Source organism: Gimesia sp. (assembly GCF_048262075.1).
In the GTDB taxonomy this organism is placed as follows: domain Bacteria; phylum Planctomycetota; class Planctomycetia; order Planctomycetales; family Planctomycetaceae; genus Gimesia.
The window spans coordinates 115343-173013 of the sequence record NZ_JBLXFK010000014.1 but is presented as its reverse complement, the minus strand read 5'-3'; the positions used below and the strand labels follow the sequence as shown (position 1 = coordinate 173013).

Here is a 57671-nt window from a genome sequence, read left to right as displayed (position 1 = left end):
AATTTTTCGTTATGGCGATCATTTCTATGGCTTTGAAGGTTTGAGAAGTTATAAAGAGAAATTTGATCCCGTCTGGACGCCCAAATATCTGGCGTCACCCGGCGGAATGGCATTACCTCAAATACTGTCTGATGTTGTCGCGATCATTGCAAAAAACCAGTCAAATTCAAACCGGACCTGATATCATGGACCACTGGGATAAAATCGAAGGTTCTCCTGTGCAATTAGGAGAGACCTGGGTTCCTTCCGAATATGCCTATAATTTTGCCATCTATTCCAAACATGCAGAGCGGGTCTCCCTGCTCTTTTTCACCGAAAACGATCTGTATCATCCGGTCTATGTTTATCATTTTGAACCTCACCGCAATAAAACAGCCGAAATCTGGCATTGTCGGATCCCGGCTGCAGAAATTCATCTTGCTATTTATTATGCCTATCAAATAGATGGCCCCTCCCCCGAAGCCCCCTATGACTGGCATGCCTTTGATTCGGAAAAACTGCTGTTTGATCCGTATTCACGAAATATCTTTTTCCCGCCCGACTTTGACAGAGAGGCTGCCTGCCATCCGGGAAGTAATACAGGTCGCGCCCCGCTCTCGGTCCTGCAGTCCATCGAATGCGCATTTAACTGGGACGATGATCAACCGGTTCACCATACCTCTGATTTAATTATCTATGAGATGCATGTGCGTGGTTTCACGAAACGGGATAACTCGGGCGTAACGGAAAATGCCCGGGGAACCTTTGCAGGAGTCATCGAAAAAATCCCCTACCTGCAGGAACTGGGAATCACGGCTGTTGAACTGCTGCCCGTTTATCAGTTCGATACCCAGGACGGCAACTACTGGGGCTACATGCCTCTTGGGTTCTTCGCGCCCCATGATGGATACTGCATGTCGGAAGAGACCTGTGAACGACACATTGAATTTTGCGAAATGGTAAAAGCCCTCCACCGCGCCGGAATCGAAGTCATTCTTGATGTCGTCTACAATCACACAGGCGAAGGAAATGAGAATGGCCCAACTTACAGCTTCAAAGGAATTGATAATACCACTTACTATTCTTTGACCGGCAACCCGGAATCACAGTTCGCTAATTATTCAGGAGCCGGGAATACGCTGCACACTGCCAATCGAGCCGTCCGCAAAATGATCGTTGACAGTTTGCATTACTGGGTGAAAGAAATGCATGTAGACGGATTTCGTTTTGATCTGGCCAGCGTTCTCACGAGAAAAACAGATGGCAGTGTTGAAGATTCTAACCCGACCACCCTGGGGCAGATCGGGTCTGACTCTTCACTGGCGGGCAAACGGTTCATCGCAGAGCCCTGGGACGCGGGTGGTGCCTTTCAACTGGGATCACGCTTTCCCGGTCATCGCTGGATGCAGTGGAATGCCGCCTACCGCGATACACTGCAGAAATTTGTGCGAGGCGATGCAGGACAGGTAGCAGATCTGATGACGCGTCTTTACGGCAGTTGTGATCTTTTCCCGGATGACTGCCTGCATGCCCTCAGACCATACCAGAGTATTAATTACATTACTTCACACGATGGCTTCTCCCTGTATGACATGGTGTCCTTCAACCAGAAGCGAAACTGGGAGAACGGACAGAATAATGAGGATGGCACTCACGATTACAGTTGGAATTGTGGCTGGGAAGGAACCGATGCGCCCGAGGAGGTAATCCGCTTGAGAAGGCAGCAGGTCAAAAACTTCTTCACTCTCCTGATGGTTTCCAATGGGTCTCCCATGTTTCGCATGGGAGATGAGTTTCTACAGACTCAGGAAGGAAACAACAATCCCTATAATCAAGACAATGAAACCAGTTGGCTGGACTGGAGTCGCCTGGAAGCGAACCAGGATATGTTTCGATTTGTGAAGCTGTTGATCGCGTTTCGCAAAGTCCATTCCTCTTTGTGCCGTTCCCATTTCTGGCGGGAAGAGATCAAGTGGTACGGCGTGACTCGTTATGTGGACCTCAATCCTTCTGCCAGAACACTCGCCTTCTGCCTGCACGGTAAAGAAGAACAGGACGTTGACATTTACGTGATGATCAATGCGGCACCTGATACCTGCTGTTTCGGAATTCATGAAGGGACCCCAGGAGAATGGAAACGCGTCGTTGATACCGCGCAAGACAGCCCGCAGGACATCCTGGAATCAGGTGATATGCCCTACATTAAGATAGATACTTATGATGTCCAGGCACGCTCTGTGGTAGTACTGATCAGAGATCCCGGATAAAATAGAACTCATGCTGAAATCTGTAACGAGGTGATCTGCAAACAGGACAAGGAAGCACAATGGATGGTATCGCTGAGGTCTTTGGGGGAGTGATGATCCTCTTTGTAATCGTGATTTTTTCGCATCGCCACCGGAAAAACAAATCAAAATCCAAAGAGAACGCTGAAACAGAATCATCTTGAAACCTCTTAGTAAAACCCCTATGCTGCGGAGTCGCGCTCGCAGAGATTTCGATTCTTCAAAGCCAGTTTTACAGGAGGTAACACGCAGTGAGTGAATCCCGCCCCCCGCTCTCCGGATCACAAATCAGAACACGCTGCTGTATCGTCGGCGGTGGTCCCGCCGGTCTCTTCCTGGGATACCTGCTGGCCCGCGCGGGCGTTGAAGTCATTGTACTGGAGAAACACAAAGACTTTTTACGTGATTTTCGTGGCGACACCATTCACCCGTCCACTCTGCAACTCTTGCATGAACTGGGCCTGTTAGATGAATTTCTCAATATCGCTGATAAGCATTTTGACTCGCTCGATCTGAACTTTGAGGGTCAGCAGATCTCGGGTCCTTATTTCACACACCTGCCAACTGAATGCAAATTCATCACATTCGCCCCTCAGTGGGATTTTCTGAATATGCTCGCCAAACATGCGAGTGAATATCCTAATTTCCAGCTGCATCTGCAGGCCGAAGCCAAACAACTGATCCATGATGGAACGCATGTCATCGGTGTAAAAGTGAATGGGCTGGATGGAGAATACGAGATTTTTTCTGACCTGGTTGTGGGCGCCGATGGTCGTGGCTCGCAGATGCGAATTGACGCTGGTGTCGAAGTGATCGAAAAGGGAATTCCCATCGATGTCCTCTGGTTTCGTGTAGGGAAACAGGGAGACATTGATGACAATACACTGGCCCGTATTAAAGAGGGTCGCATGCTGATCACTATCGATCGTGGAGACTACTTCCAGGCAGGCCTGATTATCCATAAAGGAATTTTTGACGAAATCAAACAGGAAGGCCTGGAAGTCTTTCGTAATAGAATACTTGATATTCTCCCCGATCTGGCAGCAGGGGTCGCCGAAATTGACAGCTGGGATAAAGTTCGACTCCTGACCGTACAACTCAATCACATTACCAACTGGGCACAGCCAGGCCTGCTACTGATTGGTGATGCCGCCCATGCCATGTCGCCTGTAGGCGGGGTCGGGGTCAACCTGGCCGTGCAGGACGCCGTTGCAACCGCTAATCTGCTGGCTGATAAACTGTACAACGGCGAGGTGACCCTGGCAGATCTGCAAGAAGTACAACATCGACGCGAACGCCCTGCTTTGAAAACACAACGCATGCAGGTCTTTGCCCACCAGCGGCTGTTTGGCGGACATACCGCTCCCGGGAAACCTGTCTCGATCTCCTGGGGATTAAGAAAATTTGCCGGTCTATTCGCCCCTGTTATCAAGCGGACCGCTGGCAAGCTGATTGGTCTGGGATTTCTCCCCGAGCATATTCAGACCCCGGAACGAGCGGCGAAAAACAGTACCCCCGTCGCACCATGAAAATTGAGAGACAGTTTCCTGTCAAGAAAAACAGGAATCTTCTGCCCTTTTATTTCCCGTATTGTTAGAATGATTTCTGGACTAGTGGAGTGTCATTTTTAAATTTTGGGTTGAGAGATATCAAGAGAGTGCGACAACGGAGCACGTAAACAACACCCCTAACCCTCAATTTCCAGCTTGACAAAGCACTAGACTGTGTCCGGTTTTACTGTAGCGTCTCCAGAGCTATTTGAACCGAGTATAATAGTTTGAGAGACGCTATGGTTAAATGTGATGCGTTCTAGATCATCTTGTTCCAGGTCAGGTTCATTGAAACGTGGTATCAGGAATCGCAGAATGGTCAGGATCTGTTTCCTCTCTTTGATTCTCACTCTGATTATGTGCATTCCCGTCACATCACAGGCGGGTGAAGAAGCTGATCGCACGACTCAGATCCGAAAAGCGATCCAGAAATCCATTCCCCTGATTGAAACGGCATCCGCAGGATCAGCGCGCGAACGAAAATGCTTCACCTGCCACAACCAGGCTTTGGCAGTTCTGGTTTTCAATGAAGCCCGCCAGCGGGGATTCAAAATAGATCAATCAATTTTTCAGCTGCAGGTAGATCATACAACCGAACATCTGAAACGAGGCCTGGAAAACTATCGCGCCGGCAAGGGACAAGGGGGCGGCCCCGATACTGCCAGTTATGCTTTGTGGACACTTGAATTGGCAGGACAAAAGTCTGATGAAGTGACGACTGCCGTCACTGGTTATCTGCTGGAACGTGACAAAGGGCGCGCTCACTGGACTCGTAATTCCACTAGACCCCCTTCCATGTCTTCAGACACCAATACAAATTATTTCGTCATCAGGGCACTGCAGACATTCGGCAGCGAATCTCAACATCCTGAAATCACAGCCCGGATCGCAAAGTCCCGGCAGTGGCTGCTCGACCTGAAACCCGCTTCGACAGAAGAACGTGTCTTTCAGTTACGCTGCTTGCAAACTCTGAGTGTGGACGACTCGATTCAACAAACTTCCATAAATGCATTATTGAAGCTGCAAAATGCCGATGGGGGCTGGTCTCAACTACCTGAGATGCAAAGTGATGCCTATGCGACGGGAACCGTGCTGGTAGCGTTATTACGTTCCCATCTGATTGATGCCGACGAACCTGCAATCAGAAAAGGCATTCAATATCTGGTCGACACCCAGCAGGCTGATGGTTCCTGGCATGTGATCAGCCATGCAAAACCATTCCAGACTTATTTTGAAACCGGATTTCCTTACGGAAAAGATCAGTTTATCTCGGTCACTGCCAGTAGCTGGGCCACGGTTGCTCTCCTATTGACTCAGCCGAAACGGGATTGACAGCAAGTTTTCCCGTTCCACTGATGCTGCTGTTTCTGATATAACCACAGCCAGAACGTTATCCCTTGAAAAGTATCGCGAAGTGAGCGGCGTCTCATCTCCGTTAAACCCCTATTATACCAGAAGGCTGACTGACTATGTTTGAACGTATTTCGAATGGCTGGGCATTGTCGAAACAGAGCTTTCGGGTCTTAATGCTGGATAAAGAACTGTTGCTGTTCCCGATTATGAGCGGTATTTCCTGCCTGCTGGTTTTAGCCAGTTTCGCCTTGCCGCTCTGGGACAGTAAATATATCAGTACGATTATGAATGATCAGCAGGCGCCCCAGGATCCTGTGGCGTACGTGATTTTATTCGCCTTCTATTTTGTCAATTATTTTGTGATGATCTTCTTCAACTCAGCCTTAATGGCCTGTGCGATTATTCGATTAAAAGGAGGCAATCCCACTGTAGGTGACGGCTTAAATGCCGCGTTAAATCGACTGCCTCAAATTGCAGGCTGGGCACTGGTCAGTGCCACGGTTGGATTTATCCTGAAAATGATCGAATCCCGCTCGGAACGAATCGGGCAGATCGTCGCCGGCCTGCTGGGCATGGCCTGGTCGATCACCACTTACTTTGTGATTCCCGTACTGGTTGTAGAAAAAAAGAATCCCTTTGAAGCCATGAAACGTTCTGTCAGCGTATTACGAGAAACATGGGGAGAATCTCTGGTTGCCAATTTTGGAATCGGAGCGATCATGTTCCTGATCATGATTCCCGTATTTCTCATTCTGATTGGAGGCGTCATGATGATCGCCGCGGGAAATGCCGTTGCGGGAGGGGTTCTCATAGGTTGTGCCATACTGAGTATTCTGTTGATCTCCCTGGTCTCCTCGGCAGTACATGCGATTCTGATCGCCGCGATTTATCTGTTCGCGGCCGAAGGGGAAGCTCCAGAACAGTTTGACCAGACTCTGATCGCGCACGCCTTCAATCAAAAATAAGCCTTGAATATCAGCTTCATACAGAAAACCCTTGAAGTTAGTGCATTCCCGCATCTATGATCAAGTGGATCTTTTGCTCCCCCTGATTATCTGCGAGGAATTCTCGATGGCTGTGCGTGTTCTTTTAATGATTTGCCTCTGTTATTTCTCTACTGTAGCCACTGCTGAAGAGCCTGAACTCCAGCTGCAGTTGAACCCCCTCATCTATCAGCGACAAATCACGCGTTTGGGGAAACAGGGATTCGCAGCGACTGACTTAAGTGTCTATGAAGGCCAGCGAGCTGAGCGATTTGCTCTTCTGGGAGTCAAACAAACAGATTCCAAAGACTGGAAAGCCTTTCATGGACTGGATGGAAACCAGCTGGACGACAGGCTGAAACAACAGGCCGCAGCAGGTTACCACCCGCTGGTCATTAGCGGCTACGAAAAAAGAGGCAAACCGCGGTTCGCTGTCATTCTGAAAAAGTCAGCTGAAGCCACACCGATTCTCAAACACTCCCTTTCAGGCGCTCAACTCCAATCCACCTTGAAGTCCTTACAGGAAGAGGGCTACGCTCCCCTTCAACTGGATGGCTACACAGTCAACAATCAGACGTTCCATTCAGGTATCTGGAAAAAACAAAAAGAAGCTGCCTGGGAAGCCACCTGCCAGATTCCCTTAACTCAGTTTCAGGAAACATTCGATGATTACACATCGAAAGGATTTCGACTCGTTGACCTGTGTGGCTTTGTTGAAAATGAGACAGCGGTTTACCATGCCATCTGGTCGAAAGCAGCTGGTCCCGAATGGAAGTGTCAGTTTCATCTCAATCCGGATGAGTTCCAGAAAACGAATCAGAAGAGTCTCACTGATGATTTTCAACTCACGAATTTCGACGCATATTCCATTAATAACCAGCCTTTTTTCACAGGGATCTGGGAGAAAGTCGTGCCAGAGAAGCGTGTCGAATTACCGCTCTGGAAATCTCCGGATACGATTCCGATGACGGGGCTGGATCAGAAAGAATTATCCTCACTGGATGAAGCAATCAAAGACTTCATGATGTTGCATAACCCTCCGGGAATGGCTGTCGCAGTCAGTTATCGCGGTCGGCTCGTTTATGCACGAGGCTTTGGATATGCAGACAAAGAAACGAAGCAACTAGTGCAATCAGACAGTCAATTTCGAATTGCCAGCATTTCCAAACCGATTACCGCCGTGGCCATCCTGAAGCTGGTCGAACAAGGCAAGTTGGACCTCGACAGTTGTGTCTTCGAAGTTTTAAAACAGTATCGGCGTCCTCTCTCGCAACAGAACATTGATTCGAGACTGAAAGACATCACCATTCAGCAGTTGCTGAATCATACCGCCGGCTGGGATCGGAAGGCTTCGTTTGATCCGATGTTTCGTTCGATCACTTTTGCAAAACAAGCAGGTAAACCCGCGCCCGCGGAAATCGATGATATTATTCGCATCATGCTGAAACAGCCTCTCGATTTTAAGCCCGGGGAACGCTATGCCTACTCCAATTTCGGGTACTGTTTACTGGGGCGGGTGATTGAAGAAGTCACCGGTCAAACCTACGAAGACTACATCCAGCAGGCGATCTGCAAACCATTGCATATGAATGAGACCCAGTTGGGGAAAACACTTCTTGAAGGACGCCGAGAGAAAGAAGTCAAGTACCACACTAATCAGGAGGGAAGTTCTGTCTTTGCTGCAAATCTACGCGAGCAGGTCCCCTCCCCCTACGGTGCCTGGTACCTGGAAGCAATGGACTCCCACGGCGGCTGGATTTCATCAGCACCGGACCTGCTGCGATTCGCAACCGCGTTTAATCTCCCGGAACAATGTCCTATATTGAATGCCCCGACGATCTCAAGAATGCTGGAACGTCCAGCGGGACTCGCCGGTTTTGATGAGCAGGGTAAACCGAAAACTGCCTACTATGCCTGCGGCTGGATGGTCCGACCGATCGATACCGCCGGGAATTCCAATCAGTGGCACACCGGTTCCCTGGATGGAACGTCGACGCTTCTGGTTCGCAGACTCGACCAGATCAACTGGGCGATCCTGTTCAATTCTCGTCAGGGTATTGATGAGAAACGGTTGTCCTCACTGATTGACGCTCCCATGCATACCTGGATCAACCGAATCGAACGCTGGCCTGCCAAAGATCAGTTCGAACAGGAATAATAAGCGGTTAGTTCTTCAAGTGACGGTCAAAAAACTGGTAAGCCGCTTCCCGAGTTGCCGATGGAAAATCATGCTTTGCCTCCGGGTACACAGCCTTTAGATTTTCCGGCTGCCCCGATAACTGATAAACAGGTTGCGCAATCCGCATTACATCTTTCACACCTGATACTTCAAAATTGCTGTCGCTGATCGGTGCACATGCCAGAAAAGCCCGGGGGGCAAAACTGGCGACGATTTCGGTAAAATCAAAGGGAACCAGATCCGGATTGTTCTGATACTCGCTGTTGATCACAGGCATATACCGGTCACTGGTCCAGCCTTTCAGTTTGCCTCCATAATATTTATGAAAGCGGGTAAATCCACAACTGGAAACCAGTGCCTTGATCCGGGAATCAAAGGCAGCCGTGAACATCGTGTTATGGCCTCCCAGTGAATGCCCGATGCAACCGATACGATCCCCTTGCACATAATCCAGAGACTGCAGTAAATCGAGAGACCTCATATTGTCATAGATGGCTTTCATCGTGCCACTGCGGTATTCCGGATGTGCTTTGAATTCGTAGGGATATTCACCAAATGAAGGGTAATCCGGCGCGAGTGTGACATAACCCCGCTCTGCCAGTTCCAGCGCATATTTCAGATTCGGCAAGCCTTTGATCCCCGCCGGTTCTTCTTTGCCTGTACTGGAATTGGTTTGATGCAGACAAAGTATCGCTGGCACTGGATGCGCGGCAGACGCTGCATCGGGAACTAATAAATACGCCTTCACTCGCTGCTTCAAATCATCTGTATGATAAGAAATCTTCAACCGCTTTACAGAACCGACGGCTGCTTCTTCCAGCACTTTCATATCCAGGGGAACCGGTTTCGCCGGACGGGGCACTTCGCCCATCACGGTCTGCATATTTGCCAGAATATGACCGCGACGTATTTTCCAGTCCTCCCAGCTCTGAACGGAATGCTTCTTCCCAGCTGGATCCAGGTAATAAGAAAGATCCAGATGCTCCTGATAAACGGGAACCTGCTGCCTGGGATTCCCGGGATCGTCTGCCCCCCACACAACCGGGCAACAGGTAATCATACAGATGACGAAAGGAAAATATCTTGAAAGCACCGAGGCACCTTTCTTAAACTGAAATCTGATTATTTTTCAGATGGTTTTGCTTTATGGTTTTACAGATTCAGCGGGAGCGACCAGTGTATTTTTGATAATAGATTCGGTCAGTTTTTCATGATCAGATTCGACATCAATTAACAGATTGTTACCAAAGATCACATGTGTTGTAGGTTCGATGACCGTCACTGCTTTGGGACGAACCGAAGAAAACAGATTTCCGGAAACCGTGACTCCACGAGTTTTATCGAGAGTCAGCCCGGCGGCTTTCAGATCATTGGTACGGCGTTTAACCTGTCCCTTTCCAATATAACTGTTTGAGAAGTTATTGCCTGTCACCGTAATTCGACCTGATTTGGGTCCAATCTTTAAGGCGTCTTCTGCCAGTAGAGTAAACGTATTCGCACTCACCGCACAGCCATGGGCATCGTCCAGAATAATTCCGCTGCCATTATGGGCGATGACATTCGCAGAAAGCGTAATCCCATAACATTCTTTATCCAGGGTGATCGCCCGCCCTTTGCATTCTTCAATCATGTTCGCACAGACGATGGAACCATAGGTATTTTCAATGATCACGCCATCACGTAAATGGTCATCCAGATTGTTGCCACTCATACACAGATTAAATCCATCGGCACATCTTAGCGCATCCAGGTTTTCTTCAAAATGATTTGCCGAGACGACAATGTCATGACAGCCGACTGTATTCAGCCCGGTGGCTTTGTTGTAGGTAATCAGACAATCGGAAACACGGGGATCTTCGAAGCAGAAATCCAGAAATATTCCGTCGTTCCCATGATAGCTGCAGGTGACCCCATGGATATAAATTTCCTGAACCCATTTGGCATTGATGCCTCGCCCGCTTTTCTCGTTGCCCGTCACGCGAAAGTTCTGTAACTGTACCCGCCAGATACGAGGTTTAGGGTCTGGCTTTCCATCCGGAAGTTTGGCATCAGCCGGCGGATGAATGGCAATCGCATCCTTACCTTCTTCATTTTTATTATGAATATGGGTTGAGGAACCAGCGCCCATCAGTAACACATCACCTTTGGTAATGACTAAAGGCTGATCAATTTCAAAATTACCAGGCGGGAGCATGACGACGCCCCCTTCAGCAGGAATCGCATCCAGCGCCTGTTGGATGGATTCATAATTGATCGCGTGGATCACAGGACGCGCGCCAGGCAGTTTCGCCTTCCCTTGAGTTTCCCCTTTTTCTAACCCGGCAAACACCAGCCCTGAACTCAAGGAGACGATGAACATCAGAGTTAGCACGGAATTGAAAATAGCTGTGCGTGAACGTTTCATAACAGGCAGGACCTCGTATTAAATCAGAAGCGCGGGGCAGGAAGAAAAACAGCTTGAGTTAAACCGTCATTCACGATCATGATGTAACTCCGGTCCAGTAAAACCAGACCGGCTTAACTTTCTTTCGTAATTCCACCATCACAACCGAAACAGAGCCGATAGTCAAGTTGCAGATGAAAAGTAGTCTGTTCAGCGGGACGTTATAAATCCAGATTTTGATTTTCTCAGGTTAACTCAAAGATTGATTTTACGCCGTTCCAAATCTGACAGGGGGACGACTTGTAATTTATCCATGGAATGCTAGAATCGCTCACGTCAAACGGTTGCATCTGTATCTGGTTTTAGTAACATAAACACTGACAACAGGTTGCAACTGCTCCTCAGAAGCGGCAGCTCTGAAAACCCGGGAAACTTCGGATTTTTTGAGTCACCTGAATCACTTCAGGACAGTCCATTATTCTGACAGGCACCCGTAGCTCAACTGGATAGAGCACCGGTCTTCGGAACCGGGGGTTGGGGGTTCGAATCCCTCCGGGTGTATTAAAGTCTAAGTTATAGATATAACTTACCTTTCGGGGAATTGATTCCTTCCAAAGTGAGACCTTGAATCCTGAAAAAAAGTGGTAGTTTTACCACTTTGATTTTTAGGCTGAAGGAGCATCACTTTGGCAGCCAAAAAAGTCCCCTCTTATTGTCTCCATAAACCATCGGGTCAGGCACGTGTCATTATTAATGGCCGACACCATTACCTCGGTGTTTATGGATCGGAAGAAAGCAAGAGCAAATACGCTCGACTCATCAGTGAGCAATCCGCTCCTGAGACGAAAAAAACCCAGGCCAATTTCGGATCTGATGATTTTCCAGATCTCTCAATTGACGAACTCTTAGTCCAGTATTTGGACCATGCGAGAGAGTACTATGTACTCCAGGATGGCAGTCCCAGTAGGGAGCTGAAATCCATGAAAGAGGCCATGAGGCACATCCGCGAACTGTATGGTTCTGATCCTGCGCGGGAATTTGGCCCCAAAAAATTAAAGGCCATCCGGGAGCACATGATCAAGGTCCATGACCTGAGCCGTGGTGTGATCAACAATCGCGTGAACCGTATGAAGCGTATCTTCAGGTGGGCTGTCAGCGAAGAACTGATTCCGCCAAAGGTCTATGAAGGACTTCGAACGGTTTCCGGCCTGCGAAAAGGAAGAACCAAAGCCAGGGAAACCGATCCCGTCAAGCCGGTCTGCGATGAGCATGTGCAAGCAGTGCTTCCCTTTGTCTCAGTTCAGGTCGCCACCATGATCCAGTTACAGAGACAGACTGGAATGAGACCATGCGAAGTCGTCCTCATCAGGAAATGTGATATTGATATGGGCGGAGAGATCTGGATCTACACCCCCATGGAGCATAAAAACTCCTGGAGGGGGCACGAACGGAATATTCCACTCGGTCCCAAATCACAAAAACTACTCCAGGCTTTTCTGGATCGAGAACCTGACACCTATTTATTTAGCCCCAAGCAAGCTGAGCGGGAACGAAATCTCCGAAAAAGACAACTTCGTAGAACCCCAATGACACCATCACAGAATAAACGTAAGCGAAAAAAACATCCACAAAAATCCCCCGGCGATCATTACGATACGGCTTCCTACCGCCGTGCTATTAAGTACGGGATTGCTCTGCTTAATAAACAGCGAACTATTGAAGGGAAATCTATTATTCCTGACTGGTACCCGTTGCAGTTACGCCATTCCCGTGCCACTGAGTTAAATGAAATGTTTGGCATCGAAGCGGCTGCTGTCAGCTTGGGTCACGCTCATGCAGAAGTCACCAAGGTCTATGCAGAACGCAATCTGAAACTGGCAATTGAAGTTGCCAAGAAGGTTGGATAATTCTTTTAAAGGAAAAGTATATGCACACTAACTTTCCGATCATCACACCGAAATCAATCATACAGTCTGCTGTTAATTTCAAAAAAGTAGATTTACTACTAGTTCATTCAACATCGAATCTTCTGAAAGGCAAAACCAACACCGCGACTTATATGTTTCCAGACATCATAACATTTCAATCTAGGATAGAACTAGAAATCCATTTCTGCTCACAGCTTGCCTTTGACCTGACAAACACATTTTTATCGCTCGCCAATTTTTGCTTTAAATATGGAATACCGTTGCAAACGGAACCTCCAAGGCCAGTCTTACCAGAAAAACTAAAACTGGAATTCGAGCCTGGTAAGGTATTATGTAATGGTCATCAAATTCTCGAATTGAGAGGAAAGAAGTTTGAAATTTTGAGAGAAATCTCGAAGTCGAAAAATGGATTAAAACAAGCTGAACTTGAAGACTCCGTTTGGAACATGGAACCAAAATCGCCAAGTACAGTTCGAGGATATATCTCAAGTATAAACAATCATTTTGAAAAACGTTATCAGCTTTCAGATAATGACAGACTGGTTAAAAGGATTGATACGGGCTACAGAGCCACATTTCAAATTGATCTAAAAGTGTTAGAAATAATTGCGAAAAAAATAAAAAGTAGACATTAATCAACAGTTTTTCAACAGTCACATTTCATACTAACTCCTCGCTAAACGATTTAATTCTTTTTAATCAATCGCGAGGAGTTTTTTATATGAATAATATCATTGATCAAGATCGCTTTTCTCTCAACGAAGTGGCTGAGAAATTAGATGTCCATATTGCAACGGTCTGGCGTTGGACTCTTTCTGGAGTGAAAGGGCGACGTCTAAAAACCGTTCAGATTGGTGGGCGACGATATGCCCTGCTGAGTGACCTGGAGGCATTCCTGCAACAGAGGGATACAAGTCTGGGGAATCCCAAGCTCTTTGACGTACAGCATCAGCAACGTCAGGCCAAAGCTAAAGCCAGACTCGATGCTGAACTATAGCATGTTAATGGTAAAAGGCCGTAACGGGTGCAACCGAAACGGCCTTTTAGTCAAGCCCCCTGAAAGCAAAAGACAAGGGGGATCCTCTGTACCCTCAAAGGATACGTGAGCAATGAAAAGTATAACAATTCATGGACAAAAAACGAGACCAATTCAGAAAGTTCGAATGAAAATTGATGGTAAGATCGAAAGCATCACTCTAGAAAAGCTCCGAAACCCGGACTATACACATCAGTTGTCAGGTCGAATTACTTCTGCCCTAAAATCAACTAACGTTGACTTGTCTAAACTCTCCGATTTGGCTCCCAAATTCAGACTGGAGCTTTTTCTTTTTCTATCGCCTCTTACGAAATATGTTAAATATCGTATATCCAAAAACAATGGATTTCAAACCAATTTATTTGAAGCAACACTTGAATTGATCTGTGGAAATCAAGATATGTCAGGCCATCAAAATACCAAAATGGCTGCTATTGAGGCCGCAGTCCTGGAATATCCAGAAGTACTCGATTCAGCTTGTGACCGTATTGCTAAACGCTTAACAGAATTAAATATCAAAGGAGTCAATCGACGTGAGTTGCTGAAACAAGCAAAGGATATTTTGAATCAGCTCGAAACATTATATGCCACGGACACTGACAATCAGTCAGGTTGCTTCATTCGAGAGTTGGTTCCTGATGTACCTATTCCAAACAATCTTCAGGTGCCCAATGGGTGGAATTTATCTAAGAAAGGTATTTCACGGCATAACCAAAAAATATCAATTCCAATCCCCATCTTAATTTCCGCAAAAGTTATTAATCTCCAGGATGATACCGTACTAATTAGCCTTATGTGGTTTCAGAACGAAATGTGGAAAGTGCACACCTTTGAAAAATCCAAAATCGCGAATCAGCGAACTATCGTTGATGAACTGGCTCCCTTAGGAATACTTGTAACAAGTAATAATTCGAAAGACCTCGTTCAATATCTACTGGATTTTGAAGTAGAGAACCAAGATATTCTTCCAATTGAATATACTACGCATCAATTAGGGTGGATGAGGAACAATGTGCCTGAGGGTTTTTTACTGGGACATAAATTCATATTTCCTAAATCACCCGAAAAAGCAGACAATCATTCATCAGAACCAAAAAACAAAGTTCAATTTAAAGGAATGGACGAAGGCGACAATCAGATCGCAGCTGCCTTTGAAGCTAAAGGTAGCTTTGAGCAATGGCTGGCAGTCATAGAGTCCGTTCTTCACCATCCCCAAGTAATGTTAGCTATCTTTTCATCCTTGGCTGCCCCTTTATTAAACATCTTTCATTCGCCCGGTTTTGTTGTCAGTTTTTCCGGTCAGACATCAAGTGGTAAGACAAGCACTTTGCGGATCGGCGCAAGCTGCTGGGGTAACCCAAATGAAGTAGAGAGCAACTCTATAATTAAATCCTGGAGAAGCACCGCCACGTCACGTGAGCGGCTCCCTGCGATCCTGAAAAATTTACCATTAATATTAGACGACACAAAATTGGCAATCCGAAATGAAGACGTAGCTACAACGATTTATTCCATAGTCGCTGGTATGGGAAAAGGAAGAGGTAGTGTAAAAGGCTTAGCTAAGCAATTGACTTGGCAGACCATATTACTCACGAGCGGTGAGCAACCACTAACATCATTTACCCAAGATGCTGGAACTCGAGCTCGCGTTCTAAGTTTATGGGGTTCGCCTTTCGGAGACTCAAGTCCAAATACTGGAGTTTTAGTCCGCGATTGTAGCGAAATTATTTCATCTAATTATGGACATGCAGGAAAAAGATTCATTCAGCATATTCTAGACAATCGTTGCCAGTGGGATGCATGGATAACTGAGTACAAATACGAGGTTGATAAGTTCCAGGAATGGGCCAGCCATGCAGGCAACCCATTTGCCGCCAGAATGGCCCCTCACTTTGCAGCCATCGCCACTACGGCCTGGCTTGCTCATGACGCCCTTGGGTTGCCAGGAGAGTATTCTGATCCCATCGAACCTCTGTGGGAGGAATTGTCTGGGGCTGCCCAGGAGGCAGACCAAGCAGTCTCTGCAATGCGATTTATGATCGATTGGTTTCAATCGCACCCAAATGATTTTCTGGGAAAAAACACCAATGAAAAAAATCAACCCAACAACGGCTGGGCGGGTGTCTATAGGAAAATTTCGCCACAGCCCGCAGAAGAGGAAATCTCTAACGGAAAAATAGCGTATATAGCTTTTTTCCCATCAAAGCTAAAAGAGTTACTCATACAACACAGATTTGAACCGACGGGAATTCTTCGGAAATGGCGGGATAAAGGGTGGTTATCTATAGATCCAAGTTCTACAGGGAGATTTACCAAAAAAGTAAAAAAGCCAGATGGCTCTGGATCGGTAAATTTAATCACTATCAACCAAAATGCGATTAATGAGTCAGGTGCAGAATAAAGTATTAGGTTCCCATTGTTCCCACTTTTTTGATCCCTATGGGTGCTTACCCTGACTGTTTCACCAGTTTTTGATAAATCGTCCCTGTAAATTCACAACTGTTATTTCGCCAAGTGGGAATTGTGAGAACCACTTCTACGGGAGCATTAAAATATGCAATCGAAAAAGAATCCACGATCAATCCTGAAATCATGTAGCCAGACATGCAAACAAGAAATCTACCGAGCTGCCTTACGGTACCGAAAAGCGGGACTCAGCTTGATTCCCATAGCCACAAATCAATCCAAAGCTCCAGCCTTTGATTTACTCCCTCTCATAAATGCTGATGGGAGCAAACAGAATGAACGTAAATCCTGGAAAGTTTTTCAAAAACGAAAGCCTCATAGATCTGAAATCAACCACTGGTATTCTTTGGATAAAGACATTTACGGAATTGCAATTGTCGCTGGAAAAGTGAGTGGTAACTTAGAAATACTCGACTTAGATAATTCCGATATCATTGAGCCATTTTGCTTGGAAGTCGAAAGCAGAGCTCCCGGACTATTGGATAAGTTACCAAAAGTCGAGACACCGCGTCCTGGTTTACATTGCTATTATCGCTGTGAGAAAATCGAGGGTAATCAAAAACTAGCTAAAATCATTCCTTCGGATTCAGCCAATGCACAAACAATTATTGAGACCAGAGGTGAAGGCGGATATTGTCTCGCCCCCCCTTCTCCGGCAACCTGCCATCCTTCTTTGAAGTGTTACCAGTATTATGGTGACAAAGATCTTTCAATGATCCCCCAAATCACGATTACCGAAAGGAAGCATTTATTAGAAGCTGCCAGAGTGTTTGATGAGTGCTCCAAAATCAGTCCTCAAAAGACACGACCAACCTTGTCGAAAAAAAAACAATACGATTTAACAAGACCCGGAGATGACTTTAATTTTCGCGGTAAGTGGGCTGAGATTCTAGAACCCCATGGTTGGATGTATGCGGGCACTGGTACTGATCACACAGATAGATGGACGCGCCCTGGTAAAGACCAGGGGTTTTGTAGTGCGTCCACCAATTATATGGAAAGCGACTTGTTATATGTATTCTCATCTAACGCTGAGCCGTTTGAAATAAATACAGCTTATAGTAAGTTCCATGCTTACACCCTTCTTAACTGCGCAGGTGATTTTTCTGAGGCAGCTTCAGAACTTAAATTCAGAGGATATGGTAAAAATCGCTATGACTTAAAATCAAAACGTAGTTGGAGAAAAGACCTAAGAAAATAGCTTTAAGGTCTTTTTAATTCCGCAAATTAAATAGCGTTTTTAACATTCAACTCTATCGATTGGATACTGAGATGCAGCTTACAAATGAAAGCGAAAATATACTCCCATTCGCACCACCGTGCCCACGATGGGATACTGCCAGCCAAATCAGCGAAGAGGTAAAGCTGGGTTCCAGTCCGGATAACCAGATCACCCAAGACACTGTTGGCTATTTAATATCTAAATCAATAGTTCTTAACCCGACTATTTATGAAGCCAGTCAGATCTTCCAGAAAGAATCTATTTACCGGACTGAGATAGAAACACTCATCCAGGTAGACCACTCTGGTACACAGATCACTGAAGAGAGTAATTCAACTCCCTGGAGCTTACTTTCTCCCCAGACGTCCCCCTATCTTAACCTGGGGAAAACGAAATTTTGTAGTGCAAACCTGAAGGGCAATACATGAGTTGGGATCAGAAGAAAGGCAAGAAGAAGTACTATTACCGCAGCAAGCGTGTTGATGGGAAATCGATCAAGGAATATGTCGGACGTGGTCGGACGGCCACAGAAGCTGAACTGTTCGATCAACAACAGCATCTACGAAAACAATTTGACCAACGATATTGGGATTTAAGGCTATGCCTGTTAGATCGTGCGAGCGATTCCACGGATCATCTATTCATGCTCTCCACGATTCTATTCAAGGCGATCTTGATTTCCAGTGGTTTTTATCTCCACAAAGGACATGAATGGAGGCGACGGAACAATTATGGCTGAGTCACGTAAACAAATACTTCCCCCAACACGATCGGTGCTGGATCAACTTGAGAAGCTCGTTAAGAAAGCAAATCAAGGCGCCCCCGAAGCGATCAGAGAACTTCAGCAGTTTCTAGATGAGCATCCACAAATCTGGCAACGTACAGGCGACATGGCTCAGATTGCTGAAATAGCTTGGATAGAACTTATTTCTAAAGGAAGGCCCTTATGTCGGGAGTCACTCAAAAAAAAACTGACTGCTCTTAAGGAAGAGATTGGAGTAGAAGCTGGGAATCCCCTGGACGACATGCTGGTTGAGGTCATCATTTCAACCTGGTTGGAAATGCATTACCTAAGAAGTGTTGAAGCTGACACGACATTTAGAACCGGAACTCAGAACAACTCAATGATAAAACGTTTGGAATCAGCTCAGCGCAGGCACATCACGGCGATCAAGCAGTATAGACAAATCCAAAAACTATTACCAAATACAAACATTCAGACCGATCTTAAGATCTTCCGCCCGAAACAAGAAACGGGCTGAGAAACAATCACTTATTGTGAAAACCCAGGCTTCTGTAAGTGAGATAAGTCTCACTACCCCTTGAATTGTTCATGCAATCTATAAATCGAAAGGATTGTATGAGGCGAAGACAAATACTGTTATTTAAAAGCAATCTACTCTATTCGATGAAAGACCAATCATGTCCAAAGAACTTAATCTTACAAAAGAAATCGCAGAGCAATTTTTATTGTTTCCGGATTCAGTGGAACTCGAAGAGTTCACAGCAATCGAGGATACAGCAGCAGAAATCCTAAGTCGTCGCAAGGGTCCTCTCAGGCTTTGTGGACTGAGGGAACTATCTGAAAGTGCGTGCCGGAGTCTTAGTAAGCACCAAGGAAGATTAACGCTAATTTTAGTTGAGCGGCTATCCCTCAATGCTGCCAAGTTACTTATCAATCATAAAAACCTATATTTTCATGCTTGTGATCAGCTATTAATTCAGGGAATGCCCTCACGTCCCCCCGGTTATTTTCCTGACAAAGAAGACTTCCCCATTCAAGTAAAGCTACTAGGCTGGTTAAATTCTCCGTTCCACTCTAATGTGACTCCAAGTAAAATGGAGCTAACACCTGAGAATGCGGCTACCCTCGCGAAACACTTCCCAACCGATCAAACGATGCATTTAAATGGTTGGTTCGAAAAGATTGATAATTGTACCTTGCAAAAATTAGTTCCGTACACGGGAGCAATTGAAATAGCTGCAGATCAACTGAAAGAAAATGCATATAGTGTGATTCCGAAGCTTAACGCCAGTGAGCTTTCGATAGACAATTCAGAATTCTGCTACCCTGAAGATTTCTCAGAAAATATGGCAAACGCGCTATTAACTTTTAGAAATAAACTTACAATTCCAGACTTTTTACCCCTTTCCGACGAAATCAAAACGATTCTGAAGCAACATCCATCTTTGTCTCATTGGGGAAGTATGGAGGAACCTAGCATTCAAGTAACCTGTGGGACTTGTGGTTCTACCAAATCACACAGACTGGCAAAAAATGATCATGGGGAGGGCTATGAAAATGTTTTAAACTGCATCAAACATAATTCATGGCAGATCTCTCCAGACCATGGTTACATATGCCCTGAATGTAGCCTTTTCCCTGAATTCGTCCGCCTTACTCCCACCAATGTGTAAATGAGTCACTAGGAAAAGTTTCATATATCGCAACATTAATATAGTTTAATCATCACATTGAAATGTGGTATTGGATTTGAAAGATGGACAACCAAGTTCTAACACCATCGATGAAGGGAAAGTAGTATTTTTTCGATACAACTCAGACTCCACTTTCTTACAACCTGCCCTGATAGTTAAAAAAAAGCCCAATCTTTCAAGAGTAATATTCTTCAAATGACACCCTGCCTGTCCTCATCTGGCCAAATCCAGAATGAGGACAGCACAAGGTGAAATATCCTAACGTTTGTGGCGATGCTCTTGTATTCGGATCCCACCAGTCAGTGGAGAAGAACCGACAAGCAAAAAAGTCATCAACAGGAACACAGCGAAGCTCTCGGCTATCAGTCCTAATAATGCTGAGACACCAAAACTGCCTGTTAGGTGAAACCCGTTTAATTTGTCTATACTGTTGTAGGTCATGAAATCTCCCACGAGGTTTTATTAACCAGCCTGTCCCTGACAGGGACGGCATTTTCCAGAAGCTGTTTCACTCCGATACTCAGGTGCCGACAATCTGATCGGAAGTCAGACTGCGACTCCAGCCCTGACTCTGTTCGCTGAGCTGTGACATCAGGTCCCGGATATGCGACACGGTTTCAGTCAGGCCGCCACACAGAGACTTCAGTTGCGTCAGAACCTGCTCTGCTTCGACAAACGGCTTCTGTTTTGATTGAACCTGCTCAGCCACGCGTTTCCGCTTCATCCGAGATTGGGCAGCTTCATGAGAAACTGAAGTAGACTCAATCCGGACGGCGTCAGGCTGGTGCGGCAAGGTATCTGCCTGAGTCAGCAGTGCCCAGATATAGATCCGGTGCTCATCCCTGCAAGTTACCGGAGTATCCGATCCGCTCAGACTGATCTCCCGAAACCCCAGCTGCAAAGCTCGCCTGAAGTAATCTCGACTCGTATTGGCCCGCAGACTTTCCCCGGATCGCCCCGAGCGACTCAGGACATAATCCCGCTGCTGCCCCTGCCCTGCTTCTCGGGTCCGCACCGTAACCGCCCCATTTAAGTCCAAGGTCACCCTTCCGGCATCATCCTGGTGAAACGGCTTAGGCTTCATAGCCGCGCAGATAAACTCGGCATCATCATCCGGAATCTGCAAGGAAGAGACTGTTTCGGGACGATTATTGACCAGCTCCAGCACATCGGGAAAACGCGCCTTTGCGTTGATCCGCAGCCAGATGGTCCACGGTCCCGATCGGAGTGCCACCCATTCCGCAGTCATGCCGATCTCAACCGGCTTTCCACGGCGCAATTCCCGACTGCACAGCAGGCGATTTACAGGGACCAGGAGCTCTCCTTCCCAGGGGAACTGGAAATCATCCTGAACCAACAACTGCCTGCCGTCGGTGCTGATTACCTGCCCTGCTTGGCCTCGCAGCTGCAGATGATCCAAGGCATAACGCGCGGAATCTTCGGTTGCCGTTTCGCAGGCATCACGTAAGGCTTCCATCAGACGGGATTCGTTACGGTCCAGCTTGTCAGGAAGAGCCGGGTATTCCATCGACTGCGGAATACCGGCTTCCTGCCACTCAACTTGAATGGCTTGATCCTGCCGCTGAATCTGGACCAGATCAGCCCTGGGACCGTGGCAGCATCGCAAGAGCCCAAAGGGGGCGACCAAGTGCAGGTTCTCCAATCCCTCTGCAGGAGTTCGGTATTCCAGGGCCACCTGCTGATTGCAGGTCCGAATCCGCAAGTGGTGCCGGTCGACCAGAAACTCGACTGGTGGACCTGTCTGGAGGCTGGTAATTCCCAGTCCACGAGTTAAGACGGTTTTCAACTCACGTATTAATGAGCGAGATACTTGTATCATTGTTTCTCCTGTGCGATCAGAAAAAGCCCACCCGGTAACCGACGCCAGGTGGGCATGGAAAAACGGCTATAAGAACGCGTTCACAGAACAGACTGTTTGATCAGAGCGACATTCCGCTCCAGATCGACTTGGTCCCAGTCCAGGATCTGAGGCGGCAGGTCACAGGGTTCGGGATCAAAACGGACGGTTAGCGGGTCCGCCAGGCTGAAACCACGAAACCGGACTTCCCGTAAATCTTCACCCGTTGCATGAGCGACCTGCTGGTCGAGTTGAGCTTGTATCATTTGCGTTGACTCCTGGTAAAAATGAGAAAACGCTGCCCCCTCGGAGCAGCGTGAATACACACTGCCCCGCAGGGCACATCAGAAATGCCATTACAACGAATTGGTCAGCCAGTACGTTTCCAGCCACTCCCGTTCCGCGTGCAGGGCATCGCTGCGATTCCGGTAGGGTCCCAGTAACGGTCCCCCGACTGGTGACAAATCCGCCGTCCAGTTTCCCTGCTGATCCGGCTCGACATGAGAACCACGTTCAATCTGTAGTTGTCCTATGTCGTGCAGATCCAGTATTTCGTCATACAGGCACCGCACGGCACCATCGGTTTGAATGAGTATTTGCATGGGGCCCCCGTTTATTTGGGTCGACGCTGGATGTTGCGGCGCGGCCGATCTACCAGCAACTGGTCCAGGTTGTGCTGCACCGCCGACATTTGAGAAGCCACTCGCTCGCGCACATCCTGACTGTCACGCAATTGCTGGGGATTCACGCCGGTAATAATCTGCTGGGCGTTCGCCACCAGTTCATCCAGCTGTTCGTTCGAGCGGATGTTGAGCTGACGAAACCGGTCAAAGAAATCGGTCAGGTTTGTGACCGCGGTATCCCGAAAGACCTTGGGCTTCCCATCCTGTCGCCCCGTCAGTCGTTCTGTCAGATGATCCACCATCTGCGTGAGCTCACTTAAAAACGCCTGCTCGGCCAGCTGTACGGCTTCGTCAAACCGGGACTGCACCCGCTGGCACTCCTGCTCATACAGCTCCGGGTTCAGCTGCCGGAGGTAATTCGGCGGCTCTACGGAAGGATAGTCATGCTCGATCTCAAACATGCCGATCAGCGACGGTGGATAATCATCCGGATTGAACAAGTCCCCCAGCCGATCCCGGGCCGCATTACGCAGTTCTTCATAGTGCCGATCCAGTTCGTCGACCGCCTCGTCCAGTTCCCGACGGAAATCCGCGATCGACTGATCGAAGTCCGTAATCTCATCCTGGCGGATCAGGCGAATCCCCGGTTCCGGAAAGGGGAGCGACACACCTTTCCAGTACGCGATCGCACGCCCCCGGATCGCCGTGACGGCTTTGAAGGCGGCATGGCGGGTATCCAGCAACTTCTTGCCGGCAGAGAGGTATTTCCCCTCGGCACCGAAGGAATCAGCGGCCTGGTTCTTCTGCTGGGCCGTGAGCGACTTTCTCACTCCCAGCCAGGTAAAGCTCAGTCGGGCTGCCGCCATGGAAGAACGCAGTCGCTCACTGGGAGTGATGGTTGTCGCAGACGGAGCCTCTTCGAGTAATGTTGTCATTATTAGCGTCTCCAGAAAAAACAAGCCGGTGAATGACGCTATGTCACGCACCGGCTTTCGTAGACTTTAAATGAAAGTGTGAGTTTAGTTCTTGGACGTCTCACGATTCACATTGCGCCGCGAGAGGGTCCGTTTTTGTGGCTTTCGGTAAATGCCCGACTGATTCGCTGAGAGACAGCGACCACTGGCCCAGGACCTCAACTCGCTAACCGATTCGGCTGCAGTCATTGCGATGGGGACCACGTTGAGTCGTGCTTCCAGCAATGTCATATCGAGCAGCCCCGCCAGCCGGCAGCAACTGCGGATCTCAGCACCGGTCCAGTCCGTATCTTCGGGACGCTCCTGCTCCGGATTGATCCCGAATAACCGAATATACTGTTCCCAGATCTGATTTTTCTGTTCCCGCCCCGGCAGATCCAGAAAGAAGATCCCGTCAAACCGTTCGCTGCGTCCGAATTCCGGCGGTAGTTTGGAAACGTCATTCGCCGTACAAACTACGAACACATCAGACTGATGATCGGCCAGCCAGGACAGAAAGGTCCCGAACATACGGGAGGAAACACCTGAGTCGCCATTACCGTTCAGTCCGGAAAACGCCTTCTCGACCTCGTCGATCATCGCCACACAGGGAGCCATCGCATCAATCACCTGCAATGCCTGCCGTGTCCGCTCTTCGGACTGCCCTACCAGCGAACCGAGAAGGTTCCCCACATCCAGGTTTAGTACAGGACGCCCTACCTCCTGCCCCAGAGCCTTACAGAACTGGGATTTCCCACAGCCGGGCGGAGACAGCAACAGAACGCCCCGTGGCCGCTTTCTGGGATCATCGCGACTCGGTTGTTGCAAAGCCCTCCTACAGAACGTTTTGAGGGCTGTGAGGCCTCCCAAATGGCTGAAATTGTCCTCACCACGGTACAGTGACAACAGACCGCTCTTTTTCAGTGCCTGCGTCTTGAGTTCCCAGACGGCATCGGCAGTGATACGTCCCTGTCGTACCAGGCTCAGGCTGAAGGCGTTCTCGGCCTCCATACGGGTCAGGCCTGCTGAGGCATCGAGTACCATCTGGAGTGCATTTCCCTCAGGCATCTCCCCGGCCTCGGTGGCAATTCCTCGGGCGATCTCTTCCAGTTGTCCCCGATCTGGTAACTCATGTTCTACTACAACGAACATTTTTTCCAGTTCGGTCGGAATCTGAACGACTGGAGCCAGCACCATTACAATTGTCCGGTTTTGCTTTCCGGCATTGATCTGACGCGATAAGGCCTGTACGACTTCTGCTGATTGCATGAACCGATGGAAATTCTGTAGAACGATGATTGCAGTTCCGTCAGGTGCCGCCAGCGCATTGACCGCACGGATCGCCGCCAGGGGATCAGAACCGGATGCCTCTGGCTCAGGCTGGCCGGGGACATTCAATCCCGCATCGATATCCCAGGTCGCCAGTTGCCACTGTTCGTCACGACAGAGCTCTGCAATTTCGGTCAGGGCTTCCTGGTGTTCGTAAGATTCAATCCAGATCCCCGTAAAGCAGGCTCGGATATATTCTGTCAGTCGGTTTCGTATATTCAAACTGTACCCCTTCCATTTTAAATAACGCTATTAAGATCTAGATTCACTCAGGAGCGTTGCTGATTGGTTTGCTGCTGGCCTGCCTGTTGATGGTATTCTGCAGTCAGCTGCTCCTCTGTTCGCTTCCCGAGCGCTGATTCAAGAAACCGGCTGGCTTCGCGGCACCCTGCTCCGGAAAAGCCTTTGGTTTCCACGCGGGTCTGGCCATCTGGGGCGACTGTGATCTCGATGATTCGAGTCATACAGCACCTCCTACCTGAACCGTGAGCCTGATGGAACCATCTGCCTGGGCCTGCTCGGTCACGGTGTGCCCCTTACGGCGTGCTTCAATCCGAGTTTTTTCAACGGCATACGACTGAAGAAACTGATTCAGGTGGCTCCGATCCCCCCAGCGTCCCTCGAAGTTGTCATATTGCAGCTTTCCACTGGTAATGTTACAGACGACAGGATACCGCCACTGCGGCAGTTCTATCCCCAGTCCGGTCGCCTGACTGCTAAAAAGTTTGAACGTCCCCTGCACCGGCGGTGGCAGCTTGAGGCGTTCACACGCTGCAGAAATGGCAACCGGGTCACGTACCTCGGTTTGGATTTGAACGATGTGAGACATATTGAATTTCTGCTTTCTGTTTTAAGAGTTCAGAGTACCGAGTCTGCTCTGAGCAGGAGCATCTGACGATAGTTCCTGGTTCTCAGTGTTCTCTGGCATCAATGATTTGGGATGAATGATCAACGGACTAGAAGAAACAAGGTCATCCAGTAAGAGTTCTGCGATTTCGTTCTCAGTCGCCGGTTCTACGGTTTGTCGCAGCAACTGCCAGCAGACAACAAGGGGTAACAGGCAGATCAGGATCATGCCGAGTCTGGAAATCGCCTCAGCGATCACAGAGTCAAAGTATCGCTGGCTGGCCAGGGATTTGCGTTCCTGCTCAAGTTGATCCCACCGCTGGTCCATGTTGGAACGCTCGACCTGGATTTCATGTTGCATTGCCACGATCTCCTGTCGCGACTGAGCATCAGCGGTCACTAACTGGCGAGCACCAGTAGCCACTTCCTCTTGCAGTTCAAGCATCTGCCGGCTCTGTTCAGCCTGATCCCTTGCTTGCTGCAGTGCCATCTGCGTGATTCGCTGATCGGGATGCTCCTGACAGCCGGTCATCAGCAACAGCGGTCCGATCAAGATCAGCAATTTCTTTGTCAGATTCTCCATGTGGCCTCCATCGAAAAAGTAAACGGTTTAAAATGTTCTGCAACGCCAAACGCAGTCGGCGTTCCTTCAGGAATGCCGCAATCGCCAACAGCAAAGCGACAGAAACAAAAGTTAATCCAACATAAGCCAATGCACGGTTCTCCTTTCTGGGGATGATTTATAAACGAGATACGAAAAGTCCTATGACTCCCTGTCTCCGCTTGGGTATTGCCTCGTTTAGTGAGTCCATCTACAGGAATCCTGTGTCTGACTGCAGGCGTAAAAAAACGCCTTGCATCACGAAATGAATGCGAGGCGTTTTATGCAACTCAGAATCTAAGTCCCCGGCCAGAGTGGACAATCAGCATGGTTACGGGAGTGTTATTCTTGAATTTTCACCAGCCTGTTAGATCCCTGATCGACTTTCAGGGTTTCTTTGTGTTTGTAGTTCGTATGGGGAAAAGATACTTCAAAGTCAATACTGTCTGGATCAAAACCCAGTCCTTCCGCTGGTGTGTAACATTTCTTGGTTTCCCCTTTCGTCCAGGAATCATAATCCCAGTACCATGTTTTTGCCTGATCTTCCTTTCGAAACGTGAGATTAACACGACACTTGGGAAGAAATGAGACTCCATTCATGGTAAATCGAGCCCCACGCTGAGTATCCCAAATGACTCCAGCTTCGTAAGGCTGGTAATCGCCCTGGAACGTCAGCTTTTCACAGCGATAAGCAACGTCTTTATCTTTTTCGTCTCCCTTGTACTTATAATAAATCCGAGTTGCGAACTGCGGTGAATAAATCGTAACTCTCATTTCTTTCACGTATGTCACTGTGGTCCTATCCACAGTTCTTCCCAGGATTTTCTCTCCGTTTTGATACCGCCCCCACATAGAGGCAGACTCAGGCCATGTTTTCAGAAAATGTACGTTTTTTCGCACCTCTCCGTCCGCGCCAGTCAGTTCCACCAAAATGGTACAATCTTCCAGGGTTTCCCCAAGATTCTTAAGAAAAAGCCAGTCATCAGGGCCAGAATCTCCCCAGGATTCATTAAAATCGACATAGATCAGCCCGGTTGAGTCACTTAAAGTAGCCGAATACTTTTCTGCAATTTTGGGAAGCATTTTTTGTGCTGCATCAATCCTGTCAATAGCGGCAAGCAACGGCTGCATTTCTGAATTCAAAGCATTCTGCTTTGCCTCTGCATCAAGGCCACGGTGATAGCCTCCTGCAAAATTTCCAAAGAATCCATCAACAAATGAACCAACAAACAGTGTTCCCTCATCGGGAGGCTTTGGCAGGGAATTTAAGTTGTCTAAACGCTCTAAGATAACGGTGACGGCGTCTCGAACCTGATCTGAAACATACATGATCTCGTTATCGTTCGATTTGATCTCACGTAAGTCCAATAAGGCAGACTGTAACTCCGCCATGACTTCTGATGTCTCACGTTTTTTCTGAAGTTGAGCTGGATCTGACTTTAGCGCCATTCCCAGATGCTTTGCAAGCACTTGATATTCTGCAGGCAAGGGTTTACTGGACGGTGTCGAGTACCTCGGAAGTCCACTTACCGTAGTATCATTACCACAGCCCGAAAGCGTGAGTGCAAGAAACAGCACGCATACAGACGCAACTATTTGATAGCCCCAAATGATTCTTTTCACGGCCCCTCTTATTCTACCTGGTAATCGCAGCATTAGTTTCTCCTCTTTCAGTAACAAATATCATCGCCCTTGCCTTCTGACTGCCCATACGTGCACACCGCATGATACTTATAGTCCGTGGTCATATCGTCGCTGTCAAGTGTTAAATACTTGCATGGCAAAACGAAAAGATATTCTGTTGAGATTTGGACAGCGGGTCCGGGAACTGCGTAGAGAGCAAGGTTACTCGCAGGAGAAGTTTGCGTATGCCTGCGAGCTGGACCGGACCTACGTCGGCGGGATCGAACGGGGAGAACGGAATCTTTCCCTGCGGAATATCGAGCGGATCGCAGAGACACTCGACATCAGTCTGGCAGAACTTATGGAAGGGGTTTGAGAAAGCTTAGACCGCTGGATCAGAAATCAGGACCAATCCCAGTTGATCGGATGAATCAACCCTGGCCTGATTGGCTGCTTGGGGAGTGTAGAACAGACGGGGAATCTTTACACTTGCAGCGTCCTGTGGACAGACGGCATATCTCAGTCGTGCTTTGATTAACTGCTGCCGTAATCGCTGAATGTCTTCCCCCCGCCAGGGTGGCTTGATACCAAGAACACCAGAATATATCGCGAACATTTCTGCATCTTCGAGGTCCATTTCTTCATACCAGTACTGCAAGGCAGCTCTGATCAGCATTATTTCTTGTCTCTGTAGCATACCATTCCTCTCTACTAACTAAAAAATGATCAGTCTTAAGAACAAAGGTATAAAAAACGCCCTGAAACAGCCAGAAAAAGCTATTTCAGGGCGTCTGAAGACACCTGTGCCGACCACTGATAGGTAATCGATCCCCTATTTATTGTGACGCGGAAATCGGTAATATTTAGTGTTGAAATCGATGAAAACTGATAAATTATCGATGTTTAATCTTACATCATTTTCGGCCTAACTGGTAACTATTGTGCAATGCACGATACCATACAATATCAGCTAGGTGAGTCCTCTATTAGAGCACATTCTCGCATCAATATACTCAAATCAAATAGAAACTCTGAAAAACCAAGTGAGAACGACGCTACTTCACCAACTCCATCAATTTGCCGTAACTGTCGACAACATCGTATTTGACCTGCTCCGATGTAATTTTCGCAAAGAATTTGCGGGCGCAGTCGATTTTGCATTCTTCGATTTTCCGTAGATCCATCGACGACATAGAGCCCTTTGTTTCGGCAATAAAATAGATGTGCTTAACCGCACCATCTTTGAAGGCGATGGCCCAGTCCGGATTGTAGTTACCGACTGGCGTCGGAATGAAGAAACTTTTTGGTAGCTTTGCGTAGACAACAACTTCAGTGCTGCTGTCTAGTTCTTTCACAAAGTTTCGCTCATTCTTGCTGTCGGTGAATACGTAGTCGTAAATATGACGCTCGGCCTTCATCGCCTTGCTGAAGTCTTCCTTGGGCTTTTCCTGTGTGAAGATGTCACTGCTGAAGGTTTCATCGACGGGGTCGTAGGCGAGATGCTCGACGATGACGGTTGCCTTCTGTTCGTTGATCAGTCTGGACGCCTTTGCAATGAAGTCTTCCGGATTCATCTTGAATTGGCTGAACGTCGCGACATTCATTCCGTGAAGAATCTTCGCGATCGTTCGACGCGTCAGTTGGGTAGATTCGCAAATCTTGCCAACCAGGTCGTACTTGACGGCGGAGTGGACTGAGGCCTTAGTAGACTCAGTTGCAGTTTCACGAAGCTTAAATGCCTCACCTTGCTTAAGAGAGTCGTAGGTGGCGTCATCGATTTGCTCGCCAGCATGGATGGTGTATTGCAGCTGGCTGATGTGCAATTCCTTGTCGAGACACTTCACGCATTTGTCAACCAGTTCATCTGTCTCAAAATGGACGGTATAGGCCGCCTTCCGGTTAATCCTATTCCAGAGCTCCTGAAACTCCTTCTTCTGGAAGTTGGTACTCAGTGGATTGGCCTTGGCCTTGCGGTCATCTTCGATATCAGGCAACTGAGCGTCGCTGAACACGCTGTCGATCAGTTGGAAGACTTCCACAGCATATGGAGCCAGTTCGGGTGGCAGTTTCGCCAACGTTCCCTCTTCATTCGCATCGTGATATGCCTGAGTGACCTTGTCCTGGTCGTCTGTGTAGTCATTCTTCACCAGGTAGCGGTATATTTGCTTGGCCAGGGCAGGCGTGACCTCAACATCACCCTCTTCAGTCTTTAATACCTTGCTCGTGAAATAGTCCTCGTCGGCAACTCGTGTTCGAGCGGAAAGGGATTCGCTTATGTCGCGTTGTAGGCCTGCAACAAAGTCTTTGTAACTCTCGTTGGCAACGACCGTCAACACATTCGTCTGGTGAACCGTGGCTGGGTCGTCCATGCGATCACCGACCTGGTTGACCGAGATCCGCATCCCTCGACCGACTTCCTGGCGGCGAGACACCGTATTGTCGCTGTGCTTGAGCGTACAGATGACAAAGACATTCGGGTTATCCCAGCCTTCCCGCAATGCAGAGTGGGAGAAGATAAAGCGGACAGGCTCATCTAGTGAAAGTAGGCGTTCTTTGTCCTTCAGAATCAAGTCATACGCATCGACATCGTCTGTCTCTCCCGCCATCTCTCCCCGAGACTTCGTTTTCGGGTCGACCAGCCGATTCTTCTTATCGATGGAGAAGTAGCCGTTATGCGTCCTGGCAGGATCGATCCCCTTCAAGTAGTTGTCATAGGCTTCCCCAAAGAGTGTCAGATTCTCGTCGAACTGCTTGCGATACTCCTCCTCAAAGATTTGAGCGTACTCACCTGGTTTTTCACCCTCATCATCGTACTGACGGTATTTGGCGACCTCGTCGATGAAGAATAGGCTGAGTACCTTGATGCCTTGGCTGAAGAGCCGCTGTTCTTTCTCAAAGTGAGCACGAATGGCTTCCCGAATCTGGATACGGCGCAGTGCCAGCTCGTTGACATCACCAGTCGCCTCTCCACACTGAAGCTCGACACCGTTGGTGAAGCTGACCGTGTCCCTAACGGCGTCGATATCCGAGATCACAAAACCCTTGTATTGATCCAAGCCACCCGACAGGTCATAGAGGTTGTCATTTCGTCCCAGGTTGCGGTGTACGCGTTTAATTCCACTGGTTTGCTTGATTTCCAGCTCCACCTTAGCCGTCGGAGGCTGAGTTCTGGCGATTTGAATCCCACCGACATACAGATAGGCATTGGTGCCGCTCAACCCCTTCACAGAGATCCCACGAACGGCAATCTTCTTTACCAGTTTCTGGTTGTAGGCATCCAGAGCGTCCAGGCGGTGAATCTTGTTGTGCTCGGTTTTGTGAGTCGCTGAATACCGGAGTATCATCAGCGGATTGAACTTCGCCATCGAGTCAACGGTCTTCTTACCCTCCATCTTCTGAGGTTCATCCAGAATCAAGATCGGCTTGTTGCTCTGAATAACGTCAATCGGCTTTCGGGACTGGAAATCGTCCAGTTCCTCATAGATACGGCGGGCGTCCTTGCCAGTCGCGTTGAAGGCCTGGACGTTGATAATCATCACGTTGATGCCGGAGTCCGACGAAAAGCTCTCCAGGTTGTGGAGCTGCTTCGAGTTATAAATGAAGAATCGCGCTCGCTTGCCGTAGTCTTCCAGGAAGTGATCCGCAGTCATCTCGAAGGATTTGTGGACACCTTCTCTAATCGCAATACTAGGCACGACGACGATGAATTTGCTCCAGCCGTAGCGAGCGTTCAGCTCAAACATCGTCTTGATGTAGCAATAGGTCTTCCCTGTCCCAGTCTCCATCTCGATATCGAGATTGATAGGAGAGACTTTGTTGCTGACAAGCGTAGAAGATACTGGGAGATTCTGGCGGCGTTGAACTTCCTGGATGTTCTTTAGAAGTTGAGCATTCGGAATAGCAACGTCAGAATTTTTGAAGCCAGCCAACTCTTCGAATACAATAGTCCTCTGTCGCTGAGAGTCTTCCAGTCCGGGGTCAATTCGGTACTGGATTCCTGAATTCTGAGACTGCCCAGCAAAGCAATCCGCCACTGTCTCTACTGCATTGGTCTGATAAGCCTGTTTTTTGAATTTGATCTTCATGCTCTTATCCCCCCTATATCGATTTCACTTCGGTGCTCGGTGAGATGAGCTTGAAAATCTGCTCGATGTTGATCTTCACACTATCATTGCCGTAGCCAGAGTCCCGAAAGACAGCACGAAGTGGCTTTCTAGTAGCGATTGTTTTGACGAGTTCTTCGTTTATGGCCTTGTCAAAACAGGCTACAAGAGCATTTTGATCAACGAAAAAGACTGTATTACCTTCGATAGTTTCTTTGGCGATTGGAAGGGAGAGATCAACTCCCCAATCTAGAAGCACCTGGAACAATAGGTCCTCTGGTATACGATCTTCTTTTATGTTCTCAATTTGGTCGAGAAGGTCACCCTGCTTGACATCGTCTGGTGCGTAATACACATCCTTCATGTTAGATGTGTCGACTTTGAGACATCGAAAACCTGCATCCACGTCGCTGCCCCCCAAACCCTTTGGCAACCTTTCTGCGCATTTCTTGATCCGAACTCGCCCAAGGTCTGCGATCGTTCTATATCCCTTCTTGTATGCAAGGGTCTTCTCGTCACATGATTCAGGCAACTGGACCATGATGAAACGTCGCGTTGTATTTTCCGAATGATTCAGATCAATCACCGCATGAGCAGTGCTGCAAGAACCAGCAAAAAAATCCATTACTATGTCGTCACCTGAGGTCAGATAGTTGACGAGTCGTCGAAGGTCCTTCCAGTTCTTTGGATTATCAAATACCTTCGCTCCCATGAGATCTTGAAATTCAACAGCAGCAGTTTGAGCGTAACTATAAAATACGCTCTGCATCACTTGGCCATCGCTCTCAAAGAGGTAACTCAATATTCGTGGTACTGTTGTCTCATCTGGCCCGAATACGATTTTTCCTGATTTGACTTCTTCCCAAAAACGCTTTTCATTCGGATAACGCCAACCACTCGTTGGAACCTTACAGGGTTTTCCCGTATCCGGATGCAAGACCTCGTATTTGGGACCACCACCACCTGGCCAGTTTATATTCCCGTCATCTCTATATGGCCCTTTAGGCCCTAGCTTTGAGAAACGTCCCAACTTCTTTCTCTCATCTGCATTTGACATGGCATTAAAGAACTGTCGCCATTCGGACTGCATGCCCTCCCAGTCTTCACCGTATTTCTCACAAAGCCTCCTAAATAATGCGTGTGCCTCGTCTAAACCGGGCTTTGGCTCACGTAAATAGGTCTTGTGCTGGAGGTGCCATTGTTTGTTTTTTGCGTATATGCACATATACTCATGGCCGACAGAGAAAAACTTAGCATCATTCTTTCGATTACGATCCCACACCAAGACTGCTAACTCATTCTCTTTTCCAAAAACTTCATCTAAGAGAGTTTTTAATGTCTCGATTTCACCGTCGTCAATGCTCACGACAATATAGCCATCCTCCGTGAGTAAATTTCTGGCAAGCTTCAGACGAGGATAGATCATCGATAACCAATCCGAGTGGAAGCGTCCATTTGTTTCGTTATTCAATACGAGTCGATTGCCAAGGTCGTCCTTTTGTGACGAACGTTGAAAATACGTCTCGCTATCTTCAGTGAAATCATCGTCGTAAACGAAATCGCTACCAGTGTTATAGGGTGGATCTATGTAGATGAGTTTAATCTGGTTCAGATACGTTTCTTGCAATAGCTTCAGGGCATCAAGATTGTCACCTTCTACAAAAAGATTTCGCGTGGTGTCGAAATCGACGCTCTCATCTCGACAGGGGCGGAAGGTTTTCGCAATTGGAGCATTGGCTGCGAGTATCGCTTCTGTCTTACCCGGCCAATTAAGGTGATACCGCTCACGAGGCCCTTCGACAATAGATCCTGAGAGCTCCTGTCGCAGCTGATCAAAATCGATCACCTTCTTGAGGTACCCGTTATCTCCAGCAGCTTCCGTAACGCAATTCGGAAATAACTCTGCAAGCCGAGCGATGTTATGCTCCGTGAAATCCGGAGAGTGCATTTTCAACTTGTCCATGACGGTTTCATTCTTTCTATCAATCAGCTAAGCAGGGCATCTAGTTCGTTCTTGACCGCGCGCAGTTCAGCATTTAGCTCAACTTTCCGGTTGAACTGCTTTTCGCGTTCCAATCGAGCTTCGAGCTTACAGCATTGATTTTCCTTAGTTCGAGCGGTGGCCAGTCGTTCCACTTGAGCTTTCAACGACTCACCATCTCTGGCCGGGAATGGCATCAGTCGACGGAGCATTTGTTCGTAAAGGCCGGCAAGATCGAGCGAGACTGGTAATGGCCCCCGCAATTCATCCCTTGGTTGCCACTCGGTATCGAAATAGTCACCCACAACCCACTTCGACGAGTAGGCGTCACTGGGCCTTTTAAAGGCTGCCATTTCTCGAACTCGGTCTTCAAACACAAGCTCGTAGAAAATCGGAAAAATGATCGCTTTGTCAATACACCTCAGAACGGCTTCGTCCAGCTTACCGGCCTTCAGCTCAATCGTGAAAATGTGAATCTCTGGGACCCCCGGTCGTGATGGCAGATTCACGGTCTCAGGAGAAAGCTTGTAATGCCAAATGATCCGACTAACTTGATCAACAAACAGCTTCTGCACCCGCCGTGTTGGCCGCGCATGCTGATAGATCTTACTCTTCGGCAAAACTTTTCCAAACGCGGCTTGTTTTGGATATAAAAACATCGTCTGACTCAATCCTTCGGGTGAATCACAAGAAACGCGACCAATTCAAAGTCATCCAGTCCGGCAATCGTGTTTACGAGCGCGGTCGTCTTATCTCCACTGAAAAGACTGTTGATATCACTGTCTTCTTTCAGGTTGATAATCGAGCCAATTGCTTTGTCGAGTAGATTGGAATAGGGCTGCATATCTCGGCCATCGTTTGTCGCCAGATTGAAGGCCTGACAAACCGCTCGGTCATACTCGGGCTTCCCCTTGCAGGCGGCGCGGGTGAGATCGAGTAATTGTTTGATCTCGGTGTAGTCGGTGACAACTTCGCCGTCGCTGCCCATATAAATCACGTAGTATGGGTGCAGACGATTGTGGCCACCGACGTTGACACTGTGGTGCCGATTCCTCAGTGTGAAGATGACTCCGGGGGGCAGGCCACGCTCCGGTTCGGCGGCCACCACAGCGTGCATGCCACTCGGAACACTGGCCAGATCGCCATTCTCCTTGACGTAATTGAGCAGGTCCATGCGGAAGTCGTTCAATCCGAGATCTGTAATGGAGACCCCCGTCTTCAGGTCCTCCATCTCGATGACTTCCTCCTGGAGCCGACGTAGCTGCTCCTTTCGGTAAGACACCTCGTTCGATTCCGTGTTCAGCAAGTTATCATCACCGGTGGCAGTCACGTCGGCGATCACCATTCTGTTCTCGACCCGTTCCTTCAGGTTGATGTACTCGTCTAACGTGATATCAGGCCAGTAATTGACGAGCTGAATACTGTCGTTCGGCGAGCCAATACGGTCAATACGGCCGAAGCGTTGGATGATGCGGACAGGATTCCAGTGGATGTCGTAGTTGATCACCATGTCGCAATCCTGAAGGTTCTGGCCTTCAGAGATGCAGTCGGTACCGATCAAGACATCAATTTCGTCCGGCTCATCGGGCAAGATCGCCGCCTTCTCTTTTGAGCGTGGGGAGAACAGGGTTAGAAGCGACTGGAAGTCATACCCCTGCCTCAACGTGCATTTTGGAGTATCCGTTCCGGACACCCGACCAGTGTGAAGCCCATGAGCGGTGAAAATGTGTTCTGCCAGGTTTTCGTAGAGATAGTTTGCCGTGTCGGCGAACGCAGTGAAGATCAGAATCTTCTTGTTACCCGGATTGATGGGTGAGGCAAATTTGCTTTCGATTTGTATCTTGAGGTGCTGAAGCTTCGCGTCATCAGCTGGTGAGATTTTTTCCATCTCCGTGAGTAACGAATCTATCAGCACTAGGTCGGCCTTCAGATCATGCTCCCACGACGGGACATCCATATCGGACAGGTTGATTTGAACTTTGCCGCCGATCTTGGCTCCATCTGGATCAAAGACATCGTCTTCGTCAGGATCTGAATTCTCCAATGCGGCAGTAGCGTCGGTGAAATTGCTCGCGTTGCCAGTGCGATTGTATCCATCGATTTTCGCAAGCGTTTCACGGTGATTTGCCTGCAACTTTTTGAGCGTAATACGAAAAGCCTCGACGGAACTTTCAAGGCGTTTCAGTAAATTGACGGTCATCAATGCCTGCAGGCTGCGCTCTCGGTCGACCTGCCTGAGTTTGCCCTTATTACCACCTTCCACCTCGGTGTCGTACAGTTCCTCGTATTTCGCCAGTCGGCTTGGCAGGATGTAGCTGATTGGTGCGTAGACAGCCAGCTTCATCAAGGATAGCTGCGTGAAGATCTCGTTGAACCCAATCACGTCCGAACGCTGCGTCAGCTGGCAGTGAAATGAGAGCGGTTTCCGACGTTCGGGGAAGGTGCCGATGTCTTTCGTGTCGTAAAACGTCTCGATGTGCTTGCGTGAACGAGCAATCGTGACACTGTCGAGCAACTCAAAGAAATCAAAGTCAAGTGCACTCAGAATCGACTCCGCCGTTCGCTCCTCGGGTGGGAGTTTAGACCACACGTTGAAAGCCGCTTGTGCCCGACGGAAAATCTCATTGATGTCCTTGTCCGTACGTAGTTTCTTTTCGATAGCCCCTGAGTCACCTTCGTAGGCTAGGGCCAGTTGGTTACGCAGATCGCTGAAGCGATTGTTGACAGGCGTCGCCGAGAGCATCAGGACTTTTGTCTTGACTCCGTCCTTAATGACAGAATTCATCAACTTGTCGTAGCGAGTCTCCCGATCCTTGTAGGCGTCGTTGTTGCGGAAGTTGTGCGACTCGTCGATCACGACTAAGTCGTAGTTTCCCCAGTTGATTCGATTTAGCTGTGTTCCAAAAGATTCCCCCGTCGTGCGTTGTAAGTCCGTGTGACATAGGACTTCATAGTTAAAGCGATCTTTGGCAAACAGGTTGGTCTTCAGGTTGCGGTTAAACGTCAGCCAGTTGTCTGCCAGCTTCTTAGGACACAACACGAGCACCGATCGATTGCGGAGTTCGTAGTACTTTATGACCCCGAGTGCTGTGAATGTTTTTCCCAGCCCAACACTGTCAGCGAGAATACAACCGTTGTAGGTTTCCAGCTTGTTGATGATCCCCGTTGCTGCATCCCGCTGGAAATTGAACATCTTGTTCCAGACCAGGCTGTCACGAAACCCAGTCATTTCGTTGGGGAGAACATCTTCATTCAAGTCTTCCAAGAACTCGTTGAAGATGTTGTAGAGCATCATGAAGTAAATACGTTCCGGTGAATTTTCCTGGTATACCGAGGCGATGTGGTCGCAGAGTCGGTCGGTGACATCCTGAAGTTTTTCAATATCGTTCCACACCTGGTCAAACAGATTCATGAAGGTAGTTGTGGCAGTCGGCTCGTCCATTTTGTTGACGATGTTCGAGACGGCATCGCCCTGTTGGTAACCCAGGTCGACTGCCGTAAAGCCGTGAAGCGGCATGTAAACCTTCTCATTGGAACTCCCCTGCACGCACGCAAACTGCTGCATCGGTGCTGTGCCTCGGTTGGATTTAAACTTTGCCTTCCGACGCATCCAATCGGCACACTCTCTGGCAATCGCTTTTTGAGTCAGTTTGTTTTTGAGCTGAATTTCAAATTCCCCGCCATAAAAACTCCGTTCTCGCTCTGCTTTGGGAATATGGAATTCACGCTTCACTCTCCTTACCTGATCCGTCACCTCGTCCGGAATAAATGTTGGAGATGTGAAGACAAATTGCAGCGACTCAATACTTTCCAGTTCTTTCTTCAATGCCTCAAATGCATAGATCGAAAAACAGGATGCCGCAATCTTAAGCTTCGATCCGGGGACGATTGTCTGCTTTAGATCGTCACCGAGCAGGTGGTTGATGTTGTCAAGTATTTCCATGGAAAGCGATTGTGCTCGTAGGGCCGGAGTTGCTTGTCAGAGGTGTGCATACAGTTTTATACGGGATGATGATTCACCTCAAGTAACTGAAATAATAAGATTTACCAATCATGTAGATCGCCCAGGAGTTATGCGTTTTCGAGCAAATATTTGCCCATATTGCTTGAGGGGCCCGATACTAATCGTTAAACAAGGCCATTGTACAAAGGGTTTGTATGTATAGCAATCTACCAAAACCACCCCAGGAGTAGAGTATTTTCCGAAACAATTAGATTTGTGTCGCTTAGTGGATAAGAGGTTAGCAGGCCATACCTAACTATTTTGCCCGGAAATCCAAGGACATCTCTGACGAATTGTTTCCGTTGATTTGAAGACCAATTGACCGGAGATTTGTTAGCAATTTCTGGGATTTATAAAGAGGAAATCTAATGTCGAATCCTTACACCAAAAAATGCAATTTCTGTGGTCAACAAATAAGAATGGCTGAAATGAAGAACGGCCAGTGGCTTCCTTTTGAGATTGACGGTAGCGGTAAGCATGAGTGCCAATCAGCTTCTGTCTCACCTGCTGTAGAAAACAAATCCTACAGGCCTGCGCATGAACCCAAAATGCAGAAACAAGAACCTGCTTTTTTCTCCCAAGAGAATGAGACACCCCAGCTCGAAGCTGCAAACAGTCGCTCTTGCATTCTTCCATTTCTAGTGTTAATTCTGTTTTTCATCCTTTGTGTCTGGCTTTTATTCTCTTGGATCTTCTGAATGGAAAACTGCTAGTACTAGAAATGGGCCTCAGTCCCAAAAACATCCCCCGATCAAACCTTGCCCTCTCTCCTCGTTCAGAATTACGTTTTCAGGAATCTTATGGTTCTGACAAGTCGCATTCTTTACCATACATTAGGAGGTTACGCAAATTCCCTCCTGAATCGCTTCATACCATTTTCTCGAATGCCTATTCCAGAAATGATTTGCACTTCCTTGGGAAGTGATATCAAGTTCTTCTTATGGTTTAGAAAGCAGTAAAGTGATTGATACTGCGATTCTCTACTAAGCCGTATCTATTGGGAGATTGACAAATGCTAACATCCGAAAAAAAACGACAAATTCGTCAATCCTTAAGGAAATGGGTTTCTACACATCAGGAAGTTGGTAAGCAGATTGAAAAGGCAACATCAGAACTTGCAGAACTCTTAGAGTTAGATGAAACACGAGACCCCAATAATATGATCAGACCTATTGTGGATCGGACTACGTTCACAGTTAGCTGGCAGGGTCGAACTTGTCGATTAGGTAATACTCTGATGTTCTGGTTATTTTATCGGCTAGTCCGCTCCACCAATTGCTACATAGCGCATGTGGAGTTATTAGACGATGTTTGGCACGGAGCCAGAGAAGCATCAACAATCAGAGGTGTAGTTAAGAGATTACGCGATGAACTGACAGCCTCAGGCATGGAAAATCTGGCATCCGCCATAGATGGAAGCGTATCAGGCTACTATGGTTTGAGATTGTTTGAGTAAAATGAGAAATCAAACGGAAATCAAACAGGGATAAAACATAAATCAAACGCAGCTACGGCATAATATTCAGAAACAGAATTTTCCTCTCTTTAGCCCTGTTTTCTGAAAGTCCGAATAATGAGCCCGCATGCGAATGATCTTCCCGATGCTAATTTGAGTTTTACTCAAGATTCGATCCGCGCCGCGCAGTACGTTCGCATGTCGACGGAACACCAGCAGTATTCCACGTTGAATCAGGAAGACACAATCCGGGAATACGCTGAAAAGCGCGGGTATATAATAGTCAAAACCTATGCGGATGAAGGCAAGAGCGGCCTAAATGTAGCTGGCCGTGATTCGCTAAAACAATTGATCGCGGACGTCCAGGATTTGAGAGCTGATTTTGATGTGATACTGGTCTACGACATCAGTCGTTGGGGACGATTTCAGGATGCCGATGAAAGCGCCTACTATGAATACCTCTGTAAGCGAGCAGGGATTGAGGTTCATTATTGTGCTGAGCAGTTCGAAAATGATGGACGGCCTACATCAACCATCATTAAAAGCGTTAAACGAGCCATGGCTGGTGAATACAGTCGTGAACTATCAGCCAAAGTGTTCAAAGGTCAGTGCCGATTAATCGAACTTGGATATCGGCAAGGTGGAAGTCCCGGATACGGTCTACGACGAATGCTTATTGATCAGGAAGGTGCGTCCAAAGGAGTCTTAAAACGAGGAGAGCAAAAGAGCCTACAAACCGATCGTGTAATATTAATTCCTGGACCTCAGGAAGAAGTTCAAATTGTAAAATGGGTGTATGAACTCTTTATCAAGAAAGGAAAACGTGAAAGAGAAATAGCGAATCTCTTAAACGAAAAGGGAATATTGACGGATCTGGGTCGGAAGTGGAACCGGGGTACCGTTAGCCAGTTGCTAACAAATGAAAAATACATCGGAAACAATATCTATAACCGAACATCCTTCAAGCTCAAACGTAAGCATGTCCAGAACTCACCTGACATGTGGGTTCGGGCAAATGGTGCTTTTGATGCGATCATACCTCCAGATCTATTTTTCACTGCACAGGGAATTATCCAAGAGCGAAACCGAAGGTTTACGGATGAAGAACTGATTGAACGCCTCAAAAAACTTGCCCAGAAGCATCCAACTCTTTCAGCCGCTCTCATCGATGCCTCGGATGATTTACCTACATCCACGACTTTTCGATCCCGATTTGGGAGTCTCATTCGAGCCTATCGTCTTGCTGGTTATACACCAGATCGAGACTACAGGTATATCGAAATCAACCGTCATCTGCGGAAACTATACCCCAACCTGATCGACGAGGTGAAACAACGCCTCGATGCCGTAGGTGCCTCTGTTACCCAGGATTCTGCCACCGATCTGCTACTGATTAACGGTGAGTATAGTGCATCAATGGTTCTTTCCAGGTGCAAACCAACTTCAGCTGGATCATTACGCTGGTTTATAAAAATCAACGAACAGGTAGCCCCCGATATTACCATCCTGGTTCGTATGGACCCAGCTAATGAACAAGTTACGGATTACTACCTGTTTCCTTTGATGGATCTCTCAGAACCGAAACTACTCCTCTGCGAAACCAATGGTATCTACCTTGATACTTATCAATTCGACAATCTGGACTATTTTACAAAACTGGCAACTCGAGAAAAGATTGAGGCTGTAGCATGAAAAACCGACGTGACTCAAAAATTCACATGATCCCCCTGGATCAAATTACTGTCCTTAACCCTAGAGAACGAGGGAAAAGAAAATTTAAGCAGATCGTTGATAATATAGAACATCTAGGACTCAAGAAACCAATCACGATCACTCCTAAAGAAACAACGAACGGAACCGAGAACTACTACCTCGTCTGTGGGCAGGGTCGGTATGAGGCCTACCAACTTTTAGGAGAAAGGGAAATCCCAGCCTTGATCGTTCATGTAACGAAAGAGGAATTACTGCTAATGAGTCTCGTTGAAAATCTAGCCCGTCGCCAGCATTCATCTGTTGAACTCGTCCGTGATATTAGTGCTATGCGGGAACGCGGTTATACATTTTCTCAAATCGCAACCAAAACAGCTCTTGATGTCTCGTATGTCCGGGGCATGATCAAACTACTCAATAATGGCGAAGAACGACTGCTTCAGGCTGTTGAGAAAGGAAAAATTCCCATCAGCGTTGCCGTAACGATTGCCAGCTCAGATGATCAGCAAATCCAGAAGGCACTAACAGACGCTTATGAAAAAAATGTATTACGAGGCAAAAAGCTACTGGCAGCACGGAGATTGGTAGAAAAACGTAAAACAGATGGAAAAGGGATTCACACTGGAAATAAAAAACGAAATGGTGACGCAGTTTCCTCAGATAAGCTCCTACGTGCTTACCATGATGAAACCGCACGGCAAAGAACCATCATTCAGAAATCTCGCTTCTGTGAAACCAGATTATTATTTGCTGTAACTGCCTTACGCCGACTCTTTGATGATGAAAACTTTATCAACCTGCTAAGAGCTGAATCGCTTGACACATTACCCGCTTATCTTGCCACTGAATTACATGGAGAGAGCCAATGACTCCACGAAAACGAATCCCGTTCGCATGTGAAACAACTGTCAGAAAGATCAAACTGAATAGTATCCTTCCATTGCATCGAATTACACCAGGTACTCGGCGGACTCAGAAATATCAACGAATCCTGTCTTCTATTAACAAGGTCGGAGTAATAGAACCACTAGTTGTACATCCACAGGATAAAAGCAATGATTATATGCTACTCGACGGGCATATTCGGTATGACATCCTTAAAGAGTCGAAAGAGGATTCAGTTGATTGTCTGATTGCTTTGGATGATGAGGCCTTTACATATAACCATAAGGTGAATCGTCTTTCAGCAATTCAAGAGCATTTCATGCTGATGAAAGCTGTTCAGAATGGCGTCTCCGAGAATGAAATCGCCGCAGCTCTTAATGTCGATATTGCTAAAATCCGAGAAAAGAAAAATCTTTTGGTTGGAATATGTTCTGAAGCCATTCAACTGTTACGAGGAAAAGAAGCTAATGCTGGCACCTTTCGTCAACTTCGAAAGGCTAAACCTATGCGGCAAATTGAAATGGCAGAGCTGATGTGCGCTTCGAGTAACTTTTCAGTCGCCTATGTAAAATGTTTGATTGCAGCAACTCCTCAAGACCAGCTAGTTGAATCTGAGCAATCGAAAGAAAGCAATGGTTTCTCACCTGCAGATATCGCGCGTATGGAACGAGAGATGGAATCTATCTGTGGAGACTTCAAACAGCTTGAAGAAACTCATGGCAAGAATGTATTGAATTTGGTCATTGTTGTAGGCTATTTAAAAAAGCTACTAGATAATGCCAGAATCGTTCGTTTTTTGGCTAACAGCTATCCTGAACTCTTAACAGAGTTTCAAAAAACTGCCGAATCTAAGAGTTTGACAGAATCACCACAATCTTGATTAGTCACCTTATGGCTGAGCCTCGCTTAGCTGCATTCAGTTGAGATGAGGAGCATTTGAATAGTAGAAATAAAGTCATCTTAGGGTTAATTGCTACGTCTCCCATGAAGAGCCCCAAGGATAGTTTTCAAAGCTCCTTGCACTACTATTTCATTATAGATTTTTGCAGCTTGTTTTTTGCTGATACGTTCACCATGGGCAGCCTTTCTTCTACCCGATATTTGAACCATTTTCATTTTCTCTACATTTGCGACGAGTACATCTACATAAATAGATTCATTTAACAAAAAACGGCTGAAAACTAACAGTTTTTCTATGTTCTCAAATGCTTTTATAAATCCATTCCACTCGTCTCTACGCTTTAGGCCAATACCTTCCAGGTCTGCTTTTGCATGTGGCCATACAGAATACCAAAGTCGAATTCTGATCTCAGAAACCATACCATTTGAGAGAGCTAGTATCGCATCCCAGTAGTTCCCTTTTTCACCCACTTTCATCTTTTGGCGATAAGCTATTTCAGCATCAATCAAATAGTCTCGTGTTTCCTCATCTAACTTATCCCATAAATCTGCTTCGAGATAAGAAATCATGTTATTTTCAGCAGATTGCCGTTCGTTTAAATGATTACCACCTAGGACCAACCTTGCTGATTCAACAATCTCCGGTGCTGAACCATCTGATCGCTGATAACGATCACTGACCACTGTGTTATTAAGCGTGAGTCTATCAGCAGCACTGAGATGACCTAGCTCCATTTTTTCCAGAAGGTCCTTGGCAGATTGAAAAGTCTTATCTGATTTCAAATCAAATCCATTCAAAGATTGAATCGACTCGAACTTATCGACAATTTGCTTAACACTAATATTCCGACTCCAGCGATTCGTGTTAAGTAGCCTTCCAGTTAGCAACGCAATACATGAAAGAAAGCACTCGATTGGGTATTTTTCCGGAGAAGAAGCTAAGAAAGCAGCTTCCCAAGCTTGATAATACCATTCAAATCCATCGCAATCTGTTTTTTCCGAAAGTAAAATCCAACAACCAGGCGGTAATAAATCATGAGAAGTGAGGAAATACGATCCCCATCTTTGGATATTTTCAAAAGCAAAAAGGAAGTCCGTATCCCAACGCCCTGCTTGAGTAGCTCTACGAATCACTGCATTTATCAGCTGTTCCTCTGAGGCTAGCCAATAAGATTCAAGGTGTCCAATATGATCATAATACGGAGGATCTGTAGGAGATTTCCATCCGAGATAATCTTTTAAGAAATCATCACAATATGAGAATATTGACACGACTCTAAATAACTGATCAGGATTGAGCGACCTACTATGCGCCCAAAACGCCTCAGCCATTTCTTCTGCTAGATCAAAGTCTTGCTGCCAACAAGCAAGTTCCCCTCTCCAAAGCAAACCGATCGGTTCATTCACATTCTCAGAGATATAATTATCGGCCCTAAAAATACATTCATTAAAAGAGAAACAATCATCTTCAAATTCATTTTTAAACAAAAATGAGACTGAAGCTCCATACCAGTTAGTGATTTGGTGATTTTTTCGTCCATCTATCCCAAGATCTTCTAGAATTTTTTTGACAACTTGATGTAGACGATGGTCATAATTTTCATCTGGAAGCTGAAAATGATTACTAGGTAATAACTCTGAAGGCAGGATTGCTTTCAACGCAACATATGAAGGGTGGTCATAACTACTAAAAGGGGATAATACTTTTGTAATCAATTGCTGATTTAACCCCATGTACTCTTCAAGTTCTCTCAACGATTCTCGAGCATTTAGCTGCACTTTTTGGTTATCTTCAAGCAATTCCTTTAAGTCGTTCATTTCAGAAGTGATTTGAGCTTGATTTAGCTCAAATGATTCACCGGCTGCTCTACTATTTTCTGTTTTAACATAGCGACTCCAATTAAAGTTGCCATGAAGTCTCTTAAACAGCTCGGTTAGGCTATCTACTTGCTCTTCATACTCAAGATGACCAAAGCCAGTAAGCACTCGATCTGCGAATTCTTCATCAATAAGTATGCCTTCTTGAATCATACTTATCAGTCTTGACACTTCATTTTTTGTCATAATCTGAAGTTCCTCAGAACCAGAATAGATTGTTTTTGATTTTTGCCTATATTGCCTGCTGAAACAACCTAGAGATGTGATACTCCAAAGATGAATGAAGCTTCTCAAGATTGCGAAAACATTACGATGGGTGGAATTAAGCTTTCCGCCTCATAGTGCTGATCGAGTCGGATAAGAAATGTCCTGATGAGCCTATCACTACCCCCGCCATCTCCGATCGGAACACAAGATCATCCCCTTCTGCAGGATTTACCAGTCCACAAATTAATTTGGGAACATCGATTTTTGAATCTTTTATCCCGTATGAATATTGAGCAGACGGCAAATGAGTAGATCAAAAACATCCCATCCAAAATTGGAATGTTAAGAAATTAATATAAACCTCTCACATTCCGTTTCCTAAATGGAAATCCCCAGTTTATACTCAGGCGAATACTAAAGTCCATTTGAATACCATTCTTCGTAAATTATTACAGCTCAAGGGGGCCGAATTGGCTGTTCATCATATTCCGTGCGGAGATTTTGCGAATGAGAGTGAACGAAATGCTGTAGAGCGTTTGAAGTCAGACTTGAAACAGGTCGCTGGACAGCATGAATGGATCATCCTTTCCAACCTACCACACTCTGTTACGACGCAAGCGGTCCCCGATGACATTGACCTAATCGTGATTGGTCCATCAGGGTTGCATGTGATCGAGGTGAAGCACTGGGATGCTCCCTATCTTTCAAAATTCGGTCATACGGTTGATCATGAAACTAACAAGCTGGCAAACAAAATTCGCAAGATCGCAAGTAAACTGAAAAAAGCAAATATTGACGCCGGATTTTTAGCCGGAAAATTCTTGCTAACTCGCGGCAGTGTTTTTTGGAAAGCGAAACGCCCAATAATTCATGGTTCAAAATTTTTTGGACTAAAAGAAACATCGGATCTGCTGGAACTTGGTCTACAAACAGCTCTAAGCGAAAAGGATATCGAGAAGATTTGCCAGCTTTTGCAACCGCTAAGCAAAATCGCGTGGAAAGGGGAAGTCCGAAATATTGCGACGGCCAGGAACCTCGAGCGAATCGGACCAACCTTGGATCGATTTCACCGTGTCTATCGCGGTGAACATATTCGAACTCGTGATAAGATCGTTTTACATCTTTATGATCTCTCCGCCAGTGACGACCCCAAAGCAGATGAATTGGCTCGTCGCCATTTTGAAACGCTACAAAAACTGCAAAAATCAGCGTATGTTCCCCGACTAATGGACTCGTTTCAGGAAGTCCCGCAGTATCCGGGGGAGCTGATGTATTTCTCAATCATCGACCCGTGCGCGCCAACGTTAGATCAACGCGCCGGTGATGCAAAATGGGATATTGACGCCAGGATCGATTTCACTCGTCAGTCATTGGAAGCTTTGGCCGAATTGCACGCAAGCAGTTTGCGTGAAGTTCAGTTTGTTCATCGCCATATCTGTCCCAACTCGCTCTTGGTGGGCGCCGGAGACACACCAGTGTTCACGAATTTTGATTTGGCACGTATTTCAGGTACGATGACGCTTTCGCCCAACGCGAAAATGAATGAGCAAGAAGCCAACTTTGCAGCGCCAGAAACACTCATACAGGGGATTGGAGGAGCTGACCAACGCAGCGACGTTTACTCACTTTGCAAGTCACTTTTAACACTTTTCAATGGCATAAATGACGACGAAGCTATCAAGGCAATACTGAAGCTAGAAGCAGGCTTGACCGAAGATCCAGCTAAACGATCAACATTGGACGAGCTGGCAAAATCATTGTCGCTTGATGACAGCGAGAAAGTGTCGTCGAACAAAGCCGAAACAACATCGTTGGCTGCACGCTACTGGAGCGAAGGTGACCTCGTGGCGTTTAACAGCCAACAGTATCGCATTGCTGGCAAAATTGGTTCGGGCAGTTTTGGATCGACCTTCAAAGTGATTCAAGTACAGGACGATCAAGATGTTGGAATTTTTGTAGGCAAGGTGATGTTCGACCGTGAAAGCGGACAGCGTTCGCTTAACGCCTATCGACGAGTTCGTTCACATACCGACCGACCACATTTGGCAACGGTGTTTGAACATGCAAGCCAATGGGAAGACGATCGGTTTGTAGCGTTGTTGAAATGGGTCGAAGGAAGCACACTGCAAAATTGGATCGGATTGTCGGAGCTTTACGCTGAAGAACTTTGTGAATCGCCGGTGGCGATAGTTGGTGGCTGGATCACGAGTAGTTGCGAGGGACTTGCTTCGTTACATAGTGCTGGCTTGGTCCACGGAGATGTCAGCGCAAAGAATATACTAGAAAACGAAGGTGATGCAACGCTGGTCGACTTTGACTTCGTATTAAAAGAAGGGGAACCATGCTGGAATGTAGGAACTTTACTATACACTCCCCATCAGCAGGCAGAGGGCCAGCCAGCATCTTGCTCCCACGACATTTACGCACTAGCCGCAACGATTTTTCATGTAATGTTTGAGCGTGACCCGTTTTGGTATGACGGCCAGAAACTGCGAGAAAAAGGACTGAACTGGCAAGACCTCGACAGAGAGCCATGGGATTGGATTCCTGAGTTCCTAGATAAGGCGACATCCCCAGACTGCAAACAACGTTTCACTAATGCAATGCAGGCTTTGAAGTGGATCAAGGATCGCGTTGTCCAAAAGCATGCAATTGAAAAGCAAGAATCTTCTGGAAAGTCTGAAAGTCTCGATGACCATAAGGACGTCTCAAAAATTGTAGGTAAATCGGACGACTATAATACCGTTACTCGCACGCCCAATAAAGTTCCCTGGTTAGCGGAGCTTCTGTCGACTTACCCTGGCTCGCCTCGCGGGAGCATCGAAACACGCGGCTTAGATTCTGATTTCGCACACCAAACTTATGTCGAAACCAACCTGGAAGCGAACCTACTCGAAGAGATCAAACAGCGGAAAGTGCAGTTGGTCATCTTGTGCGGAAACGCGGGAGACGGCAAAACCGCGTTCTTGCAGCACCTTTCAATCCAACTCGGACTTGGAAAACAAGATTCCGCGAAACGGGTTTCGATGGGAAGTGCCATGGGATTGTCTGTCAAAATTAATCTCGACGGTGCTGCTTCATTCAAGGACCAGACTGCAGACGACTTGCTCAACGATTTGTTCGAACCATTTCTACAAGGTTCGTCTGATATTCCTCGGGTCCATTTGGTTGCGGTCAATGATGGTCGTTTACTTCAATGGGCAGAGGACTACGAGATCCAGCACCAAGAGACACCGCTGACCGATTGGATCATTGATACATTGATCGGTGATCACTCTCCCCAGCAACAAATGGATCACATTCGATTGGTGAATTTAAACGAACGCTCGCTGGTCGGGGACGCTCGCGTATTACCAGTGAACGAGGAAGACAAAGTAAACTGGGCTCCAACAACGGAATTCTTCAACTCCTTACTAGATCGTATGATTGGAGGCAAAAAACACGAAGAGATATGGGGACCTTGCCATACATGCTCGGCAGCTTCTCGCTGCACGGCTTGGAATTCCGTTCAAACACTTACCGGAATGGGAATTAGCGGGCAGTCGGTAGCAAGTAATGTCCGTCAGCAATTGGCTTCGGCCTTGCAAGCGGTTCACCAACGCGGTCAGGTTCACGTGACAACCCGAGAGCTTCGAGGAGCACTCAGTTACATCTTCTTTGGGGTTCACTACTGCGACGATTTGCACAAACAGCCAGAGCTGGAACCAGATAATTATTGGAATAGAGCATTCGCTTCGAACTCGATCATGCGACAAGGCGAATTGCTCGCCGAATTACAACGACTCGATCCTGCCTATGGAGCGAACCCCACTATTGACCGCTATCTTCGCAGTCACGACCCATCAGTTGACCCATTGTATCCCCCTAAGTTCCCACATCAGGATTCATTGATTTCAAAACGCCGCCGCGCTTACTTCGAATGGATTGCCGAACAAGCAAAGCAAGTCAGTGGTGATGCACACGCCGTCGAGCTTTTTCAAAGCGAAAGCCTGCGTCAATTCCGCGAAGTTGCAATTCTATCGTCGGATCAACGTAGCGAATTGACCCGCAAGCTGTGCTACGGAATTTCACGTTTAGAGCAATTGCCGCATCGCGTCCTCAGACGTAGTGGGGTCGTGCCACTAAAGGTCATGCCTCGGACTCCGGTTGAAACGACATTCTGGATCGAGAAACCACTCAATCGTTTTCATTTAACCGTTGATGAAACTGGCAAAAATGGAGGCGTAGAATGGTTGGCAAATAGCCTAATTTTGCGATTCGACTATCGTGATGGACGAACTGAAGAGTTGCGGCTCGGAAGCGATCTATTCGGTTTGTTACTTGAGCTGGCCGAGGGGTACCAAATCATGGACTCAGCCAATGACGATATTTTCACAAACCTTTCGATCTTCACCCAAAGATTGGCTCAAGAAGATGAACGTGAAGCCTTTGCTTGGAACCCTAGCCAGCCAGGTGAGGTTTTCCGGCTGGGGATACGAATGCAAAACGGATTACAGCAAATGTTCTTTGAGACTACGGAGATTACCCCAGTCACTTGCGAGAAGGCTGAACATGTCTGACAAGGTTGAAAAAGAAGTGTTGAACGAAGTTCTCACTCCAGCAATGGTCAATGATATTTGGACAACAAACTATGCGGAAGCTTTGGCCTTCACGCTTCAAGATTTTTCTGTAGGCGCTCTCCTGCCTGCTGTTTTCTATATGTTTCGTCGTGGTCATCGTCGCGGACAAGGAAACTTTGCCGACCAGTTCACGCCGCTTCCTGACGAAAAAGAGTTTACCCGCACTAGCACAAAGAAGGCAGCAACGGTTTTGAGTGTTGCGCGAGTTCTTGCAGAAGACCGGGAAAAGTTCTCTGGCTTCGACTCACAATTTGCTCAAAATATTCTCGCCGATTTCCTGTTAACCCATTGCCTAGAAAATCAACGTCATGAACCTGGACGCAAGAAGCCGGTCATCCGCGCTTTTCCAACTCATTATCAAGCCGCCTGGATGGATTTGCCGGCAAGCGTGGGGGACCTTCGGTTGGTTCCCGAATCTATTGTTGCAATTCTAGCGGATCAAAAGGAAGGAGACTCCATCTCCCATACGTTGACGAAGAAATCATTCTTCCGAGTCAATGATGATTTTCAAGGTAACATCTTGTTAGCTGTTTTTGGATCTGGAATGAGCGTTCGAGAGCTGAAGTCTGATCTGGTAGACGAATTTGATGAATCTGTTGAGATGGGATTGGACCAACTTGCAACCATTCGAGTAGCGAGGCAATGTAAGCAGCCGATAAAGTTAAAAGAAACTCGTTCAGCGAAGGCAGGCGGACATGGACGAGGGTCAAGTGAGATTGCAAATCAACAACCGATTGCAAAGCAAGCAGCGCGGGCATTCCGCGAGGATACACGAATTTTTCTGCAAGCATATGGAGATTCAATTCCTCGTCAGTCGTTAACTCAAATGCTGGAATCAAGCATAGGTTTGGGGCTGACCAATATCTTTCTTTCGACAGCGTCGGCTTTATTCGACTGGGAACAACATGGAGAGCTTCCTCAGCAGGATCATCCTTGGCCACTAGTTGTCGATTGTTCGTGCGGTTCCGATCATGAACTCAGGCGACTGTCAGAAGAAACAACGGACGATGTAACACGTCGTCTTCATCGACTTCCGGTTGTCTTGATGGCACTGCGCATTCTCGAATACCAATCTCGATTTGAAATCGATGATTTGCCGTCCAAACGGCCAGATTCAACCGATCGTATCAATATGCTTGGTAATATTTTGAAAGAACGGCATGAAGACAGCAAAATGATTTTGCGGGACGTAAGAAAGTATTGCAAAAGACTAGCAGAGCGATTCCGAGAAGAGGAGATTGGAGATGCGTCAATCAGTATCTTGGACAACTTGGAAACTATCCCAAATCCCGTCATGAGACTCGCCGAAGCGGTTACACAGATGATGGGCGATAGATTACAGGTTGCGCATATTTTGAAATGCTTTGGTTCCTGTGTCATGACCGGTCAAACAAATGGGCTAGCTAGTGAAAGGCGAGTGACATTTCAATCTATGCGAAACGGCCGTAAGTCGGGGATGATCAAGTCGATGCTACTTACCGACACTATGCTTGACTTCCTCGTTCACCGCCATTTGCGCAAACCTGGAAAGAATGGAATAACAAAACCCAATCCGATTTCGTTCAATGACTTTGTTTCATTGCTGCGTGAACGTTACGGATTTCTGGTAGACCAAGCCCCTCCAGGCCAAACGATATCCCGCGAACTATTACAACGGAATCGCAAATTCCTTGAGAAACGGCTTCGCAGCCTTGGACTACTGATGGGCGTCAATGACGCTGAATCTATGAAGAGACTTCGCCCTCGATTTGAAGCCCGCGTGATGGGCGAGGAGAATAACACATGACCACTGCAGCCGATTCAATGTCGTTGACGGATAAATTTGTTTCTTTTCTCAATCACGTGTTTACTGATCTATCGGGCCACCCCTCTCAAGGTAACGTTACTTTTTGCCGCTGCCTGTCGCCATCAATTGTTGAATCGCTAGCGGTGAATCAAAAGTTCAATCCCGAAGGATGGATCGTAAGGGCGGTGATTGATGAAATTGACACAGATCGAAGGTTTATTACATCTGATCAAGCTGTCGAGATTCGAGAGGATAAAGGAAAGGCAGTTTTACTGTTAATTGATGTTCTACGGGCGGGTGCCGGAATGGACGGTATCTACAGCGCTTCACGCGAACTGACCGAAGAAATGATTTTTCAACAGACTAAGTTGCTAACTCGTAAAGAGATCGGTGGAGAGCTTTTCAACAAGGCAGAATTAGCGATCAAGCAGGCCCGTTACATCGGAGAACGGAAATCTCTGTCGAAGTGGCAGCAGGTACAGTTTCTAGCGTCGTTGTGCGCAGCCCCTGACGAATTCGGACGGTCAATTTCGCTACTAGGTCTTTGGCCAATCCAAGGAGAGGGAGATTCGATCAAGGAGAGCGATTTGCAAATTTCCACGAGAATAGTCGATCGGTTGTTCCTTGGTTCTGGGAACGCTCGGACTCCGGCTGAACGTGTTAAATCGCTGTTGCTGAAGAACGAGACCCCTGAACAAGAAGTTGGATTACAGAAAGTAGTTCGTGAAGCAGGAAGTCGACCGTTGACTGATGTGATTGACCTAGTTGTCGATAATGAGTCACTTTGGCTAGGTGAAATTCAACCCGAATTCCTCAGTCAGCAGTTGCGCAAAGTGACGATTAAGAGTTGGCGTAGTAAGCAGGGAAAGATTTCCAAATGGTCGGGCATGGTCGATGGCACGCCTCCACAGTTTATCCTGTCCAATGATAAGTTATCGAAGCTAGAAGTACGTTTCGAGACAGAGCCAGAACAGCTTCCTAAAGGTAGTGTTGAATATAAAGTTAGCGTAGTTTCCGGGGAAGACGAATTGGCCTACAGAGATATCTCGCACGCAGTTCGTAAGGGCAGTCAGTACCAATCGGTAAAAATCACTACCGAAGACTTCGAGGGCATAGCGGAAGATTCTCAGTTTGAAGCCCGAGTCGTCGTCTCCGTGATTGGCAGCAGCGATGAAGAGATTGAAGATGAATCCGAAGAGTTTCTGATTCGATACGGCGAAACGATAAATGAAACGACGTCCAACACAACTAAGTATGAACGCTGCATGATCGAAGGTGCCGTCAATATCTCTGATGGAGAGCAATTCGACACGGATGTCACAAATGACGATTGCTACGAAATCGACAGATCAAAGAACTTCGTCGCATTTCGCGCTACTGCATCGAAAAAGAGTTTCAAAGTCGCTCGACCTCCATTGATCGATGTAATCGAGCAGATGCAGGCCGAGCAATCAACTCTGGGTCGCTGGTCAGTCCAGGTCCGCGGAGATGGGAAGAGAGTTTCTAATCCGGTTTTTCATCCATTTGACTCAATGGGGGTTCCAGAATCAGATTGGGATAAAGCTATCAAGGTTTCAGCAAGCTTACAAAGCGAACTCGCTGTTCGAGGTGGTTTTTGGGGAAGTGTTTACAGTGGCAATTTCAAGAAAGCCGACACGTACATCAACGCTTGGCTGCCAGTTCTTGAACAAGGGAATCCGCAAGTCGCTTTAACTGACACCATCGAAGTACAATCACTATCAGGGCAGACCATTGGGTTAATTGTGCTACCCAGTCACCCTTTACGTATTGCTTGGCACGTTGCCTACGATCAACTGATGCGATACTTACGTTTTGATATTGGGTTGGCTCCGACTCGAGTTCGGGAAGCGGTTACAAATCTGCAAGCTGCTCATTTTCCTTCAATTCTTCCGGGTTTAATCGAAGGCCAAAACTTTATTTACGCCGACACTCTGTCCTTCTTTGCAACTGCAATGGTGAGCGATCAAGACCCTGAACCAAAATCCGCCGTCGCAATGTTAATGCGATCGCTTGGTCTGAACGAGCACGACCCGGACGTCAGCTCCATGGGTGTTCAGGTCAGTAGTTCACTAGCCCGGGAAGTTTCTCGTTACATCCAATTTCACAAACTTGGTGAATCATCGGGCGGCGCAGTATTACTGCATGCCTTGCGTCCTGGTGATGGCTGTACCGTTGCCCGTGCACTTGGCACCGTCTTGAAAACAGCTGTGACAGACGAAGATGCAGCTTCACCAGTTCGTTTCAACTTGGAAATGTTTCCGGCTCAAGAAAACTCGGACATCACAGGTAGTTTCTTGGTCGATTTAGTCGAGCGAGCTCGTACGGGAGCATCAGGAATTTCCGAAGGCGATCGTTGGATGTTGGAAAGCCAGTCAAATTCGGGCGGCGTCACCTTGCCCCGTTTGCGCTGGGCCAAGAAAGACACCAAAGTACCTGCATCTCCAGCGCACATGGCAATCGCATTTGACAGTTTTGACACTGACGTGCATTTCGTTTCTCGGGACAGTTTACCTGAAACGGCTCCGCTTCATGTATTCGGTTTGGTTGCAAATATTCAACGTCGTTTCAAATTTCAGCCATCAGCGGAATGGTTGAGCTGGTTACCGCCTGATTCGACTGGGGAAAAACACCCGGCAGGCCGTTCGATGTCGGATCGTATTACAAAACTTAACAAGGCGATCATGGGTTGTGTAGCACGCTTCGCGGGACTGGACAACAATGTTTGGCCGGTCCTGCGCACACAGTTGTCAGTCGAGCAGTTAGAAATGCTCCGTACGATCCACAAACTATCCGACTGGGTCATCACTGTTGACCGAAATACTGGAGTCGAATTTTTCGATGCACCTCACGATGAACCCAGCATCTACGAGACTTATGTGATTGACTGCGTTCCCGAGCGTGATGATTTAGGCAGCTTACAGATGATTACGTCTACCACCCGTACCGACGAAATCCGTGAATTGCTTGACGAAATGTTAGAACGGATGAGTTTGAGCGCCAGCCGTAAGAACTGCGAGTTCCTAGTTCATCACCTAAAGGCATTAAGTGGTCGTTTGGCGATGCGACTAACCAGTCTCGGGAGCACAAGCAGCGAATTGGTAGCGCTGTCTTTGGTTCATTCCCATTGCGAAAACGCGACCGATGACAGTTTGTCTTGGATATCGCTTCGGAATGGATTTTTAGTCCCTGTCGATGATATTCCCGACCTTGCACCAAAAGAAAAACGCAACAGTCCATCGAGTCCAAGTGATGCAGCTCCCAAAGTCCGCTCTGACTTAATCTACATTTCGCTACCTGCTCGAGGCGGATTATCGTTCACATTCATCGAAGTCAAATATCGTCGCAACCTTCGTGCTGCTCGGTCCTTAGATTTGATACGGCAAATTGAGGAACAGACTCAGATACATCGTGATACTTGGATGAACTGGTACTTCGATGGCAATACTGCCGAGCCACTACAAGCGATCCGTCGCAGTCGACTAGTCCGTGCTCTCCGATTTTACCTTGAAAAAGCACATCGGCACTACCTGAACACTTCACAATACGAGCGTTTCCGAAGCCAGTTAGACCGTATGATGATGGACGGTGCCAATTACAAATTTACGGAACCTGCTATTCCGAGCCGTGGATATATATTCTGCCCTGAGTTCGTATCGGCAAATCCGGAGACGATTTCCGAATCGGGGTCACCAACGAAAATCGTATTATTTGGAGCTACAACGATGCCCGATCTAGCAGTCGGCGTCGAGCGAACACCTGCCCCCCCTGCTCCCGAAGCACTGGAGCCGGGAAAAGATGCTTTAACAAATCTGAGTACTCCGGACGAGAGTAACCCCGATCTGAATTCAGATGCAAAAAAAGCGGGAAATGAAAACGAAACTACGCAGTTTTCAGTCCAACCAAATGATGGAAAAAAGTTAGAAAATGATTCAGATAAAATTCGAACAGAGAATCAACCATCCGAACCTGCGTCTGTCCGACTTGGGATTGAGAAATCGAGTGACGATCCGGTTTTTTGGTCGGTCTCAAGTTCAGCCAATCCCCATTTAATGATTGTTGGTTTCCCTGGAATGGGAAAAACCGAAGCGGTGATGAATATCTGTCAGCAGTTGATGCAGCAAGACATCACCCCAATTGTGTTTTCTTATCACCCAGACATTGATGAGCGTCTTATGGAAAAGCTTGAGAACGTTCAACTACTCGACCATCAGCAGCTTGGTTTCAATCCGATGCACCTGGATAGTGTGACACGAACCGCTCACGTCGACAGCGCCGGAATGCTTCGCGATGTATTCTCGGCAATGTTCCCCGACCTTGGCGACATTCAGTTAGAGGCCCTTCGGAGTGCGATACGTGAGTCCTATGTTCGCCATGGCTGGGGAGGTGACAATGAGAGCCCGACAATTCCGGACTTTAGGGAATTCTATAGCATCCTGAAACGAGAACCAAAGCCTGAAAAGAATTTGCTTGCAAGACTGGACGAACTGGACGACTACCATATTTTTAGTAACTCCGGTGAAGTGCGGAGTCTTCTTGAAAGCAAAAATCCGCTGGTTCTCCAGATACATGCGACTCAAAACGAACTCGTTCAGCGAGCGGTTGCCATGCTTGCTTTATTTAATGTCTATAAAGAGATGTTCCGTCGTGGTGTTCAAGACCGAATCACTCACGCGGTTGTATTTGACGAAGCACACCGCGCGAGTAAAATGAAGCTGCTTCCAAAGCTTGCCGCAGAGTGTCGAAAATTCGGTATCTCATTGATTCTTGCATCGCAATCAGCGAAAGATTTTGATCCAGCGTTGTACTCTAATGTTGCCAGCTATCTGCTGCTCCGAATGACAGACCAGGACGCTAACATTCTCTCAAAAAACATTACCACCTCAGATCAGGCGAAACGAGTTTCAGACAGAATGAAGCAGCTCGAAAAGTACCATGCTCTCTTTTTCCGGGAAGGCTTCCGTCACCCTACTCATGTCCAGCTTGATCCACCTTCATGATTTTTCACTGCACCGTCATTAAATAATACCAATATTTTTTGATCGGTACCAAATAAAGCCCTACACCTTCGGTAAGAGCAGCTTGTAGGATGCAGAACCAATTGCTTACATTACAATAGAATTAGTATTGGAATAGGACCATATCCTAGAGTAACCCGGTTGGGGTCTTTGATGGATGAGCCATGAATAATTCAACATCATTTTCACAATGCGAACAAGAGCACCAGATTAGTTTAAAGCCAATATTGTATTCCGCTGAGGCATGTAAACTTGGCATCTACAACAACAAGCCCATGGAAATCTATCTTCGAAACGACTTGGAAAATGAAAACTTGCACGCCAGCATTCGTGACCAGGCTATCAAATACTTCAATGTCCGCAACATACCCTGGCACTCTGTAGGTCATCTCATATCGTCCCAGTCTTGCTGTGTGAATCTCGTCTTCCCGTTTATGCAACACCCCGATCAGCTGAAAAGCGTGCTGCAGAAACTTGGCTATCCAGTCAAAGAAGTACTTCCGTTCGAACTGGACATATTAAACCGCCTTCATACAGCCGGATGGAAACTGAATCTCGACAGCAATCCGCGTGAACAATGCCCACCACATTACATAGCGTTCGAATGGATCGGCGCAAAGAATTATTTGAGGGAACTGCGGGGCCCCAACGTCTGCGGCGACACAACCCGTGGTCGAGGACACAGGTTCTCGTCAGTGGATTTCGCCGTTCGATTCAGGCAAACTGACGGACGCATTCAAATCGTCATGTCAGAGTGGAAGTACACTGAGTCATATCCCGAGAATAATAGCAAGCAAACCAGCGACACCGGGACAGACCGTCTCGAACGTATTTATCGGCAGTCTCTTGATAAGAGCGATTGCCAAATCAGGTTACCCTGTGGTGTGAAATACGAAGACCTGTTCTTTGATCCCTTTGATCAGATGATGCGTCACCAACTATTGACTTCAGCAATGCAACGTGAGCAAGAGATGGGAGCAGACATCGTATCGTATCTACACATCGCACCAAAGGCTAATACAGAGCTCGTCAAGCGAATCACGTCACCGAAACTCAAACGACTGGGCAACTCCATCTATGAGGTGTGGCATCAACTGGTCGTTCCCGGCCGCTTTCAGCACTGCTTCCTAGAAGACTTTCTGAAAGCAGCAGTCAGCCATGCACCAAACGAAGGTTGGGCCGACTTTGTAACGAGACGCTATGAGGGCGTGGCGGCGAGCGTCAAATCAAGCAAGCTAGGAAAATGAAACACAATTGCCCGACGTGCGGCACAGAATATGAACTGGGGCCAAACATATTGCCTGAGTGCCCCAAATGTAAGCGAGACCACAGCACAGTATTCCGAGTGCAATACCAAAGACGCATATTTATACGACGCTATCCATCGGAACTGCCTTACCGAGGTTCATACGGTGCCTGAAAACACTGAATACATCGAGAACTACCTATCCGACATGGTGAGCATATTTTT

General features: G+C 47.2%; 41 protein-coding genes and 1 tRNA gene (1 of these 42 cut by a window edge). 25 read left to right on the top strand and 17 right to left on the bottom strand.

All coding sequences use genetic code 11. The features are described from left to right. From mprF to ACN0YH_RS22960, 6 genes are all read left to right on the top strand, one after another. Positions 1-181, top strand: partial view of a bifunctional lysylphosphatidylglycerol flippase/synthetase MprF gene (mprF, locus tag ACN0YH_RS22985; protein WP_417381934.1) — the final stretch only. Its footprint begins 2366 nt before the window's first position; only the last 181 of its 2547 coding nucleotides appear in the window; its start codon lies beyond the left edge, outside the window; the stop codon is at positions 179-181. A 4-nt stretch (positions 182-185) separates the two neighbouring features. Continuing rightward, a complete protein-coding gene (locus tag ACN0YH_RS22980; protein WP_417381933.1) occupies positions 186-2246 on the top strand; it encodes a glycogen debranching protein in 2061 nt (686 codons plus the stop codon). A gap of 269 nt (positions 2247-2515) precedes the next feature. After that, positions 2516-3793 (top strand): FAD-dependent oxidoreductase, encoded by a 1278-nt coding sequence (locus tag ACN0YH_RS22975; RefSeq protein ID WP_417381932.1) that lies wholly within the window; start codon positions 2516-2518, stop codon positions 3791-3793. Positions 3794-4129: 336 nt separating this feature from the next. Next, positions 4130-5146 carry a prenyltransferase/squalene oxidase repeat-containing protein gene (locus ACN0YH_RS22970; RefSeq protein WP_417381931.1) on the top strand — a complete coding sequence of 339 codons (1017 nt, stop codon included), beginning with the start codon at positions 4130-4132 and terminating at the stop codon, positions 5144-5146. Between the two features lie 137 nt (positions 5147-5283). Further along, a complete protein-coding gene (locus ACN0YH_RS22965; RefSeq protein WP_417381930.1) occupies positions 5284-6132 on the top strand; it encodes a DUF6159 family protein in 849 nt (282 codons plus the stop codon). A 106-nt stretch (positions 6133-6238) separates the two neighbouring features. Further along, complete coding sequence (locus tag ACN0YH_RS22960) at positions 6239-8308, top strand: serine hydrolase (RefSeq protein ID WP_417381929.1); 2070 nt, start codon at positions 6239-6241, stop codon at positions 8306-8308. Between the two features lie 7 nt (positions 8309-8315). On the opposite strand, the gene ACN0YH_RS22955 is transcribed toward ACN0YH_RS22960, so the two are convergent. Beyond that, a complete protein-coding gene (locus tag ACN0YH_RS22955) occupies positions 8316-9422 on the bottom strand; it encodes an alpha/beta hydrolase (protein ID WP_417381928.1) in 1107 nt (368 codons plus the stop codon). 51 nt (positions 9423-9473) lie between these two features. Beyond that, positions 9474-10733 carry a right-handed parallel beta-helix repeat-containing protein gene (locus tag ACN0YH_RS22950; RefSeq protein WP_417381927.1) on the bottom strand — a complete coding sequence of 420 codons (1260 nt, stop codon included), beginning with the start codon at positions 10731-10733 and terminating at the stop codon, positions 9474-9476. A gap of 466 nt (positions 10734-11199) precedes the next feature. Between ACN0YH_RS22950 and ACN0YH_RS22945 the strand changes: the two genes are divergently transcribed. From ACN0YH_RS22945 to ACN0YH_RS22905, 9 genes are all read left to right on the top strand, one after another. Beyond that, positions 11200-11273: transfer RNA gene (locus ACN0YH_RS22945), tRNA-Arg, on the top strand. Positions 11274-11398: 125 nt separating this feature from the next. Then, complete coding sequence (locus tag ACN0YH_RS22940; RefSeq protein ID WP_417381926.1) at positions 11399-12619, top strand: tyrosine-type recombinase/integrase; 1221 nt, start codon at positions 11399-11401, stop codon at positions 12617-12619. Between the two features lie 20 nt (positions 12620-12639). Then, positions 12640-13275, top strand: a complete 636-nt coding sequence (locus ACN0YH_RS22935) for a hypothetical protein (RefSeq protein ID WP_417381925.1) — start codon at positions 12640-12642, stop codon at positions 13273-13275. Positions 13276-13361: 86 nt separating this feature from the next. Then, the gene (locus ACN0YH_RS22930; protein ID WP_417381924.1) at positions 13362-13637 is read left to right on the top strand and encodes a helix-turn-helix domain-containing protein; all 276 of its coding nucleotides are present in this window, start codon (positions 13362-13364) and stop codon (positions 13635-13637) included. 166 nt (positions 13638-13803) lie between these two features. Continuing rightward, positions 13804-16077 carry a DUF927 domain-containing protein gene (locus ACN0YH_RS22925; RefSeq protein WP_417381923.1) on the top strand — a complete coding sequence of 758 codons (2274 nt, stop codon included), beginning with the start codon at positions 13804-13806 and terminating at the stop codon, positions 16075-16077. A gap of 153 nt (positions 16078-16230) precedes the next feature. Then, a complete protein-coding gene (locus ACN0YH_RS22920) occupies positions 16231-17343 on the top strand; it encodes a bifunctional DNA primase/polymerase (RefSeq protein ID WP_417381922.1) in 1113 nt (370 codons plus the stop codon). Positions 17344-17788: 445 nt separating this feature from the next. Next, on the top strand, positions 17789-18103 hold the full coding sequence (locus ACN0YH_RS22915; protein ID WP_417381921.1) for a hypothetical protein: 315 nt from the start codon (positions 17789-17791) through the stop codon (positions 18101-18103). Continuing rightward, positions 18096-18626, top strand: coding sequence for a hypothetical protein (locus tag ACN0YH_RS22910; protein WP_417381920.1), 531 nt, complete (start codon positions 18096-18098; stop codon positions 18624-18626). Before ACN0YH_RS22915 ends, ACN0YH_RS22910 begins: the two co-directional genes overlap by 8 nt. A 160-nt stretch (positions 18627-18786) precedes the next feature. Beyond that, positions 18787-19782, top strand: a complete 996-nt coding sequence (locus tag ACN0YH_RS22905; RefSeq protein WP_417381919.1) for a hypothetical protein — start codon at positions 18787-18789, stop codon at positions 19780-19782. 541 nt (positions 19783-20323) lie between these two features. On the opposite strand, the gene ACN0YH_RS22900 is transcribed toward ACN0YH_RS22905, so the two are convergent. From ACN0YH_RS22900 to ACN0YH_RS22860, 9 genes are all read right to left on the bottom strand, one after another. Continuing rightward, entirely contained in the window at positions 20324-21643 is a 1320-nt protein-coding gene (locus ACN0YH_RS22900; RefSeq protein WP_417381918.1) for a hypothetical protein, read from the bottom strand. Positions 21644-21723: 80 nt separating this feature from the next. Then, positions 21724-21927, bottom strand: coding sequence for a hypothetical protein (locus tag ACN0YH_RS22895; RefSeq protein ID WP_417381917.1), 204 nt, complete (start codon positions 21925-21927; stop codon positions 21724-21726). 90 nt (positions 21928-22017) lie between these two features. Then, the gene (locus tag ACN0YH_RS22890) at positions 22018-22263 is read right to left on the bottom strand and encodes a hypothetical protein (protein ID WP_417381916.1); all 246 of its coding nucleotides are present in this window, start codon (positions 22261-22263) and stop codon (positions 22018-22020) included. Positions 22264-22274: 11 nt separating this feature from the next. Then, the gene (locus ACN0YH_RS22885; RefSeq protein ID WP_417381915.1) at positions 22275-23219 is read right to left on the bottom strand and encodes a hypothetical protein; all 945 of its coding nucleotides are present in this window, start codon (positions 23217-23219) and stop codon (positions 22275-22277) included. 84 nt (positions 23220-23303) lie between these two features. Further along, entirely contained in the window at positions 23304-24788 is a 1485-nt protein-coding gene (locus ACN0YH_RS22880; protein WP_417381914.1) for an AAA family ATPase, read from the bottom strand. Positions 24789-24835: 47 nt separating this feature from the next. Beyond that, positions 24836-25030 carry a DUF2997 domain-containing protein gene (locus ACN0YH_RS22875; RefSeq protein WP_417381913.1) on the bottom strand — a complete coding sequence of 65 codons (195 nt, stop codon included), beginning with the start codon at positions 25028-25030 and terminating at the stop codon, positions 24836-24838. Further along, complete coding sequence (locus ACN0YH_RS22870) at positions 25027-25395, bottom strand: DUF1257 domain-containing protein (protein WP_417381912.1); 369 nt, start codon at positions 25393-25395, stop codon at positions 25027-25029. The genes ACN0YH_RS22875 and ACN0YH_RS22870 overlap by 4 nt, the downstream gene beginning before the upstream one ends. A gap of 21 nt (positions 25396-25416) precedes the next feature. Continuing rightward, complete coding sequence (locus tag ACN0YH_RS22865; protein WP_417381911.1) at positions 25417-25995, bottom strand: hypothetical protein; 579 nt, start codon at positions 25993-25995, stop codon at positions 25417-25419. A gap of 360 nt (positions 25996-26355) precedes the next feature. Continuing rightward, on the bottom strand, positions 26356-27483 hold the full coding sequence (locus ACN0YH_RS22860; RefSeq protein WP_417381910.1) for a hypothetical protein: 1128 nt from the start codon (positions 27481-27483) through the stop codon (positions 26356-26358). Positions 27484-27790: 307 nt separating this feature from the next. On the opposite strand from ACN0YH_RS22860, the gene ACN0YH_RS22855 reads away from it, so the two are divergent. Next, positions 27791-28012: a helix-turn-helix domain-containing protein gene (locus tag ACN0YH_RS22855; RefSeq protein WP_417381909.1), complete on the top strand. Its 222-nt coding sequence runs from the start codon at positions 27791-27793 to the stop codon at positions 28010-28012. 6 nt (positions 28013-28018) lie between these two features. Here the strand turns inward: ACN0YH_RS22855 and ACN0YH_RS22850 are convergent, their stop codons facing one another. From ACN0YH_RS22850 to ACN0YH_RS22830, 5 genes are all read right to left on the bottom strand, one after another. After that, positions 28019-28333 (bottom strand): hypothetical protein, encoded by a 315-nt coding sequence (locus ACN0YH_RS22850; RefSeq protein ID WP_417381908.1) that lies wholly within the window; start codon positions 28331-28333, stop codon positions 28019-28021. Between the two features lie 358 nt (positions 28334-28691). Then, a complete protein-coding gene (locus ACN0YH_RS22845) occupies positions 28692-31721 on the bottom strand; it encodes a type III restriction-modification system endonuclease (protein WP_417381907.1) in 3030 nt (1009 codons plus the stop codon). 13 nt (positions 31722-31734) lie between these two features. Continuing rightward, complete coding sequence (locus ACN0YH_RS22840; protein WP_417381906.1) at positions 31735-33702, bottom strand: site-specific DNA-methyltransferase; 1968 nt, start codon at positions 33700-33702, stop codon at positions 31735-31737. 23 nt (positions 33703-33725) lie between these two features. Then, positions 33726-34379 (bottom strand): DUF4391 domain-containing protein, encoded by a 654-nt coding sequence (locus ACN0YH_RS22835; protein WP_417381905.1) that lies wholly within the window; start codon positions 34377-34379, stop codon positions 33726-33728. 8 nt (positions 34380-34387) lie between these two features. Then, positions 34388-37663: a helicase-related protein gene (locus tag ACN0YH_RS22830; protein WP_417381904.1), complete on the bottom strand. Its 3276-nt coding sequence runs from the start codon at positions 37661-37663 to the stop codon at positions 34388-34390. A 428-nt stretch (positions 37664-38091) separates the two neighbouring features. On the opposite strand from ACN0YH_RS22830, the gene ACN0YH_RS22825 reads away from it, so the two are divergent. From ACN0YH_RS22825 to ACN0YH_RS22805, 5 genes are all read left to right on the top strand, one after another. Then, positions 38092-38421 (top strand): hypothetical protein, encoded by a 330-nt coding sequence (locus tag ACN0YH_RS22825; protein WP_417381903.1) that lies wholly within the window; start codon positions 38092-38094, stop codon positions 38419-38421. A gap of 314 nt (positions 38422-38735) precedes the next feature. Then, on the top strand, positions 38736-39179 hold the full coding sequence (locus tag ACN0YH_RS22820; RefSeq protein WP_417381902.1) for a hypothetical protein: 444 nt from the start codon (positions 38736-38738) through the stop codon (positions 39177-39179). 117 nt (positions 39180-39296) lie between these two features. Further along, positions 39297-40871 (top strand): recombinase family protein, encoded by a 1575-nt coding sequence (locus tag ACN0YH_RS22815; RefSeq protein WP_417381901.1) that lies wholly within the window; start codon positions 39297-39299, stop codon positions 40869-40871. Continuing rightward, positions 40868-41758 carry a plasmid partitioning protein RepB C-terminal domain-containing protein gene (locus ACN0YH_RS22810; protein ID WP_417381900.1) on the top strand — a complete coding sequence of 297 codons (891 nt, stop codon included), beginning with the start codon at positions 40868-40870 and terminating at the stop codon, positions 41756-41758. The genes ACN0YH_RS22815 and ACN0YH_RS22810 overlap by 4 nt, the downstream gene beginning before the upstream one ends. Beyond that, on the top strand, positions 41755-42654 hold the full coding sequence (locus ACN0YH_RS22805) for a plasmid partitioning protein RepB C-terminal domain-containing protein (protein ID WP_417381899.1): 900 nt from the start codon (positions 41755-41757) through the stop codon (positions 42652-42654). The genes ACN0YH_RS22810 and ACN0YH_RS22805 overlap by 4 nt, the downstream gene beginning before the upstream one ends. Before the next feature lie 86 nt (positions 42655-42740). On the opposite strand, the gene ACN0YH_RS22800 is transcribed toward ACN0YH_RS22805, so the two are convergent. Then, positions 42741-44738, bottom strand: a complete 1998-nt coding sequence (locus ACN0YH_RS22800; protein WP_417381898.1) for a hypothetical protein — start codon at positions 44736-44738, stop codon at positions 42741-42743. A gap of 446 nt (positions 44739-45184) precedes the next feature. Between ACN0YH_RS22800 and ACN0YH_RS22795 the strand changes: the two genes are divergently transcribed. From ACN0YH_RS22795 to ACN0YH_RS22780, 4 genes are all read left to right on the top strand, one after another. Next, positions 45185-49318, top strand: coding sequence for a protein kinase domain-containing protein (locus tag ACN0YH_RS22795; protein WP_417381897.1), 4134 nt, complete (start codon positions 45185-45187; stop codon positions 49316-49318). Next, complete coding sequence (locus ACN0YH_RS22790; RefSeq protein ID WP_417381896.1) at positions 49311-51164, top strand: hypothetical protein; 1854 nt, start codon at positions 49311-49313, stop codon at positions 51162-51164. Before ACN0YH_RS22795 ends, ACN0YH_RS22790 begins: the two co-directional genes overlap by 8 nt. Further along, positions 51161-56182, top strand: a complete 5022-nt coding sequence (locus ACN0YH_RS22785; RefSeq protein WP_417381895.1) for an ATP-binding protein — start codon at positions 51161-51163, stop codon at positions 56180-56182. Before ACN0YH_RS22790 ends, ACN0YH_RS22785 begins: the two co-directional genes overlap by 4 nt. A gap of 182 nt (positions 56183-56364) precedes the next feature. After that, the gene (locus ACN0YH_RS22780; RefSeq protein WP_417381894.1) at positions 56365-57447 is read left to right on the top strand and encodes a PGN_0703 family putative restriction endonuclease; all 1083 of its coding nucleotides are present in this window, start codon (positions 56365-56367) and stop codon (positions 57445-57447) included. Positions 57448-57671: the final 224 nt, after the last annotated feature.

Coding starts and splice junctions, on each gene's coding strand:
- ACN0YH_RS22980 (WP_417381933.1), top strand. CDS start 186: ATGGACCACTGGGATAAAATCGAAGGTTCTCCTGTGCAATTAGGAGAG.
- ACN0YH_RS22970 (WP_417381931.1), top strand. CDS start 4,130: ATGGTCAGGATCTGTTTCCTCTCTTTGATTCTCACTCTGATTATGTGC.
- ACN0YH_RS22965 (WP_417381930.1), top strand. CDS start 5,284: ATGTTTGAACGTATTTCGAATGGCTGGGCATTGTCGAAACAGAGCTTT.
- ACN0YH_RS22960 (WP_417381929.1), top strand. CDS start 6,239: ATGGCTGTGCGTGTTCTTTTAATGATTTGCCTCTGTTATTTCTCTACT.
- ACN0YH_RS22950 (WP_417381927.1), bottom strand. CDS start 10,733: ATGAAACGTTCACGCACAGCTATTTTCAATTCCGTGCTAACTCTGATG.
- ACN0YH_RS22935 (WP_417381925.1), top strand. CDS start 12,640: ATGCACACTAACTTTCCGATCATCACACCGAAATCAATCATACAGTCT.
- ACN0YH_RS22930 (WP_417381924.1), top strand. CDS start 13,362: ATGAATAATATCATTGATCAAGATCGCTTTTCTCTCAACGAAGTGGCT.
- ACN0YH_RS22925 (WP_417381923.1), top strand. CDS start 13,804: ATGAAAATTGATGGTAAGATCGAAAGCATCACTCTAGAAAAGCTCCGA.
- ACN0YH_RS22920 (WP_417381922.1), top strand. CDS start 16,231: ATGCAATCGAAAAAGAATCCACGATCAATCCTGAAATCATGTAGCCAG.
- ACN0YH_RS22915 (WP_417381921.1), top strand. CDS start 17,789: ATGAGTTGGGATCAGAAGAAAGGCAAGAAGAAGTACTATTACCGCAGC.
- ACN0YH_RS22910 (WP_417381920.1), top strand. CDS start 18,096: ATGGCTGAGTCACGTAAACAAATACTTCCCCCAACACGATCGGTGCTG.
- ACN0YH_RS22905 (WP_417381919.1), top strand. CDS start 18,787: ATGTCCAAAGAACTTAATCTTACAAAAGAAATCGCAGAGCAATTTTTA.
- ACN0YH_RS22900 (WP_417381918.1), bottom strand. CDS start 21,643: ATGATACAAGTATCTCGCTCATTAATACGTGAGTTGAAAACCGTCTTA.
- ACN0YH_RS22895 (WP_417381917.1), bottom strand. CDS start 21,927: ATGATACAAGCTCAACTCGACCAGCAGGTCGCTCATGCAACGGGTGAA.
- ACN0YH_RS22890 (WP_417381916.1), bottom strand. CDS start 22,263: ATGCAAATACTCATTCAAACCGATGGTGCCGTGCGGTGCCTGTATGAC.
- ACN0YH_RS22885 (WP_417381915.1), bottom strand. CDS start 23,219: ATGACAACATTACTCGAAGAGGCTCCGTCTGCGACAACCATCACTCCC.
- ACN0YH_RS22875 (WP_417381913.1), bottom strand. CDS start 25,030: ATGACTCGAATCATCGAGATCACAGTCGCCCCAGATGGCCAGACCCGC.
- ACN0YH_RS22870 (WP_417381912.1), bottom strand. CDS start 25,395: ATGTCTCACATCGTTCAAATCCAAACCGAGGTACGTGACCCGGTTGCC.
- ACN0YH_RS22865 (WP_417381911.1), bottom strand. CDS start 25,995: ATGGAGAATCTGACAAAGAAATTGCTGATCTTGATCGGACCGCTGTTG.
- ACN0YH_RS22855 (WP_417381909.1), top strand. CDS start 27,791: ATGGCAAAACGAAAAGATATTCTGTTGAGATTTGGACAGCGGGTCCGG.
- ACN0YH_RS22850 (WP_417381908.1), bottom strand. CDS start 28,333: ATGCTACAGAGACAAGAAATAATGCTGATCAGAGCTGCCTTGCAGTAC.
- ACN0YH_RS22845 (WP_417381907.1), bottom strand. CDS start 31,721: ATGAAGATCAAATTCAAAAAACAGGCTTATCAGACCAATGCAGTAGAG.
- ACN0YH_RS22840 (WP_417381906.1), bottom strand. CDS start 33,702: ATGGACAAGTTGAAAATGCACTCTCCGGATTTCACGGAGCATAACATC.
- ACN0YH_RS22835 (WP_417381905.1), bottom strand. CDS start 34,379: ATGTTTTTATATCCAAAACAAGCCGCGTTTGGAAAAGTTTTGCCGAAG.
- ACN0YH_RS22830 (WP_417381904.1), bottom strand. CDS start 37,663: ATGGAAATACTTGACAACATCAACCACCTGCTCGGTGACGATCTAAAG.
- ACN0YH_RS22825 (WP_417381903.1), top strand. CDS start 38,092: ATGTCGAATCCTTACACCAAAAAATGCAATTTCTGTGGTCAACAAATA.
- ACN0YH_RS22820 (WP_417381902.1), top strand. CDS start 38,736: ATGCTAACATCCGAAAAAAAACGACAAATTCGTCAATCCTTAAGGAAA.
- ACN0YH_RS22815 (WP_417381901.1), top strand. CDS start 39,297: ATGAGCCCGCATGCGAATGATCTTCCCGATGCTAATTTGAGTTTTACT.
- ACN0YH_RS22810 (WP_417381900.1), top strand. CDS start 40,868: ATGAAAAACCGACGTGACTCAAAAATTCACATGATCCCCCTGGATCAA.
- ACN0YH_RS22805 (WP_417381899.1), top strand. CDS start 41,755: ATGACTCCACGAAAACGAATCCCGTTCGCATGTGAAACAACTGTCAGA.
- ACN0YH_RS22800 (WP_417381898.1), bottom strand. CDS start 44,738: ATGACAAAAAATGAAGTGTCAAGACTGATAAGTATGATTCAAGAAGGC.
- ACN0YH_RS22790 (WP_417381896.1), top strand. CDS start 49,311: ATGTCTGACAAGGTTGAAAAAGAAGTGTTGAACGAAGTTCTCACTCCA.
- ACN0YH_RS22785 (WP_417381895.1), top strand. CDS start 51,161: ATGACCACTGCAGCCGATTCAATGTCGTTGACGGATAAATTTGTTTCT.
- ACN0YH_RS22780 (WP_417381894.1), top strand. CDS start 56,365: ATGAATAATTCAACATCATTTTCACAATGCGAACAAGAGCACCAGATT.